Raw genomic sequence first — 56699 nt, forward strand, 5'->3', positions numbered from 1 at the left:
CGCCGGCTTCTTCGCCGCGCTCGGCGCGGCCGGGGTCAACATCGAGATGATCTCCACCTCCGAGATCAGGGTCTCCGTGGTCTGCCGGGACACCGACCTCGACGCCGCCGTCCGCGCCATCCACGACGCGTTCGAGCTGGGCGGCGACACCGAAGCCGTGGTCTACGCCGGGACGGGTAGGTAGCGCCGATGACGGCGCTGCCCACCCTCGCCGTGGTCGGAGCGACAGGTGCCGTCGGCACCGTCATGTGTGAGCTGCTCAGCGGGCGTCGCAACGTCTGGGGTGAGATCCGGCTGCTCGCCTCCGAGCGCTCGGTCGGAAAGCGGGTGCGCTGCCGAGGTGAGGACGTCGTCGTCCAGGCACTGACGCCGGAGGCGTTCGACGGGGTCGACGTGGCGATGTTCGACGTGCCCGACGAGGTCTCCGCCGAGTGGGCGCCCATCGCCGTCGCCCGTGGCGCGATCGCCGTCGACAACTCCGGCGCGTTCCGGATGGAGCGCGACGTCCCGCTCGTCGTTCCGGAGATCAACCCCGAGCAGGTCCGCGACCGGCCCCGGGGCATCATCGCGAACGCCAACTGCACCACCCTCGCGATGATCGTCGCCGTGGCGCCCCTGCACCGCGAGTACGGCCTGCGGGAGCTGGTGCTCGCCTCCTACCAGGCGGTCTCCGGTGCCGGCCAGGCCGGCGTGGACATCCTGCACGACCAGCTCACCAAGGTCGCCGGGGATCGCGCGCTCGGCTCGCGCACCGGCGACGTCCGCCAGGCGGTCGGCGACGACCTCGGTCCGTTCCCGGCCCCGCTGGCGCTCAACGTGGTGCCCTGGGCGGGCTCGCTGGCCGACGGCGGCTGGTCGTCGGAGGAGATGAAGCTCCGCAACGAGTCGCGGAAAATCCTCGGCCTGCCCGACCTCAAGGTGTCCGCCACCTGCGTCCGGGTGCCCGTGGTCACCGCCCACTCGGTGGCCGTGCACGCGGTCTTCGGCACCGAGGTGGACGCCGAGGGCGCCCGCGAGGCACTGCGCAACGCGCCCGGGGTGATCCTGGTCGACGATCCCGCCGCCGGAGAGTTCCCGATGCCGATCGACGCGGTCGGCACCGACCCGTCCTGGGTCGGCCGGATCCGCCGCGCCCTCGACGATCCGCGCGCCCTCGACTTCTTCGTCACCGGCGACAACCTCCGCAAGGGCGCGGCCCTCAACACCGCCCAGATCGCCGAACTCCTCGCCAAGGAGCTCCGCAACGCAACGCCTGACCGCTAGCCCTAGCTAGGCGGCGGACAGGTGCACTCCGTCGCGGCCCTGGCGTTTCACCGCGTAGAGGGCCTGGTCGGCTCGTCGCAGCGTGCGGTCGGGGGTTTCGCCGGGGCGGGGCAGCGCGACGCCCACGCTGATCGTGCGGCCGATGCGCCGGGCCGCCTCGGTCAGCCGTTCGGCGATCCGGACCGCCTCCTCGGGGCGGCTCACCTCGATCACCGCGACGAACTCGTCGCCGCCGATCCGGTACAGCTCGTCGCCGTGGCGGAGCGCCTCCTCCAGAGCGCGGGCCAACCCGACGAGGACCCGGTCGCCGGCCTGGTGGCCGTACGTGTCGTTGACGGTCTTGAAGCCGTCCACGTCGATCGCCAGCAGGGCCGTACGCCCCGGGGTGGCCGCTGCGATCCGCTGCCCGAACGGGCCGGTGTGCCGCAACCCGGTCAGCGGGTCTGAGCTGGCCTGCTCCCGCAGCCGGGCCAGCGTGCGGAGCCGGTCCAGGTTGGTCCAGGCCTGCCCGGCGAGCAGTTCCATCAGGCTGACAGTGGTCGGGTCCGGGCGCAGAGCGCGTTCGTCGGCGACCAGCAGCACCCCGCCGGCCTCCGGCGGCCCGACCGGAACGGCGACCAACGTCTGCACCCCCGCCCGGGTCAGCGGCCGGTAGTCCTCGGTCGGGGGATGCCCGGCCTCGCCCAGCGTGTAGCCGGCACCGTAGCGGTGTGCCCGGTCGACCATCCGGGCCAGGGCCGCCGGACCAGCCTCGGTCAGCTCGGCGCGGATCCGGGTCTCCAGGTCGCTCGGCGTCGCCGGGGGCGGACCGAGCTGGCCGGCGACCAGGAGCACCGCTGTGGAGAGGGTGGAGACCTCCCGGGCGGCGCCTGCCGCAGCGCCCATCAGCTCTGCTTCGGTGAGCGCGGCGGAGAGTGCTGCGGCGTGCCGGAGCAGCTTCTCGCTGCGGCTCTCCTCCGGTGGGCCGCCGAGTGCGGCGATCCGCGCACCGAGCCGGTCGGCCAGCCGCTGCGTCGTCTCCCGCCACAGCTCCAGGTCGACTGGCTCACTCCACTGCAGGTCGAGCACGCCGATCACCCGGCCCGTCGGGTCCAGCACCGGTACGCACAGCTCGGCGGTCACGTCCGGGCGTACCGGAAGGTAGTCCGGGTCGGCACTGACGTCCGGGACGACGGCGGGGGTGCCGGTGGCGTACACCCGCCCGACGATGCCGGTGCGGGCCGGCACTGTCGCGAAGACCTGCCAGGCCCCGGTCGCCGCGACGCAGCGCAGACGGTCGTGGGCCGCGAGCAGCACGGAGATCGTCGCGGGGGTGTGGCGGGACAGTGCGGTGACCGTCCATCGACAGGCCTCCGACACGCTCGACGCCATCGGGAGGCGGACGATGACGTCACGGCTGACTCGCTGATGATCCACTCGCACGTCGTTCCAGGTAGGGGAGGGGCCGGCCGGCGCCGAGCCGCGCGATCAAGCGTACTCACGGTGGCGCGATCCGCCGGGCTTCGTACACACGTGCTATCCACAGGCTGTGGACACAGCCTGTGGGCGAGCGCCGTGTTCAGGCACACCCGAACACCGCGCCCAGCGATAGCGTGAAACTCCCGACGCCGAGGAGGCGAGCCCATGCTCATCGCTCAGCTCAGCGACCCGCACCTGACCACCGGCCTGCTCGCCGCCGCACCGGCCGCCGGGCTGCACCGTGCGCTCGGCCGGGTGCTGGCGGTGCGGCCCCGACCGGACTGCGTGGTGATCACCGGTGACCTGGTCGACCACGGCCGGCCCGACGAGTACGCGGCGCTGCGCGAGCTGACCGGCCGGTTCCCGGTGCCGGTGCACCTGGCCCCCGGCAACCACGACGATCGCGAGTCGTTGCTCGACGCTTTCGGCGGCACACCATGGCTCGGGGGCGGCTTCTCGTCCTACTACCACGTCGATCACGAGGCGGCGTCGGTCGTGGTGCTCGACTCGCTCGTCCCCGGCAGCAGCAGCGGCCAGCTCGGCGAGGAGCAACTCGGTTGGCTCGACGGGGTGCTGGCCGGGCGGCCCGAGGTGCCCGCAGTGGTCTTTCTGCACCATCCGCCGGTCGCGGTCGGCATCCCCGCTGCCGACTCCCTCCGGCTTGCCGACTCCGACGCGTTCGCCGAGGTGATCAATCGGCACCGACACGTCGTCCGGGTCGCCTCCGGCCACCTGCACCGCCCGGTCACCACGGCCTTCGCAGGCACGGTGCTCACCGTGGCACCCAGCACGTGGAAGCAGAGCACGCTCACCATGAGCGTCGACGAGCAGATCGGCTGGGTCGACGAGCCGACCGCCTTCCTGCTGCACCTGGTCGAGGCGGGCGGGTGCGTGACACACACCGTGCAGGTCAGCCACTCGGCCGGTCAGACCTGTAGCTCCTGAGGAAGCCCGTCGTGGTGGTCTGGTACGTCGCGTACGGCTCGAACATGCACGCCGCCCGCCTGGGGTGGTACATCGGGGGCGGCTGCCCGCCCGGTGGGAAACGCACGTACCCGGGCTGCCGGGACCAGCGCCCGCCGAGCCGGTCGATCCCGGTGTCGCTGCCCGGCGGGATCTTCTTCGCCGGCGAGTCCCGGGCCTGGACCGGGGGCATGGCCTTCTACGACCCGCACCTGCCGGGCGAGGCCGCGGCCCGCGCCTACCTGGTCACCGAGGAGCAGTTCGCCGACATCGCCGCCCAGGAGATGTACCGCCCGGCGGGTGCCACCGACCTGATCCCCGCGACCGGTACGGCGATCGAGGCGGCCATCGCCACCGGGCGGGCGACGCTCGGCCCCGGCCGGTACGAGACGTTGGTCTGCCCCGGCAGCCACAGCGGCGTCCCCCTGCTGACCTTCACCGCGCCGGAGGGGGCGTCGGCCAGCCGGTGCCGGCCGCCCGCGCCGATCTACCTCGGCATGATCGCCCGCGGTCTGCGGGAGGCGCACGGCTGGCCGGCCGAGCGGATCACCAGCTATCTGGCCGCCCGGCCCGGCGTGGCCGACGGATGGCCCCCCGATGCCGTCGCCGCCCTGGTCAGCGAGGTGCTTGTCGACGTGTGACTGCCGGTGGGTCGGGCCGGCCGTCAACCGAGCAGGAACTCCCGCAGCGCGGGAGCGAGCGTCGCCGGCGGCACCTCGTGGTAACCACCGTCGAGGCTGATGGACCGGCCGCCCGGGACCGCCTCGGCCGCGGCTGCACTCGCGTCCCGCAGCCACTGTGGACTGCCGGTGCTGTGCACAGCGAGAGTCGGCACGGTGATGGCCGCCAACCGGTCGGAGGGCAGTCGCCCGCCGGCGGTGACGATCGAGTCGTACACCAGGGTGTGCGCGACTGCGGTAAGTGCGCCCCACATCGGTTGCGACCGCATCCTGGTGATCTCGTCCGCCGGCAGCCCCACCGAGTCGCTGAGGAAGAGCTCCACCGCGGCGTCCCTGTCGTCGGCGGCGATCAGCTCGATGAGGCGCGCGGTGAGATCCCTCCAAACGCCCACGTGCGGACCGACCTGGAACGGCGGCTCGAACACTGCCAACCTGGTCACCGGAAGGCCCTGCGCGGTGGCGAGGGCCGCCAGGACCGCGCCGGAGGAGATCCCGTAGACAGCGGCCGAACCGCCTGCCGCCGCGATCAGCGCGGCCAGGTCGTCGATCTCGCGACCGATCTCGTAGGGCAGGGTGTCGCCGCTGAAGCCCCGACCTCGGCGGTCATAGCCGAAAACGGTGAAATCCGGTGCCAACGCCGTGGCCAGTGCACGGGTCGCAACGCGGTCGCTGAACGCCCCGCCGACCAGGACGATCGCGGGCCCGGCACCGGACCGCTCGAACGCGATGGGTGTGCCGTCCGCCGAGCGCACCTGCTCCACCTGCGGTGTCATGTCACTCACGATGCTCTCTCCGTCCGCGCCGACCGTCTCGTCCTTTCTAGACCCTCCGTACGACGATGTCCGGCAGACCGCGGCAGACGCTGATCCGGGATGCGGGCGTACCCGCAGCTCTGCTGTGCTGCCCGGGTCGACCCGGCGGCGTCCGGATGAGAGGCTGTCGGTGCAGGCGGCCATCCCCAACTGCCGCCAACCGCGACCCTGACGACGGTGTCGCTCGGCGGCCCGGTCGACCCAGAGGCCGGAGCCCCGCAGACGCCGATTCTCACGAGGAGATCCATGTCCACAACCGGGATGCGACGGGCCGCTGTCGGCCTGACCGCGCTCGCGGTGGCCGCGTTCGGCGCGGTCGCCACAGGCCCTGAACAAGCCGACGCGCGACCGAAGCCGGTCGACGTCACCCTGCTGGCCCTCAACGACTTCCACGGCAACCTCGAACCGCCGACCGGGTCCAGCGGCACCATCGCCGGGCAGACCGCGGGCGGCGTCGAATACCTGGCGACCCACCTGGCCGAGCTGCGCGCCGCCGCCAAGAAGCAGAACACCATCACCGTCGCCGCCGGTGACCTGATCGGCGCGTCCCCGCTGCTCTCCGCCGCGTTCCACGACGAGCCGACGATCGAGGCGCTGAGCATGGCCGGGCTGGACTACGCCAGCGTCGGCAACCACGAGTTCGACGAGGGCGCCGCCGAGCTGCTGCGGATCCAGAACGGCGGCTGCCACCCGGTCGACGGCTGCGCCGACGGCACCCCGTACCGGGGCGCCGGCTTCACGTACCTGTCCGCGAACGCCTTCAAGACCGCCACCGGCAAGCCGCTGATGGCGCCGTACGCGATCCACAAGGTGCAGGGCGTCAAGGTCGGCTTCATCGGGATGACCCTGGAGGGCACCCCGCAGATCGTCAGCCAGCAGGGCGTCGCCGGCCTCACCTTCGCCGACGAGGCGGACACCGCCAACCGGTACGCGCGCGAGCTGCGCCGCAAGGGCGTGCAGACCATCGTCGTGCTGCTGCACGAGGGTGGCGCCCAGGCGGCGACCGGTGGCATCAACGACTGCGTCGGCATGACCGGGCCGATCGTGGACATCGCCAACCGGATGGACCCGTCGATCGACGTGGTGGTCAGCGGACACACCCACCAGGCGTACAACTGCGACATCAACGGCAAGCTGGTCACCAGTGCCAGCTCGTTCGGTCGCCTGGTCACCGACATCGACCTGAAGATCGACCGCCGGAGCGGGGACGTCATCTCCGCCGCCGCGAACAACGTCGTGGTCACCCGCGACGTGGCCAAGGACCCGAAGCAGACCGCCCTGATCGACAAATACAAGACGGTCCTCGGCCCGGTCGCCGACCGCCAGGTCGGGGTGACCGCCACCGCCCTCGCCACGACGCAGGAGAACCTGCTCGGCACCTGCTCGGCGCAGGTGCCGAACTCGTGCGGAGAGTCCCCCATCGGCAACGTCATCGCCGACGCGCAACTCGCCGCCACCGATGACGAGCAGGGCGCGGTCGCCGCCCTCATGAACCCGGGCGGTGTCCGGGCCCCCCTGGACGCCGGCCCGGTCACCTACGGGGAGGCGTTCACGGTGCAGCCGTTCGCCAACAACCTGGTGACGCTGGACCTGACCGGAGCGCAGCTCTACTGCGTACTGGAGCAGCAGTTCGTCACCGGCAGGACGCTGTACCCGTCGTCCACCCTGCGCTACGTGGTCGACCTGAACGGCACCAGCGCGACCGCCGCCGACCCGTGCGCCGGCACCCGGGTGGTCCGGGGCAGCCTCACCATCGGTGGGACCGCCGTCGACACCGCCGCCACCTACCGGGTGACGGTGAACAACTTCCTGGCCGGCGGCGGCGACGGCTTCAGCGCCCTCACCGGCGGCACCAACCAGGTCACCGGCCAGATCGACCTGGACGCGTTCGTGGCGTACCTGACCGCGCAGTCGCCGGTCTCCGCCCCGACGCTGGACCGCATCCGCACCACCGCCGAGGTCCCCGCCGCCTGACGGTCGACCCCGCGACACCGGGCCCCGGAGCACCCGCTCCGGGGCCCGGCCTGTGGTGGCTGTCGCGGTTGTCCCGTGGGACGCTCCGCAGCAGAGGGTGACGGCGGTCAGAGCAGTCCCAGTTCACGAGCACGCAGCGCAGCTTGGGTCCGGTCCCGTGCGCCGAGTTTGGACAGGGCGCTGGTCACGTGGTTCTTCACGGTCCCCTCGGCCAGGAACAGCGCCGAGGCGATCTCCCGGTTGCTGCGCCCACCCGCCAGCAACCGCACGACGTCAAGTTCGCGCCCCGAGAGCGGTGCGACGAGCGGATCGGGGACCGGCGCCGGCAGCTGCGCCACCCGGAGCACCAGTTTGGCGGCCACGCCTGGTTCAAGGACTGATTCGCCCCGCACGGCGGCGCGGACGGCCTCCATCAGCCGTTCCGAGGACGCGTCCTTGAGCAGGTACCCGATCGCCCCCGCCCGGATCGCGGAGAACACGTCGGCGTCGTTGTCGAACGTGGTCAGGGCGATCACCTGGACCTGCGGGTGGTTCGCGCGAATATGCCGGATCGCGGTCGGCCCGTCCATCACCGGCATCCGTAGGTCCATCAGCACCACGTCCGGTGACGCCCGTCCGGCCAGTTCGACGGCCTGCGCGCCGTCGGCCGCCTCGCCGACCACCTGGACGTCGTCCTGGACCGACAGCAGCAGCGCGAGGGCCTCGCGGAACAGCCGCTGATCGTCGGCGAGCAGCACCCGGATCATGCCGGAGCCGTCACGGTGAGCGTTGACCCCTGACCGGGCACCGAGTCGAGCACCACAGTGCCACCCAGCCCGGTCACCCGTTCGCGAAGGCCGGTCAGCCCGAACCCGCCGGACGGACCGGGCGCGTATCCGCAACCGTCGTCGCCGACGACGACCCGGACCACGGCGGGGTCGTACTCCAGCAGCACATGCGCCTGCGCAGCGTGAGCGTGCCGGCGGACGTTCGTCAGTCCCTCCTGCGCAGCCCGGTACAGGGTCTCCTCCACCTCCGGCGGCAACGCACGGGATGCGCCCCGCGCCTCGCTGGTGGTCGGCAACCCGGACTGCGACGTCTCCCGGGCCAGGCGCTCCACCCGGTCCTGCAGCGGCAGCCGCGGAGCCCGCAACGCCGACACCGACCGCCGCACCTCCGACAGGGCCTCCTTCGCCTGGTCCTCTGCCTGGGCGAGGACCTCGTCGGCGCGTTGCGGGTCGCGGCCGAGCAGTGCCCGGCCGGCCCGAATCTGCATCTGCACCGTCGTCAGGTAGTGCCCGAGCCCGTCGTGGATGTCGCGGGCGACACGGTTGCGTTCCTGGGTGGTGGCCAGCTCCGCCAGTTGTTCGTTCGCCAGGACCAGTTCGAGACGGGTCTGCCGTTCGCGGCGCAGGAGCCGGGTCACGACCAGCGCCATGAGCGCGGCCACCAGCATTCCGGCACCTTCCCGCAGACCCTTGCCGAGGTCCATGCCGACGTGCCCGAACGGGACCACGAGCGCCACGACGACGGCAACGCCCAGCGGCAGGAGCTGCGCTGCCTGGACGACCAGCACGATGAGCAGCAGGGTGCCGCCCCAGGAGGCGTGGGCCGCGCCGAACATGACGAGTCCGAGCCCGATCTGCCCCAGCACGTACCCGGCCCACCAGCCCCATGCCCGTCCCGGCAGCAGCCACGAGCCGGCGACGACGAGCGCGGTGAACGCGGCGCCGGTCGCGATCGCCGGCCACGGGTTCGCACCGGCGACGGCTTCCAGGACCAGCACGGCGTACGCGCCGACCGCCAGCATCCGCAGGAAGCGTTCCACGTCTGCAGCGTGCAGGTGCCTGTCCGCCGAAGTCAATCAGGTCATGACCTCGGCCATGACGTTCGGCACGGGCGCCGTGACCCGGCAGGCGGACACCATCGCGGCATGCGCATCCAAGGTTGTCTCGCCGTCCTGTTCGCCGGGTTGGCCGCTGCCACCGCCGTGGGCGTGATCCACGCGGTCGACGCGGTCGACGCCGTCTACCCGGCGCCTCGCCCGTTTCCGCTGTCCCCGCCGGGGGCCGCGGTCACCGATCCGCGACCGACCGTCGCGGTGCTGCTCGGACCGGCCGGCGCCAACGCGGCCGACGTGCTCGCCCCGTTCGAGACCCTCGCGGTGTCCGGCCGCTACCGGGTCGTGACCGTCGCCGAGAGCCGCGCCCCGGTCCCGTTGACCGGCGGCCTCGACCTGGTGCCCGACCATACGTTCGCCAATGTCGGCGACGTCGACTGGATCGTGGTGCCGGAGGTGCAGGAGGCCGGTTCCCCGCAGCTGCAGCCGGCCGTGGACTGGCTGCGGCAACGCCACGCCGACGGTGCCCGGATCCTGGGCGTCTGCGCCGGTACCGGGCTGCTGGCCCGCGCCGGCCTGCTCGCCGACCGGCCCGCGACGAGCAACTGGCTCGCCCTCTACGGTCTCGAGCGGCAGTACCCGGACGTGCGGTGGACGCGCGGCGTCCGGTACGTGGACGACGGCAGCATCATCACGACCGCCGCCGTGTTGTCCGGAGTGGACGGCGCGCTGCGCATCCTCGAGCGCGACCACGGCGTCGACGTCGCCCGGCAGGCCGCGACCGCAGTGCAGTGGCCCGCCTACCATCCGGGAGGCCCCGCCTCGATCGACGCCGCTCATCCTGTACCGGCAGACGCGGTCGCCCTGCTCAATGTGGGCTTCCGTAACCCGGTACGGGCCGGGGTGCTGCTGACGTCGGGCGTCGGCGAGATCGAACTGGCGTCGGTGTTCCGCACCTACACCCAGCTGTCGTACGTCGCGCGACTCACCTCCGTGACCGTCGACGGGCAACCGATCCGGTCCCGACACGGACTGACGTTCGTCCCGCGGACCGCGATCACCGCCGGCTACGACCGGCTGCTGGTTCCCGGCCACGACGCCGCCCGTACCCACGCGGTGGATGCGGCGTGGAAGCCGGTGTACGTCCACAGCCGCGCCGGGTTCCCGTTCGACGGCACCCTGCGCGATCTGGCCGCCACGACCGATGCCCCGACCGCCCGGTGGGTGGCCAAGACCCTCGAGTACCGGCCCGACGACGTGACCGGTCCTGCGGTTCCGTGGTCGCCCGTCCTGCTGATGGCGCTGGCGATGGTGGCCGGCGGCATCCTGTACGCCTTGGCCCGTGCCGCTCTGGCCCGGATGCCGCGGCTGCGGAACTGGCTGCGCCACCTGGCCGAGATGCTCGTCGCCATGCTCGCCGGGATGATGCTGCTGGGCCCGGTGTGGGATCCGCTCACCCACCAACGGCCGACGGTGGCGACCCTGGTGATGGCACTCGACATGGCCGTCGGCATGGCGGTGTGGATGGCGGTCCGCAGGCACGGCCTGAGGATGATCGGCGAGATGACGGCGGCGATGGTGGCACCGTTCGTGCTGCTGTCGCCGTGGATCGGCGGCGCTGCCCTGTCGGCGGCCGGTCACGTGCTGATGCTGGTCGCGATGGTTGCGCTCATGCTCGTACGGTGGGAGCACTACGCGGCGAACCCGACCTGGGCCTTCCGGTCACGGCGTGGCGGTGCGGCCGAGTCCTCGGGCGACGACGCGCCGCCGTCCACGGAGCTGGACCGGGTGCGGAAGACGTCCGGGGTGTCGTAGTCCAGCCCGCTCGGCCGACGGACTGGCGCGTGACCACTGCCGAACGGTTGCGCCGTCCGCATCGTGACGACCCTTGCGCGGTACGCGGTCAGGCGGGGGTGGGTGCGGGGGCGGTGGACGTCGTGGCGGTCGTGGCGGTCGTGGCGCGGCCGTCCTGCTCCGTGGTGAGCAGCCGGCGCAGGGACAGCGCGATCAACGAGGCGACCAGGCAACCGCCGACCACCGTCGCCACCCAGACTCTGCCGTCGGCGGCGCCGATGAGCGGTCCCGCGGTCACCGGCCCGATCACACCGCTGATTCCGAAGATCATCGAACTCATCGCGTTGTACCGACCGCGTAGCTCATCCGTGGCCAGGGCGTTGGTGAGCGCGGGCATCACCGGTGACAGCAGCGTCTCGCCGAAGCCGAAGATCGCCGAACAGGCCACCACGCACAGGGCGGCCAACAGGGCGCTCTCCCCGGTGACCAGGCCGGCCGCGCCGAGCACCAGCCAGGCGGTGGCGAACACCGCCCCCACCACAGCCAGTGCCCGGGTGCGGCTGCGCCCCTCGATCCGGCGGATCACCAACAGTTGCGCGAGCACGATCATCACGGTGTTGGCCGCGAGCGCCCAGGCCACCACCCGGGGGTTCACCTCGGCCACCCGCACGGCGTACGCGGCGAAGCCCACCTCGATCTGCGCGTACCCGCAGGTGGTGAGGACCAGCCCGAAGATCACCAGCCGCCGGAACGGGCGGTCCCGCAGCACGGTCAGGTAACCGCCGGGCGACGGCTCGTCGACACCTCGACGCCTGCCGAGTCGGTGGCCCACGCCGGGCAGGGTGAGCAGGATCAACGCCGGCAGCAGATACGTCACCGCGTCCAGCAGGTAGATCGTCTGGAAGGTGCCGGGCCGGGCGGTGTCGACGATCGCGCCGGAGGTCATGCCGCCGACGCCGATACCGAGGTTGAGCAGGGCGAAGTTCAGCCCGAACACGCGTTGCCGCTCATCGTCGTCGGTCAACGACGCGAGGATCGTGTTCTGCCCGGACCAGATCGCCGAGCTGCCGATGGCGATCACCGTCATCACCAGCAGGGCCGAACCGGTCGAGTGGACCAGCGCGAGCGAGCCCGTGCCGATCGCTTCGATCACCAGGCAGGGCACCACCACCCACCGGGCGCCCATCCGGTCGATGAGCGTCCCACCCAGCGGCGACAGCGCCAGGGTGACCACGCCGTACCAGCCGATCACGAGCCCGGCGCGGGCGTCGGTGAGCCCGCGTACGTCGGTCAGGTAGATGAACAGGAACGGCAGGGTCAGACCGCGCCCGATCGCCGACAGCAGGGTGCCGAGCATGATCCGACGGGCATCCGTTCGGCGGGGCAGGGCACGACGCAGCATGTCCGGCATTCTGTTCGTCAGGTGTGACACCGCGCGAACCGTTTTGGCCGCGCCCCGCCCTCGCCGAGGCCCTCGGGTGACCAATCCCACGATGATCCACTCGGCTCGGCGGCGCTCGGTCGATGTCCGCCCGGTCTGGGATGCTGGCCCGATGACCGGCACCTGGCGACATCTGCCCGCTACCGCCCGAGCCATCGCGGTGACCGCCACCGCGGCCGTCGCCGCCGCCCAGGCACGCGACGGTCAGGCGTACGACGAGGCGGTCGGTGGCCTCGCCGCCGACGAGCGATCCGGCCTGGTGCTCGGCGCGGTGGTCCGGCTGCTGCTGGAGGAGAGCCATCCGGACGGGCTGACCGGCGACGACATCCGCCAGGTGTTGACCCGCTGCGTGCAGAGCGCGACCCGGTGGCGTTCGGACGTGGACCCGCACGTGGTGCTCGTACTGCTGGCCGGCGCGCTCGGCGTGTACGACCCCGAGGGCGACGAGTCGCCTCCGGACGCGTCGGCGCTGGCCCGGCATGCCCCGCTCCTGGTGGCAGACCTGTTGGCGACGACAAGCGTGTCGTTCGACGCCTACCTGGCCGCCGCGTTCGCCGAGATCGAGCGCACCGAACGACAGGACTGACCGGCGGGGCGGGCAGGGCAGGGCGCGATCAGTCCTGGTTCCAGGTGTCCGTCTCCAGTGTCGACGGTGCACCCTCGGTGGCCACCTGACCGGTGGCGAGCGTCCGGCCCGACGCGTCGAGCGCCTCGACGACGAGGCCCGTCACGGCAGGGGGCACGCGCACCACCGCCCCGGAGCCGCTCACCGCAGCCGTCGCCACCTCGTGCCCGTCCTGCGCCACCCGCACCTGGGTGGCTGCCGCAGGCGTCACCACGAGCAGGGACCGTAGGGCTCCTTCGCCGACGAGGTCGTTGTCGATCGACACCGCCAGGACGCCTTGGGGGTCGGTGGGGTCCGCTGCGACGGCGAAGGAGGCGCCGGTGCCGACCACGCCGTTGGGCCTTGGTTGATCGAGGTCGATCGTCACCTCGCCGACCCAGCCGCCGCCGGCCGCGGGAGCAGCCACGATCATCACCTTGCCGCTTTCCACCGAGGGCCCGCCGCCGGGCGGCGACCCGTCGATGGAGCGGGCGGGGAGGCCTGCGACGTACCCGCCCCACACAACGCTCGGCAGGGCGGTCAGTCGGTATCCCTCCGACTGGGCGTACTGCGACACCAACAGTCGGGCACGCTGCTCCGGCACACTGCCGCGTACGCGGGACATCGCGGTCGCGAGCTGCGCGTCGGTGATCGGCTTCGGCGCCAGCGAACCCGGGCCCGGGATCGTCTTGCGCGTCACCGTGCCGCAGTCGACCCGCCACCACTCGGGCCGCTGGGTCTGCGGGGTACGGGTCAGGTAGGACCCGGTCGGCTCCGGCGTCCACTGGAACGCCCCACCGTTGGGCAACGGTGAGGTGAGGAAGACACACCCGGCGGGCGCGATAGCCACGTGTATCGCCTTTCCCGGACCGGACTGTTCGTCCAGGGCGAGGCTCTCGTAGGGTTCCAGGGCGTCGCTGACGCCGTGAACGGCGGCAGGGCTGGTCAGCTGCTCGGCGCTGGCACCCTCGTTGGCGACAAGCCACATCGCGGCACCCGGCCAGTCCGTGGTCGGATCGGGCTGTTCGCGGACCAGGGCGGCGAGCGCGATCCGCCGGCCGCCGACGTCGTCGACGAAGAGCACCTTCACCGTGGTCGGCTTGTCCAGCATGTTCAAGGGCACCGTCACCCGGGGCAGGTCGCCCCGGCCCCGCGCGGCCGACAGGAGTTCGGAGAGCTGGCGGACATAGCCGCTGTCCTGGCCGACGACGCCGCGCGGTGGCGACTGGAGAAGTTTGTCCGACCAGGCCAGCACGGGTGGCGTGGACTCGGTCGCGTCTGCCGGTGGTCGGGTGGTCCGGCCCGGGTCGGTGATCGCGAAGGCCGCTCCGCCCAGGGAGACCACCAGAGCGAGGGTCAGCCCGCCGAGGCGGCGCTGCCGGTCCCGTCGGTAACGCGCCCTGGCCCGGCCGTACGGATCGGGCTGCGGAGTCAGGGTCCTGGTCAGCTCGGCCAGCGCCTGGCCCACTTCCTCATCGACAGTCATGGTGTTGCCCCCGTCATCGTCGTCGTCCCGGTCGGTACTGGATCGGCTGCCGCTGCGGTCGTCGGCAACTGGTCCGGCGTCGGCGCGTCGGACGCCAGTGCCAGACGCAGGCGAGCCAGGCCTCTCGACGCACGGCTCTTGACCGACCCCACGGAGCAGCCCAGGGCGGCCGCGACCGCCACCTCCGGCAGATCGACCACGTACCGGAGCACGATCACGGCCCGGGTGCGGGGCGTCAGCTCCCGCATCGCCTCGTACAGGGCGTGCCGTTCCGACACCGCCTCCGTCATGTCCCGGCCGGGCCGGTCCGGCAGGATCGACGTCACCACCTCGTGCACCCGGTGGCGACGCCAGCTGCTGATGTGCTGATTGACCATGACCCGTCGCAGGTACGCCATCGGATCGTCGACCCGACGCCATCGACGCATCACCTTCACCAGCGCCGTCTGCACCAGATCCTCGGCATCCTGCGTCGAGCCGGTGAGGTGGTACGCCACGCGCAGGAGATCCATGTAGCGCGTCTCGACGAACTCTCGGAAACGCTCGTCGTCAACTGCCATAAGCCCCCGCCTCGGTTGGTTACCCATCACGACTCCGTCGAGGGCCGATAGGTTGAAGCCGGCCGCGGGCACATCCTGCTGTTCCTGGCCGACCTCCGGGCGGGCCCGCCGTGGGCGGCGCGCTGTCGACCGCTGCACTACTGTGCCCGGGATGAGCGCCGACGCCTGGCTGGCCGACACCCGGACGTCCTACGACACGGTGGCCGGAAGTTACGCCGAGATGCTGCGCGACGCGCTCGACGCCGCGCCGTACGAACGGGCGGTTCTGGCGTTGTTCGCCGAACTGACCCGCAATGGCGGCGAGGGATCCGTGGTCGACATCGGTTGCGGGCCGGGGCGGATCACCGCCCACCTGCACAGCCTCGGTGTCGACGCCTTCGGCATCGACCTCTCGCCCGCGATGATCGACATCGCCCGCCGCGACCATCCTGACCTGCGGTTCGCTGTGGGTTCCATGACGGACCTCGACCTCACCGACTCCAGCGTCACCGGCATCCTGGCCTGGTTCTCACTCATCCACATCCCGGACGACGAGGTGCCCGCGGTCCTGGCCCACTTCCACCGGGTGCTGCGTCCCGAGGGCACCCTGCTGCTCGCCTTCCACGTCGGTGACGGGCAGCGGCTGAAGACCGAGGGTTACGGCGGTCGCCCGATGAACGTGTACGTGCACCGCCGACCACCGGATCGGGTCGCCGCCTGGCTCGGCGACGCCGGGTTCACCGTCGAGGCCCAGTTGCTGCACCGCCCCGACGAGAGCAGGCACGGAGCGTTTCTCTTCGCACGCCGGCGGCCCTGACGAGGAATGGTGCGACGGCCCCAACCTGGTGTTTCGGCAAGCTCGATCGTCCTGACCGGTCCCGGATCGTGCCCGGTGAGGGTCAACCGAGTGGAACAGGCGGAGGGCCTTCTCCCCGGAGCGCCTTCTCGGCCAACTCCCCACGAGCCGGATGGAGAGCCCTGTCCGGCAGAGGGTTTCTGGGCACGCTGATACACCGCTGGCCCGGCAAGGCTTTACAAACGGGGCATTCCAGAAAGAGGCCACTCGATGGCACCAGCTCAACGCCCTGGGCCAGCGCGGCCCTGCCGATCTTGACGAGCGACCTGTACAACTCCGGATCCCGATGCCGCGCAGCGGCAGCAGCCACCTCCCGCATCCCTTCCCAGAACCGTTCGGCAGCCCTTGGCTCGTTCACGTCGATGCGCACGACCGTGCCTCCTCGCCATCCGCCAAGGAACCTTGTCGCGGCTCCGGCTCGTTCAGACGCAACAGATCTCAACCTGAACCCCGCACATGTCCGGGCTACCCGTGTTGCCCTTCCGTATGCGACCGACCCGCTCGTCGTGAGGCCAGCCACCGGCCTGGTTCGCCGTCACATGAACCTTGACCTGCGCGGGTGACCGGCGACGAGTCGGGGAAATGCGTCCGGCGTTATCGAGCTGGTCCACCGTCACCAGCTCAGTGGGTCACCCAGGAAGCACAAGAGGGCACATCCATGAATCGGATGTGCCCTCTTACCTCTGGTCGGGGTGGCCGGATTCGAACCGACGACCTCTTCGTCCCGAACGAAGCGCGCTACCAAGCTGCGCCACACCCCGAGGCGTGCCGACAAATAGTAGCCCACCCGCCCGGATGGTCAAACTCGGTACCCCCGCCGCCCGCACCCACCTACAGGCGGGCGGAGGAGCCCGTCAGCGGGGGATGAGGGTGAGGATGCTGGCCTCCGGGGGGCAGGCGAAGCGGACCGGGGCGGTCGGGTGGGTGCCGAGGCCGGCGGAGACGTGCAGCCAGGAGTCCGAACCGGGCCAGCGGTGCAGGCCGCGCGCCATCGACCGGGGCAGGCCGCAGTTGGTCACCAGGGCTCCGTAGCCCGGTACGCAGACCTGGCCGCCGTGGGTGTGCCCGGCGAGCAGCAGCCCGAAGCCGTCCGCGGCCATCTGGTCGAGCACCCGCGGCTCGGGGGAGTGCGTCAGCGCGATGGACAGGTCCGCCGAGGACGAGACCGCGCCGGCCACTGTGGGGTAGTCGTCCCGGTCGATGTGTGGGTCGTCCACGCCGACCAGGTCGAGCTGCCGACCGCCGGCCTTCAGCGTGGTCCGGGCGTTGTTGAGGTCCGCCCAGCCGGCGCCGGTGAACACCTGGCGCAGCTCGTCGTAGGGCAGCTCGACGCCCTCGGTGTACTCCCGGTCGGGCAGGAAGTAGGTGAAGGGGTTCTTCAGCACCGGCCCGGTGTAGTCGTTGGAGCCGAACACGAACGCGCCCGGGTAGTCGAGCAGCGGTTGCAGGGCCCGCAGCACTCCGGGCACCGCGTCGGGGTGGGCCATGTTGTCGCCGGTCACCACCACCAGGTCCGGGTCGAGGGCGGCGAGCGACGCCACCCAGCGCTGCTTGCGCGCCTGGTTGGGCATCATGTGCAGGTCCGACAGGTGCAGCACGCGCAGCGGCTCCGCGTCGGCCGGCAGCACCGGCACGTCGTACCGCCGCAGGGTGAACATGTTGCGCTCGATGAGCGACGCGTACGCGAGGGTGGCCGCGCCGACCGTGGCGGTTCCGGCGGCAAGCCGGAATAGTGTGCGCTTTCGCATGGCGTTCAGGGTAGTTTGACCGTCCATGAGCACGCTGAAGGACCGCCTCACTGCCGACATGCGTTCCGCGCTCAAGGCGCGCGACGAGCTGACCACCTCCACGCTGCGGATGGCCCTGGCCGCCGTCGGCACCGCCGAGGTCGCCGGCAAGGCCAAGCGCGAGCTCACCGACGACGAGGTGCTCGCGGTGTTGACCAAGGAGGCCAAGAAGCGCCGGGAGGCCGCCACCGCCTTCGCCGACGCGGGCCGCGCCGAGCAGGCCGCGAAGGAGACCGCCGAGGGCGAGGTGCTGGACCGCTACCTGCCCAAGCAGCTCTCCGACGCCGAGCTGGCCGAGCTGGTGTCGGGGGCGCTCGCCGCGGGCGGCTTCACCGGGAAGGCCCAGATGGGCCCGGCCATGAAGGCGGCCCAGGCCGCGGTGGCGGGCCAGGCCGAGGGTGGTCGGGTGGCCGCCGAGGTACGCAGGCAGCTCGGCCTCTGATCGAGCGGCATCCCGGCCGGCGGCTCCGGAGCCTCGGAGGGACAGCCGTGGTCAGCGACGGTCCGGACAGATGAAACGGGCGGGCACCCGTGCTGGGTGCCCGCCCGTCGTGTCCTGTTCGTCGACTCAGCCGCCGGGGCGGCCACCGGGTCGACCGGTGGTGCCGGGTTGCCCGCCACCGGGGTTGCCCGGCGTGGTGCCGCCGCCACCGTTGCTGACCTGGATGGTGACCACGCCATTCTTGATGGTGCGTCCGTCCGGGCTGGTGCCGTGGGCGGTGCCCGGAGGACAGGACGACTTCACCTTGGTGTCGGAGACCACCGGCTCGAAGCCCGCATCCTTGAGTCGGGACTTCGCCTGGTCCACCGAAATGCAGCTCACGGTGGGGATGCTGCGCTGGTCACCCTCGGAGATCTTCTGGCCCGGCGGCTCGAACTGGATGCGCTCCTTGCCCTTCATGGCATCCCGCAGCGTTTCCTGAACCGGTGGGTTGATGCCGTGGGGGACGTCGTGCCCCATCTCGACGTTCGTCTGGGGCCAGTCCGGGTCGGCCATGATGCCGGCGACCGCGTACTGCCTGGTCATGGCGACCAGGGCGGCGGTCTTCTCCGAGTCGGTGGTGCCGGACTTGCCGGCCACCGGCGCGTCGACGATGCCCTTCACCCGGGCGGCGGTGCGGCTGCCACCGCACTTGCTGGTGCTGGAGTTGTCGCCGACCGGGCAGCGCGCGGCGTCCACTGCGGCTCGGGCCACGTCGGTGCTGAACCGCTTCTCACAGCGCGGGTTGGCGATGTCCAGCTTGTTGCCGTCCGGGTCGCGGATCTCCTGCACCGGGATCGGCTCGCAGTACTTGCCGTCGGCAGCCAGGGTCGCGTACGCGTTGGCCAGGTCAAGCGGGGTGGTCTGCGAGACACCGAGGGTGAAGGCGCCCCAGTCGTGCGCCGCCTCCTTCGTGCCACCGAGTCGCAGATCCTCGTCGGTGCGGAACTGGATGCCGGCCCGCTTGGCGACGTCGACCACGTTCTCCGCGCCGACCTGCTGCTGGAGCGGGACGAAGTACGTGTTGATCGACTGGGCGAAGGCGCTCCACATGTTCTGTACGCCACCGGCCTTCAGGCCGGAGTTGGTCGGGCAGTACAGGTTGGTGCCGGGGCACGCGGCAGGGCCGGGCTCGATCTTGTATTCCGACCGGAACTGCTGCGGCGCGTTGAAGCTGTAGCTGAGCGGGATGCCCTTCTCCAGCGCCGCCACGATGGTGAAGATCTTGAAGGTCGAGCCGGCCTGGTAGCCGGTGATGCCGTCACCACCGGTGAGCAGCGGGTTGACCGTCGCCGGGTAGTTGCCCCGGATCTTCTTCCTGCTCTTCGCCGGATCGCTGGAGATCTTGTTCTTGGGGTTCTTCGGGTCGTCCAGCTTGAACTGCCGGTTGACCGCGAGCGCCCGGACCCGGCCGGAGCCGGGCTCGACCACCGCGACCATGGCGGCTTCCTTGCTGTTCTCGCTCTTGGACCTGCGGACCGCCGCGTCGGCGCCCCGCTGCGCCTGCACGTCGATCGAGGTCACCACGGTGTAGCCGCCGCTCTTCAGCCGCCGCTCACGGTCGTAGGTGGTCGAACCGAACGTCTCCTGCTGCATCCACCAGCGGTAGAAGTAGTCGCAGAAGAATCCCCAGCTGTTGACGTTCGCGGCGATGCAGCCGTTCGGGGTGCGCTTGTCCTTCACCTTCAGGTCGACGGCCTTTGCGGCGTCGGCCTCCTGCTGGGTGATGGCCTTGATGTCGACCATGTTCTGGATGACGTAGTCGCGACGGTCCTTGGCGAGCGGGTAACCCGCCTCGGTGGTCGGGTCGTTCGTGGTGGGCGCCTTGACCATGCCGGCCAGCAGCGCCGCCTCCTCGATCTTGAGCTTGCTCGGCGGCTTACCGAAGTAGACCTGGCTGGCGGCGTAGACGCCGTACGCGCCGTTGCCGAACGAGGCGAGGTTGAGGTAGCGGGTGAGGATCTCGTCCTTGGAGAATTCCTTGTCGACCTGGAGGGCCAGCCGCATCTCCCGGAGCTTGCGGGCGCTGGTGTCCTCGGTCGCCGCGACCACGTCGGCCGGGTGGGTGGCCGAGTAGGCGATGGCCAGCCGGACGTACTGCATGGTCAGCGTCGACGCGCCCTGCCGGCCCGAGCCGTCGCTCTGGTTGTTGACGAACGCGCGGGCGACACCGTTGATGTCGACGCCGTTGTGCTTGTAGAAGTCATGGTCCTCGGCCGCGATGATGGCCTTCTGCATGTACGGAGAGATGTCAGCGAGCTTCACGTCCCGGCGGTTCTCGTCGTACATGGTCGCGAGCGGTGTCTTGCCGTCCGAGGCCAACAGGTAACTGATCTGTGGCGCGCGGGCCACCGTCAGCTCTGTGGGCAGGGCGCCGAATGTCTCGGCGCCGGCCTTTGCGGCCAAGCCGGACATCGCCACCGCGGGGAAGGCCGCCGCAGCGACCACCACGCCGGCCAACAGGCCGCACACCAGCAGCGATGCGGCGTTGGTCAGCACATTGTGGTCACGTTTCCGCATCCAGGTCACCTCGACAGGGTACGCGAGTAGGGAATGAGGGGCGCTGGGGCGTTCTTTCCCCATTTCCTGCGCGCGCTGCCCTCGTTGTGCTAAACGCACGACCCCCGGTGCTTGGTTGCGTGTGACCTGGCGTGAGTCTCCTCCGATTGAAGAAGACCGCGCAGCGTTATCGCCGACCTCGACGGGGTAACCGGCGGGCGAAGGCCCGGGAAGCCGGGAGTGTCCGGAATGATGGATTTCGCCGACAACGTTGCGTAATCAGTCGACTACAGAGCATGATGGGGGCGGCGACAGCGCCACATGTCGTCCGTGCCGCCTTGGGGAAGGTGAGCCGGGCGATCGGGGGGAATTGCCGGCTGGCGTGCATCGACGAGGTCGGTAGGTACTGCAAGGGGGGACGTGTACTCATGGGCATGATCACTGACTGGCCGTCGCTGGCGGCGTGTCAGAACGGGGACCCGGACGCGTTGTTCGTACAGGGCGCCGAACAGAACGTGGCGAAGCGGATCTGCCGGAGCTGCCCAGTTCGGTACGAGTGCCTGGCCGACGCGCTGGACAACCGGATCGAGTTCGGTGTGTGGGGCGGCATGACCGAACGCGAACGGCGGGCGCTGCTGCGTCGACACCCGCAGGTGACGAGCTGGCGCAAGATGTTCGAGGCCGCGATGAAGAAGAACAGCAAGGAAAAGGCCGGAAAGGACAAGATCCTCGTCAGTGCGGCAAACTGACGACGGTCACGGCCGGCTGATCGCCGCGCCGATCGTCCGTAGCCCGTCGACGTCGTGCACGTCGGCGGGCTGCGCCGTCACCGACACCGCCGGCACCGCCGGGAACTCCTCGGTGAACCGCGCGGCGACCTGCTGCTCGCGTACCGCCTGACGGGCCAGCGCCGCGTGCGCCCGCAGCACATCGGCGGTGGCCTCGTGCCCACCGAGCTCGGCCAGCCGCTCGGCGGCGACCCGGCTCTGCTCGGCGTCCAGCTCCGGCACCGCGAGTCGGTGCACCCGGTTGAGCACCAGGCCGGCCAGCGGCATCCGCTCCTCCCGCAGGCGACCCGCGAAGTAGGCGGCCTCCCGGACCGCGTCCGGCTCCGGCGTCGCGACCAGCAGGAAGGCCGTCTCCCGTGCCTGCAGGATCCGGTACGTCTGCTCGGCCCGCTGGCGGAAACCGCCGAACATCGAGTCAAGTGCGGCCACGAAGCCGGACAGATCAGTGAGCAACTGCGCGCCGAGGACCTTCTGCACCACCTTCGAGAACATCCCGAACGAGGCGGTGACCAGGCTGAACATGCTCCGTCCGCCGCTGCGCGCCGGGGCCAGCAACAGTCGTAGCATCCGGCCGTCGAGGAAACGGGAGAGCCGGGCCGGGGCGTCCAGGAAATCCAGCGCCGAGCGGGACGGTGGGGTGTCCACCACGATCAGGTCCCACTCGCCCCGGGCGTGCAGTTGGCCGAGCTTCTCCATCGCCATGTATTCCTGCGTGCCGGCGAAGGTCGAACTCATCGCCTGGTAGAACGGGTTCGCGAAGATCTCCGCGGCCTTCGTCGGGTCGGTGTGCTGCAGCACCACGTCGTCGAAGGTGCGCTTCATGTCCAGCATCATGGCGTGCAGCTCGCCGCCGCTGCTCTCGACGTCGATCCCCTTGACCTGGCGGGGTGTGTTGTCCAGCTCGGTCAGGCCCAACGACTGGGCCAGCCGGCGGGCCGGGTCGATGGTGAGCACCACCGTGCGCCGGCCGTGGTGCTCGGCGGCCCGCAGCGCCAGCGCCGCGGCCGTGGTCGTCTTTCCCACCCCGCCGGCACCGCAGCACACGACGATCCGTACGCCGGGGTCGGCGAGAATCTGGTCGACGTCCAGCTGCGGCGCCGCGTCTTCGGAAGGCACCAATCGAGCGTATCGGGCCGCGTCGGTCCACGCGGCGGTGCTGCGCCCAGGTGTGAGTCAATCGGCGCGGACGAGGGCCTGGGCCAGCGTCGCGAGCCCCGCCCGGTCCACCCCGTCGGGCAGCAACGGCAGCTCGACCATCGGCAGCCCCAACTCCACCAGGTCGGCGCGGAGCGAATCCTCCAGTTCGCGCCGGATGAGCTGGTCACGCGCCTCGTCGTGCAAACCGGCCACGGTGTCCCGATCGGCCGGCAACCCCGCGGCGACCAGCCCACGCCTCAGCTCCGCGGCGGTGACCGCCGGACCGGCGGGCAGCGGCGGCCGGGTGCCGTTGACGATCACCTTTCCGGTGCCGAAGCCGAGGGCGGTCAGGTCGGCGATGGCGTCCACCGTCTCCTGTACCGGCATCTCCTCCAACAGCGTCACCACGTGGACCGCCGTCATCGGGGAGCGCAACAGCGCGGCGACCCCCTCGCTCTGGGTCTTGATCGGGCCCACCTTGGCCAGCCGGGCCGTTTCCGCCGTGACGTTGAGGAACCGACCGATCCGCCCGGTCGGCGGGGCGTCCAGCACCACCGCGTCGTACGCGCGCCGCTGCCCCGAGGCGCGGGTGGTGGCCTCCTTCACTTTGCCGGTGAGCAGCACGTCCCGCAGGCCGGGCGCGATGGTGGTGGCGAAGTCGATGGCACCGAGCTTGCGCAGCGCCCGACCCGCCGCGCCCAGCTTGTAGAACATGTCCAGGTATTCGAGCAGCGCCTCCTCGGCGTCCACCGCGAGGGCACGCACCTCACCGCCGTCCGGCGCTTCGGCGAGGTGCCGCTCCTCGTACGGCAGTGGGTCGATGCCGAAGAGTTGGGCGATGCCCTGGCGCCCCTCGACCTCGACAAGCAGGGTGCGCCGACCGCCGGCGGCGAGCGCGAGGGCCAGGGCCGCCGCCACGCTGGTCTTGCCGGTGCCACCCTTGCCGGTCACCACGTGGAGGCGGGCCGACCATCCGGTACCGGCCGGATCTGACGGCCGCTCAGCTGCACACACCCGTCGAGCCTATCCACGCCCGCCGGTCAGGCGACCTCGCAGACCCACCAACCCGTCTTCTGCACCACAGTGAAGCGCAGGTCCTGGTCGGCCACCTTCTCGTCGGCGGTGGTCATGGTGACCCGGGTGGAGACGGTGGCCCGGTCGCCGGTCTGGTTGTCCACCTTCGGGGTGGTCCACCTGAACCGGGGGTTCTGGTACTCGGACGCGTACTTCTGCACCTCGGCCACCTTGGCGGCGATCTTCCCGTCGTCGCGGGAGGCGGCGCACACGCGTTTGGCCGCCTTGGTCGCGTCGCGATCCTTGTAGACCGCGCTGAGGAACTCGTCGACGGCAACCGACGGCTCCTTGGCGCCCTCGCCGGTCTCGGCGTTGCGCAGGGTCAGGAACGCCAGCACGCCACCGCCCACGCAGAGCACCATGATCACGACGAGTGCGATCGCCGCGATCAGCAGGCCGCGCTTCTTCTTCGGCTCGGCCGTGCCGGGATAGGGCGGGTACGACGGTGGGGGTGCCGGGATGGCCGAGGGGCCGGGCGTGCCGGGTGGTGTCGGTGTCGCGGCCGGCGTGCCGGCAGCGTCAGCCCCACCTGTCGGCGCGGGGAAGGCCTGCTGGATGGGGATGGTCGGTTGGGCCGGGAGCGCCGCCGGTGCGGGCGGCGCGGGGAGCGCGAGCTGCCCGGACGGCGCGGCGGGGGCCGGTGCGGCGGGAGCGGCGGCGACGCCGGGCTGATCGGTGGGTTCCGGCTGGGCCGGCGGGAGGGCGGGTGGACCGGCCTGGTCGCCGCTTGGCGGTTGGGTCATCGTCTTCCCCCGGGGGTGCGGCGCCCGCCGCCACCCCTGGCGTCGAGCGTGATCGAGCGGGCTGCCGGGCGCTGCGCGACCGCCCGACCGGAAGGGTAGCGGTCGATGACGGCAGCGGTGTCGCCCGTGCCGCGTGGCTGTCCACCGATCCAGCCGGTGGGACCCTGCGCGCGGTGCGCCATCGGTTCTCTTACCTGCCGTGTGTCGCATATGTGACTGAAGATGACCATTCGGGCGCGTCCTGTTGGCGGGACTGCCGCCCCGGACCTACCTTTCGTCCCGGCGCGGGGGCCGGAACGGACGAATGGGTCCGGACCGGAAGAGCGATCCGAGCGGTACGACCGGAGGCAGTACATGCGCGACGTGGACAACATCCCTCGCACCCAGTTCCCGACAAACGAACGGCCGCGCCGGCCCGGGTCCATGTTCACGGCCGGCGGGCAGATCGGCGGCCAGCCGATCAACGAACGGTCGTACCGCCGGATGCCGGAGCAGGCGGAGACGGGCCACGCCGCCGAGCGGGCCCGCGACGACGACGAACCGGGCTTCGTCATCCATCTGCCGATCCGCGTGCCGAGTCTGGCGGCGGCGACCGTGCTGGCCGGCCGGGTCGCGGTGTCGCTGGGCTTCCTACCCGAGCTGGACGCGGGCGAGACCACCGTGTCCAACGCCGACGATCAGAACAACAGGCACCGGGTCTTCTGCGACCTGCTGCTGCCCGACCGGTCCCGCTGCCCCCAGGGGTACGAGCACGAAGGGCTCTGCGGGGAGGTGCCGGCCGCACCGGAGCAGCGTCCCGCGCCCCGTCCGGCCAGCGGACCGTAGGCTGTCCCTCGAACAATTCCGCACCGAGAGGGAGCCCTTCAGCGATGCAGAAGTGGGAATACTCCACGGTCCCGCTGCTGGTCCACGCGACCAAGCAGATCCTCGACAACTGGGGCGAGGACGGGTGGGAACTCGTCGCCGTGGTCCCGGGGCCGAACCCCGACCAGTTGGTCGCCTACCTGAAGCGGCCGAAGGCGTGAGCAACGGTCCGCACGCGAAGCTAGCCGAGCTGGGATTCGACCTGCCCGAGGTCGTGCCGCCGGTGGCCAGTTACGTGCCGGCGGTGCAGTCCGGGCAGCACGTGTACGTCTCCGGTCAGTTGCCGATCGCCGAGGGCAAGCTGCTCGCGACCGGCAAGGTCGGCGCCGGGATCTCCGCCGAGCAGGCGAAGGACCTGGCCCAGCGGTGCGCGCTCAACGCGCTGGCCGCCGTCGACTCGCTCGTCGGCCTGGAAAACGTGGTCAAGGTGGTCAAGGTGACCGGTTTCGTGGCCTCCGCGCCCGGCTTCACCGGTCAACCCGCTGTGGTCAACGGTGCCTCCGACCTCTTCGGCACCGTCTTCGGCGAGGCCGGCCGCCATGCCCGCAGCGCCGTAGGGGTGGCCGAGCTGCCCCTCGACGCCCCGGTGGAGATCGAACTGATCGTCGAGGTCGCCTGACGCCCTGCCACACCCCGCGATCCTGCGCGTCCGGCACGGAGAAAAGCCCTGAACGGTGACGAATCAGGGGCCGCGCGGGCAAGATCGCGGGGTGTGGCGGGCGGGGTCGTACGATCGCAGCCATGAGCGGGCACGTGACGGCGCCGGCGGCGGCGGTCGCCGACGAACTGCCGACCTGGGTGACACTGCTGCGTGCGCCGAACCCGGGGCCGATGACCCTCGACGGCACCAACACCTGGGTGCTGCGCGCCCCGGCAGCCGAATCCGCCATCGTGGTCGACCCGGGGCCGGCCGACGAGGGGCACCTGACCCGGATCGCCGAGCACTGCCCCGTCGGGCTGATCCTGATCACCCACGGCCACCCCGACCACACCGAGGGCGCGGCCCGGCTGAGTGAGCTGCTCGGCGGTGTCCACGTCCTCGCCGTCGACCCCGCGCACACCATCGGCGCCGAGCCGCTGACCGAGCCGGGCGAGCACTTCGGCGGCTTCGGCCTGGCGGTCCGTCTGCTGACCACACCGGGGCACACCGCCGACTCGGTCTGCTTCCTGGTTGAGCACGGCGACGAGCGGGTGGTGCTCACCGGTGACACCATCCTCGGCCGGGGCACCACCGTGGTCGCCCACCCGGACGGGCATCTCGGCGACTACCTGACCAGCCTGGAGCTGCTCTCCGCGTACCGGGGGATTCCGGCGCTGCCGGGGCACGGCCCGGCGCTTGCCGACTGCGCCGCCGCCGCCGACTTCTACCTCGCGCACCGCCGGGCCCGGCTGGACCAGGTCCGGGCCGCGGTCGCGGCCGGCGCCGCCACTCCCGCCGAGGTGGTCGCGGCGGTCTACGCGGACGTGGACCGTTCGCTCTGGTGGGCGGCTGAGTGGTCGGTCCGCGCGCAGTTGGAGTATCTGGGTGTCGGCACCGGGGAATCCGCGCCCGGGGTCAGTGGGTTGGAGCACATGTGACCTGCCCCGTGTGCGGAACCGTCGCCGTTCCCGGCGCGCGGTTCTGCCACAACTGCGGTGCCGCGCTGCCGGCCGCCGCCACGTTGCCGGCGGCCGAGCGCCGGGTGGTCACCGTGCTCTTCGGCGACCTCTCCGAGTTCACCTCCTGGTCGGAGGACCTCGACCCGGAACGCGTCGGCGCGGTCACCGACCGGGTGCTGGCCGCCCTCGCCGGTGCCGTGAAGACGTTCGGCGGGCACGTCGACAAGTTGACCGGCGACGGGATCATGGCGGTCTTCGGTGCGCCGGTGGCGCACGAGGACGACGCCGAACGTGCGGTCCGGGCCGCCCTGTCCATGCAGCGGGCCGTCCGCCGGGTGCTCGACGACGAGCGGGGCGGCGGCGCGCCGCTCGGGCTGCGGGTCGGGCTGAACACCGGCGACGTCATCGCGGGCATCCAGGCCGCCATCGAGTACACGGTCATCGGCGATACGGTGAACACCGCCGCCCGGCTGGCCGACGCCGCAGCGGTCGGCGCGGTCTACGCCGGCGGGCGCACCGCCGCCGCCACCCGGCACGTCTCCTCCTGGCGGGCACTGCGCCCGCTGCGGCTCAAGGGCAAGCGTGAACCGGTCGAGGCGTACGAGCTGCTGGGTCTGCTGGACGCGCCCGGCACCCGCTCGGGGCTCGGCGACGAGGCGCCGTACGTCGGCCGGGAAACGGAGATCGGCCGGATCGCCGGCCGGCTCGCCGAGGTGATCGACCAGGGTGACCCGCGGGTGCTGCTGATGACCGCCGAGGCGGGCATCGGCAAGTCCCGGTTCGCCGCGGAGGTGGAGCGCCTCGCCGCCGGGTACGACGTGGGTGCCGGCCGGTATGCGGCGCACACGGGCGCCCGGGTGCTCTCGGTGCGCTGCGCCGCGTTCGGTGAGCGCCGCCGGCTCGCGCCCCTCGCCGACCTGGTGCGGGCCGCCGTCGGCCTGCCCAGTGACGCCTCCACCGCGCTGACCCGACCGGCGGTCGAGGAGAGGCTGCGGCGGCTCGGTCAGCGGCTCGCCCGCGCAGGTGGTGAGACCCCGCCGATCGCCACCGAGCAGTTGCTCGCCCTGCTCGGGTACGCGGAACTGTCGGCAAAGGGCGGCACCGACACCGGCGAGTGGAGCGGGTCGGGCACCCCGGCAGCGGATGCCGAGGTGGTGCCGAACGCGGTCGCCGACCTGCTCAGTGGGCTCGCCTCGGAGGCGCCGCTGGTGATCGTGGTGGACGACCTGCACGACGCCACCACCGAGACGATCGGTGCCCTCGGGCTGACCCTGTCCCGGCTCACCGGCCCGGTACTGGTGCTGCTGCTCGGTCGCCCCGAGCTGGTGCGTACCGCCGGCGCGCTGACCCGGGTCGCGGACGCCGAGGTGCACTCCCTGCCGCCGCTGCGTGGCGCCGACGCGGCGCGGCTGCTCACCAGCTACCTCGGTGGCGGCAAGTTGCCACCGGCCGACGCGGACCGGCTGCTCGCCACCGCGCAGGGCAACCCCTTCTACCTGGCCGAGTTGGTCACCCTGCTCATCGAGCGCGGGGCGCTCACCACGGAAACCGCGCGCGGTGCCCGCGCCGGGAAGGAACGGCCCGGTTCCGGCGAGCGGGACCAGAGCCCCTCGGTCGGCTGGCGGTTGGTGCCCGGTTCGCTGGGCAGCCGGCTGCTCTCCCGCGACCTCGCCGCCGTGCTCGCCGCCCGGATCGACGCGCTGCCGCCGGACGCCCGCTCGGTGCTGCGCGACGCCGCGGTGATCGGTGACACGGTGCCGATCGGTGCGCTGGAGGCGATGCGCGAGCAGCGCGCCGGCCGCGACGGCCGGCCGTCGGCAGTGGTCGCCGTGGAACTCGACCGAGCCGTCGAGGAGCTGCTGCAACGCCGGATGCTGCACCGCTCCCGGGTCGGCTACTCGTTCGCGACCCCGCTGATGCGGGAGGCCGCGTACGCCGGGGTGAGCAAGGCGGAGCTGGCCGAGCGGCACGCCGCGTTGGCCCGCTGGGCGGCACCGGCGGACGACAGCGCGGTCAGCACGGTGGGCGGGTTCACCGACGAGGCCCGCGACGACTTTGTGGCGACGCACGTCGAGCGGGCCGCGACGCTCGCCGACGCGGTGAAGCTGCGCCCGGACGCGCCGGCCCGCGCGGTGGTGCCGCTCGGCGTCGCCGCGCTCGGCCGGGCCGCCCGCCGGTCGCTGTCCGCCGGTGAGCCGATGCTGGCCGTCGAGTACGCCGAACGCGCCACCGAACTGGCCCGCGACGGGGTGCCGGCGACCGATCGGGTGGTGCACGCGCGGGCGCTGCTCCAGGTCGGTCGGGTCGCCGACGCGCTGGCGTACGCGGAGAAGATCGCCGCGAACGCGGGGGACGAGGCCACCCGGGTCGGTGCCCTGCTGCTCGCCGGGCAGGCCCAGGAGACCCTCGGTGATCAGGGTAGGGCGATGACCGCCTGGCACGAGGCGTTGCAGGTCGCCACGGCCGGTGGGCTGCCCGTGCAGCGGGCGACGGCGATGCGCCGGCTCGGCATGGCCGACTTCGTGGCTGGTCGGCTGAGCCAGGCGAGCAGCCGGTTGGCTGCCGCGTACCAGGTCAGCCTCGGTGCGCAGGACCGGCGGGGGCAGGCCTGGTCGCTACAGAACCTGGCCTGGGTGACCACCACCCGGGGTGACTTCGCCGGCACCGACGCGGTCCTCGGCCGGGCCGCCCGGCTCTTCGCCGAGCTGAAGGACCCGTACGGGCGGGCCTGGCTGCGCGGCACCACGGCGTTCGCCCGGCTGCTCGCCGGCCGGCTGCGCGAGGCGTGTCGGATGGCGCGGGTGTTCCTGCCCTTCGGCGAGCGGGTCGGTGAGGCGTGGGCGGTGGGCACGCTCCGTGCGGTGGCGGCGTTCGCCACGGCCGAGCTGGGCGACCTGGCCGAGGCGGACCGGGAGGCCCGGCGGGCGTACCGGGAGTTCGCCGCCGCCTCCGACGACTGGGGGCGCGGGTTCGCGCTTGTGGTCCGGGCGGTGGTGGCGCGTGGGCTGGGCGAGCCGGAGCACGCGGCGGACCTGCTCACCGACGCTTTGGCGTACGCCGAGCGCACCTCGCACCCGCTGCTCACCGGGATGGCCGGCACGCTGCGCGGCTTCGTGGCGTTGGACATGGGCGACTGCGAGACCGCCGAGCGGGTGGCCCGCGCGGTGCTGACCGCAGTGGAGCCGCACAACCCGCAGGCCCCGGCCCAGGTGGCGCCGCGGGTGCTGCTGGCGACGGCCCGGCTGGCCGCCGGTGACTCGGCGACCGCGGTCGGGCTGCTCGCCCCGGTGGCGACGGCCGCGGCGAACGCACCCTCACTGCTCTTCTCCCGCCGCCAGACGATGGCCCAGTACGCGGCGGCGCTGCTCGCGCACGGTCAGCGGGAGCAGGCGTTGGACTGGGCCCGGCGGGCGGTCACCGCTCCGGCCGAGGACGTGCGCAGCCAGGTGATCGCGGCCGGTGTGCTGGCCGAGGCGCTGGCCGCCTGCGGTCACCCGGCGGAGGCCCGGTCCTGTGCGGACGAGGCGGTCCGCCTGGCGTACGCGACCGAGCAACGCAGCGAACGCGCCGCCGCCAACGCCCTCCGCGCCCGCCTGACCACCCCCGCCTGACGCGTGGTGACGCCTCCCTGACGGAAGTCGTTTGAGCGACGGGATAGGGGAGTTTTTGCCGGTTCTGGGGATGTGGCGGTCGGGGTGAGGGGCTAGCGTGTCACCACCGTGTGCCGGTCCACAGTGGTGACCGTCGCCGTGCCTGGGGAGGCCCTTCATGAAGCTGCCGCGTTCCATCGCGGGCTGGACCATCGCGGTCTTCGGCGTGTTGGCGCTGGTGATGGGCGCGGTCGGGCTGCTCTGGCCGGAGGGGCAGTTGCGCATGCTCGGCTTCGAGGTGCCGGAGACGCGTGCCGTCGGTGACCACACCGGCACGTTCCTGTTGGCGTCCTCGATGGCGGCGTTCAACATGGGCGTCTACTACCTGCTCGCCACGATCACCGAGTGGCGGGTGTTCTACCGGTTCACAGTGGTCTTCCGGCTCGTCACGTTCACCGTGTTCACCATCGCGGTGCTCTCCGACATCGCCCCGGGTCGGTTCTTCGGGGTGGCGGCCTGGGAGGGTCTGGGGGCCGTGGCGACCGCCGTCGGCCTGCGCCTGGACGCCCGCAGGGGAGCGTCGGCCGGTGGAGTTGCCTCGTCGGACGGTGCCGGGGCGGTCGCGCCCGCCGAGGAGCGTACCGGTCCGGCCGGTGCCGCTCCGGCGGACACGGTGCGCTGAGCCGCCGGCCGGGTTGGGTATTTTCGAGCGGTGACCGACACCCCGACCGGCGGCCCGCCGGTGCCGATCGTGCCTGGTCTGACTGATTTGCGGGTCTTTGCCCGGGGTGGGTACGCGACCGTCTACCAGGCCACCCAGATCTCGGTGGGTCGCGAGGTCGCCGTCAAGGTGGAGAACCGGACCCTGGACAGCGAGCGGGACCAGGCCCGTTTCCTGCGCGAGGCGCGGGCGGCCGGCCGGATGTCGTCCCACCCGCACGTGGTGGACCTCTTCGACGTCGGGGTCACCGTCGACCAACACCCCTACCTGATCATGGAGCTCTGCGACGGCTCGTACGCCGAACGGATGCGGACCTCGCCCCTCGACCCGGTGGAGGCCCGCGACCTCGGCATCAAGATTGCCGACGCGCTCGCCCACTCGCACGCGGCCGGGGTGCTGCACCGGGACGTGAAACCGGCCAACATCCTCCACTCGGCCTTCAACTCGGCGGTGCTCGCCGACTTCGGGCTGGCCGTGCTCGCCGAGCACCGGGACGCCTCGGTCACCCTGGAGGTGCTCACCCCGGCGTACGCGCCGCCGGAGATGTTCAGCCACAGCCCGCCGTCACCGGCCGTCGACGTGTACGCGCTCTGCGCCACCCTCTACGCGGTGATGCACGGTCGTCCGCCCCGCTGGCAGTCCGAGCGCAACCCCAGCCTCGTCACCGTCCTGGAGATGTTCAACCAGCCGCTCCCCGCCCTGCCCGGCGTCCCGGACGAGCTGATCGACGTGCTGCGCGCCGGCATGGCAAACGACCCGGCCGAGCGTCCCACCGCCCTCGAACTGCACGACCTGCTCGCCAGCCTGCCACTCGGTTCACCGTCGGCCCCGGTCAGCGGCGCCCCGGTCAGCGGCGGCGCGACCCGCCCCGGCCCGTACGTGTCCGGTCAGCCGGCGCCCCGGCCGCCCGTCGAGGACACCCAGCACGTCGTCCCCGCCGTCCGGCGCTGGCGGCGCTGGTTCCTGGGCGGTGCCGGGGTGCTCGCGCTCGCCGGCTCCGCGACCGCCGGGGCGTGGTTCGCCGACCGGGCGGCACCGCCGACCCCGAACTCGACTGTCACCCAGGTCGCCGCACCGGCGACCGGGCCGCTGCCCGGGTGCACGACAGGCGCCGGCACGCCCACCGCCCTGCCCGAGGGAGCCCGGTGCCTGCCCGAGCTGGAATGCTTCGGCCCGATGCGGATCCGCGGCGACCGCGCCGAGGCGGTCCGGCTGTCCTGCACCGGCCGGCACACCTGGGAGACGTACGCCGAGGGCATCCTGCCGGTGTCGCTGGTCGGGGCCGACTACGACGACGTGGTCGCCGCCGCCCAGGTGCAACAGGTGTGCAGCGCCACGACGTTCCGGTTGACCACCGGGATCGCCGAGCCGAGCGGCTGGCACCTGGAGGTGCTCCCGCCGGTCGACGGGAGCATCGACCGGACCTACCGGTGCCTGGCCGGGCGGGGCGTGGACGCGCTCACCGCGCCCACCCTCACCGGCCGCTGATCCCGTCCGACCCGCGTCGCCGGTCCCGCACCGCCCGCAGGGCGTCCCGACTGTCCAGGGCGTCGAGGGTGTCCGCGTCGATCCCGTACGGCATCAGCTCGGCCGGCCCGGTGTTCGCCGGCCGGTCCTCCGGCTCCGGGTCGTCGGCCTGGCGGGCGGCGGAGAAGGCGACCCCGGCCACCATGGACAGCAGGACGCAGAGCAGGGCGAGAACCACGCCGACAAGGTCCTGTCGGCGCCAGACGACCAGCAGGGCCAGTGGCACGAGCGCTCCGAGTGCCGCGAGCACCGCCACCGTCCGCGCATCGGGCCTGGACAATCGACTCATTCGTCCAGCATGTCGTGACATCGGCGGCTGTCAACCGCTGATCGGGTCGCCCCGCCGATCGGCACCGGCCGAGCGGTCGGTCCGACGTGTCCGGTTGGCGTCGCTACGGACGGGCCTGCGCTCGCTACCCTGAGTGTTCCGCAGGCCGGTCCGTCAGCGAGGTCATCACATGAACGTGCGCAGCACCCGGTCCCGGCTCCGTTCGGTCGCGACGACACTGGCCGTCGCCCTCACCCTCACCCTGGCCGCCGCCGCCGGCTGCGACAGCCGGCAGGAGCCCGAGCTGCCGTCCGTGCAGCAGAAGATCCGTGAGTCGCACATCTACCGGCAGGCACAGTTGCGCATCGGCGTCGCCACCAAGGAACCGCTGATGGGCGACCTGCGCAACGGCCAGCACGTCGGCTTCGACGTCGAGATCGGCAGGTACATCGCTGCCTCCCTGGGCTACGAGGGGGACCAGCGGTTGGAGTTCGTGTCGGTGGCGACCGAAAACCGGATCCCGGCGTTGCAGGGCGGCACCGTCGACCTCGTGGTGTCCAGCTTCTCGATGACCGAGGAGCGCGAAAAGCTCGTCAGCTTCGCCGGGCCGTACTTCGTCACCACGCAGGAGGTGTTGGTGCCGGTCCGCCTCAAGGACCGGATCCGCACCATCGAGGACCTGCGCGACCCCGCCTTCAAGGTCTGCACCAGCGGCGGGTCCACCACCGAGGCCGAGCTGGAGAAACACGGGGTCAGGACATTCGTGGTGAAGGACGTCGGGGACTGCGTCGACGGCATCCGGGGCGGCCGGTACGACGCGGTCAGCTCGGACGAGACGATCCTCGCCGGGTTCCTGGCGACCTATCCCAAGGAGTTCGAGGTCGTGGACATGCCCTTCGGCACCAGCGAACTGCTGGGCATCGGCGTGCCGATCGGCGACCCCGCGCTGCGCGACCTGGTCGCGTTCTTCCTGCAAAAGAGCTACGAGCAGGGCCGCAACGGGCAAACGAGCCCCTGGCAGAGCGCCTACAACCGCACCCTGGGCCCCTGGTTGAAGGTCGAGAAACGCCAGCCTCAACCGCTGCAGGTGCCGAAGCTCGTCGACTTCGACGACAAGGCGCCGTCGACGTGAGCACGGCGCCGACCGCAACCGGCGCCGACGGTCCGGTTCCGCCACCCCGGACGTCCGCGCCGGACCGCGTCGCCTCACCGGCCCCCGACGGTACGACCGCAGCCGAACCTTCTGCCGGCACGGCGGACCGGGTCGACTGGCCGGTCGGCGTGCCGGTCGCCGAACCAGCCGACCCGGTCGTCGCCGACGTCGAGCCGGGGCGGATCCGTTGGGACCCGGCGGAGCGGCGCGCCCGTGCCAGCCAGTCCTTCTGGACGGCGCTGGTGGGCGTACCGGCGATCTTCTCGGTGCTCCGCCTCGGGGTGGAGGCGGGCGGCGAACTTCAGACCACACTGCTGCTGGTGGCGAACGTCGGCCCGGTCAACCTGCTCGCCGGCTTCCTGACCACGGCGGCCCGGCTGCTCTCCACCGGAATGGTCGCCGTCTTCGCGCTCGGGGCGGTGCTGGCCGTCGGCGCGGACCGGCTGCCACCGGGGACCCGCCGTCGTCCGCTCTTCGCCCGCTGGGCCGACCTCACCCCGGCCTGGGTGGTGCTTGCGAGTTTCCTGCTCGCCCTGATCACCTGGCCGCTGCTCTACCTGCCGCTGCTGCTGCCGGCGTTCGCGGCGGCGTTCCAGTTGCGCCCCGGGCGACTGCACGAACGGGTGGTGCCACGACTGCTCATGATCGTCGCGCTGCTCGCCGGGTACGGCTGGCTGCTGTTGCCGACGCTGCGGGACGCCGGAAAGCAGGGCGAGCTGTTGGTGTTGGCGCTGCTCGCGGTGCCGCCGCTGCTGGCTCTCTTCATCGCGGGGCCGTTGCCCGGCCTGGTGATCCGGCCGCTGGCGTCGGTGACCGAGGTGGCGATGCTCGCCATGCTGCTCTGGGCCGCGGTGCCGGTGATCAGCACACCGGTGTTGCCGCTGACCGTCACGACCGTGGGCGCGGAGAACGGACCCACCGAGGACGTACGCGGGCACGTGATCACCACCGACGACGTCAACGTGGTGATCCTGCAGGAGCGCGGTGGTGTGCGGTACGTGCCTGTCGATCTGGTCCGCGCGCAGGTGCTCTGCCCGAGCGAGGAGGAGTTGCCCCGGTACCAGTTGCGCGTCCGCGACTTCCACGTCGAGGACTCCCTGCTGGAGGGCATGGGTCGCCGGGTTCGCCCGGTCCACCGCATCGACGCCGCCTGCCGGATCCCCGGCTGAACCCGCGGCGGTGGCGCGCGGTGTGGTCCGTCGGCGCGGCGGCGGTTCGTCGGCGCCGGGCTCACCGCTCCGATCAGCGCGGTGAGCGTGCCGTCGCGTCTGCTGCGTCGGCCAGTTCGTCGGCGACCTGCGGGTTCGTCGAGTTGATGGCGGCGGTCCACAGCACGTCGGTGGGCGTCGCGCCGGCCAGCCAGCGCCGCATCGACTCCTGCGCCCCGTCGGGCAGGGGACCCTGGTGCGACCAGCCTTGAACGACCGTGGCCAGGTGCCGGGCGCTGTGCTCGCCCGGCACGGCCGCGAACTCCGCCAGGTACGGCCCGAGGTCGATCTCCAGCCCGGCGACCGCCTCCAGCAGGTCCCAGGCCGAGGTGGTGGACGGGAACTCCAGGAGGGTCCGGTGCCACCAGCCGAGGAGGAACCGCTCGACGGCCGCCCGCTCGTCTGCCGACCAGCCGTGCCACTGGTCCCGCATCCGAGCGGTGACGGCCTCCGGCGGCAGGTACGAGATCTCGCCACGGGCGAACGCCTCGAGCAGCCGGGGCAGCAGGTGCGGCACCTCGGTCCCGTCCCCCCAGGTGCCCTCGTTCGCCAGGTAGGCCTCGAGTTGGTCGATGGTCAGCTCCCGCAGCGGGGTGCGGGCGAAGAGGGCCAGGTCCGCCGGCTCCACGCAGTGCGGGCAGGCCTCCATGTCGGCGGGCATCGGGTGGTCGGCGAAAGCGGCGTAGAGCGCATCCACCAGCAGGTCGAACTCGACGTCGTTGCGCACCCGCTCAGTATTTCCGACCAAGCGCCCACACGGTGCCCGCATATACAGTCTGACTGTATATGCTGCGTCGATGGCGAACGCTTCCCTGCACGAATCGACCTATCTGATCCTCACTGCGCTCGTCGAGGCCCCACGGCACGGATACGCCGTCCTCGACGAGGTCCGCCGGATCTCCGACGGGCGCGTCGACCTGCGCGCCGGCACCCTCTACGCGGCGCTGGACCGGCTGCGTACCGAGGGCCTCATCGACGTTGAACGCGAGGAGCAGGTGCAGTCCAGGTTGCGCCGGTACTACCGACTCACCGCCGCTGGGGTGCAACGCCTGGCCGAGGAGTCGGCACGCCTGCGGAGCAACGCCGACGCGGCGAGCGTGCGGCTGCGCCGTGCCGGCCTCATCGTCGAAGGCGGTGCCGCGTGACGTTGCACCAGGTCTACCGGTGGCTGCTGGCCTGCTATCCCCGCGCGTACCGGCGGCAGTACGAGGACGAGTTGATCGGGGTGTTGCTGGACGACGCCGCGCCGGGCCAGCGCAGGCCCTCGGCACGAGATGTGTCCGCCCTGCTCGGTGGGGCGGTTCGGGCGCACGTACGGCAGGTCGGCGCCCGATTCTCGGTCGACACGTGGCGGGACGCGGCGCAGGTGCTGGGCCTGATCGCCGCGCTGCTGTTGTTCGTGCGCTCCGCGCGCGTTCCGGTGCTGCACCTCAGCATGTTCGCGCAGAGCTATCCGGACGGGATCGGTGAGGAGTTCGCCCTCTGGCCGGGTGGTCTCGGGGCGGCGCTGTGGCTCGTCGTGGCGGTGTTCACCGTATCCGCGTGGGGCCGGGCGGCGGCCGCCATCGCCGTCGGCGGCGTGGCGTTCGAGGTGGTACGGGTCGCCGAGGCCTACGGGCAGTATTCGACGGTCTTCGACATCTGGCCCGTCGTGCTCGCCGCGATGATCCCGCTTGCCCTCGCCCTCCGCGCTCCCCGTTCCGTAACGGCTGTCCTCGCGCGCTGGCGGCTCGGCACACTCGCGGCGGCGACGGTGGTCAGCGTCGGCGCTCCGAGCGTCACCCTGCTGACCCCCGTGGACAGCTCGGCGTCGCCCATCTACGGCACCTGGATGTTCACCTCCGGCGTCGACCGGGCCGAGGCGATCCTGCTGACCGCGGGATACCTGATCTTCGCCCTTGTCGTCCTGTCGACGTCGACGGCGCTCCGGCTGCGCCTGCTCGCGCTCGTCGTCCCGGTGGGCGTCACGCTGCTGCTCACCCGGGTGGGGCTCGGGACCCCCGGGACGTTCCTGGAGCGCTCCAGCCACGACGGCGTCCTCGACGCGCTCACCTGGGCGCAGTGGTCGACGTTGGTGCTGGCACCCGTGTTGCTCTTCGCGCTGGCCGTGGCCATCCTGCACCGCCACGAGCGCCCGGGGACGTCCGAAGCGTAGGCGGACCGCGGACCGCAGGTGATCGACTCGGTTCTCGTGAAGTCGGGGCGTCGATGGGCCTTCGACACCCCGGGTTCAAGGAAACCGAGTCGATCACCGGCCCGGCCCGGCCCGGACGGCCGGGCGGGCCGGGCGGGCCGGCTCAGTAGGACTTGTCCTGGCCGAGGACGTGTTGGGCCACGAAGTTGAGGATCATCTCTCGGCTGACCGGGGCGATCCGGCCGGCCCGCACCGCACCGAGCAGGGTCGCCACCCCGTACTCGGTGGTCATGCCGGCCCCACCGAGCACCTGGACGGCGGTGTCGACGGCGAGCGCGGCGGCCTCCCCGGCCGCGTACTTGGCCATGTTGCCGGACACCCCGGCCTCCAGGTCGCGGCCCGCGTCGTACAGGGTGGCGGCCTTCTGGATCATGAGGCGGGCCAACTCCACCTGCACCGCCGCGTGTGCCAGCGGATGGGACACGCCCTGGTGTGAGCCGATGCTCCGGCCGCCCCAGACCTTGCGCGTGGCGGTGTACTCGCTGGCCCGCTCGATGGCGTACCGGCCGGTGCCGGCACCCATCGCGGCCACCGTGATCCGCTCCGGGTTGAGCCCGGCGAAGAGCGCCGGCAGGCCGGCGTCCAGCGACTCACCGAGCAGCGCGTCGGCGGGGAGCCGCACGTCGTCCAGGTAGAGCAGGAACTGGTTCTCCGGGGACACGATCTCCATGTCCAGTTTGGAGCGGGTCAGCCCGGCCGCGTCGGTCGGCACGAGGAACAGCGCCGGCTTGAGTTTGCCGGTGGAGGAATCCTCGGTGCGGGCCACGACCAGGACGTGGTCGGCCTCGTCGACCCCGGAGATGTAGCACTTGCGGCCGTTGAGCAGCCACCCGTCGCCGTCGCGGCGGGCCACAGTGCCGAGCCGGTGGAAGTTGGAACCGGCCTCCGGTTCGGTGATCGCGAAGACGATCTTCTGGGAGCCGTCGGCGAGGCCGGGCAGGTGCCGCTTGCGTTGCTCCTCGGTGCCGTGCCGGTTGAGTACGGTGGCCGCGATCGCGGGAGAGACCACAAGCAGCAGCAGCGGGCAGCCGGAGGCGGCCAACTCCTCGCAGACGATGGCCAGCTCGGTGATGCCGCCGCCGCCACCGCCGTACTCGGTGGGGATGTTGACCCCCAGGTAGCCGAGCCGTCCCGCCTCGGCCCACAGCTCGGTGGTGTGCTCGCCGGCCTTCGCCTTCTCGACGAAGTAGCCGTGGCCGTAGCGGCGGCCCAACGCCCGCACGGCGTCGCGCAACTGGTCCTGCTCGGGGGTGAGGTCGAAGGTCATGAAGGGGTCCTCCTCTTCAGTTGTCGATGACGGCAAGCACGGCGCCGGTGCGCACCTGACCGCCGGCCGGCACCGGCAACTCGGCGACCACGCCGTCGGTCGGGGCGAGCACGGGATGTTCCAGCTTCATCGCTTCCAGCGTGAGCAGTGGTTCGCCGGCCACGACCCGTTGGCCGACCTCGACGTGCACCCGGATCACCGCACCGGGCAACGGCGCGAGCAGCGACCCGGCGGCCACCTCCGCCGTGGGCAGGGGGAGACGCGGCAGCTCGACCAGGCTCGCCGCCCCGTCCGGGCCGTCCACGAAGACCGCCGACCCCACCCGGTGTACGCGGTACGCGCACCGCACCCCGTCGACGTCGAGCACCACCCGCTCCGGGGTGGCCTCGACAAGCGCCACGGCCGGCCGGCCGGTGGCGGGGTCGCCGCCGTCGGGGTCGGTGGCGCTGTCGGCGGACCACTCGGCGAGCCCGCCCACGCGGTCCAGCCGGTAGCGGACCTCGACCTCGCCGTCCGGGCCGCCGAACCGGGTGACCTGCGGGACGGCCGGCACGTTGCGCCAGCCCGACGGCAACCCGGCCAGCACCTTCGCGTCGGCGCGGCGGCCGGCGGCCGAGGCAAGTGCCGCGGCGAGCGCCGACAGCGGGAGCCGGTCGGCGGGAAGCAGCGGGGCGAAGACCTCCGCATGCCGGTCCAGGAACCCGGTGTCGATCTCCACGGCGGCGAAGGCGGGGCTGCGCAGCACCCGGACCAGCAGGTCCCGGTTGGTGGTCACCCCGTGCAACTCGGCCCGAGCCAGCGCGGTGGACAGCAGCCGGGTCGCCTCCGCACGAGTACGGCCCCAGGCGATCAGCTTCGCCAGCATCGAGTCGTAGTGCACGCCGACCACCGAACCGGCCACCACCCCCGAGTCGAGCCGCAGACCCGGCCCGGCCAGCCCACCGAACTCGGCTGCCACCGCGGGGACCGCGAACCGGTGCAGGGTCCCGGTGGCCGGCCGCCAACCCGCCGCCGCGTCCTCGGCACACAGGCGCACCTCGACCGCGTGCCCGGTGCCGACCGGCAGGGTCGCCGGCAGCGGCGCACCCTCGGCCACGAGCAGTTGCAACCCCACCAGGTCCAGGCCGGTGCACAGCTCGGTGACCGGGTGTTCCACCTGAAGGCGGGTGTTCATCTCCAGGAAGAAGAACTCGCCGCCCGGGGCGAGCAGGAACTCCACAGTGCCCGCGCCCAGGTAGTCGACAGCGCGACCGGCGGCCACCGCCGCCTCGTGCAACGCCGTCCGCACCCGCTCCGGAACGACAGCCGGCGCCTCCTCGACGATCTTTTGATGCCGGCGTTGGATCGAGCACTCCCGGTCGCCGAGAGCCACCACCCGGCCGTGGGCGTCCCCGAAGATCTGCACCTCGACGTGCCGGCCGCGCTCGACGTACCGCTCGATGAAGACCGAGCCGTCGCCGAACGCGGCAGCCGCCTCGCGGCGCGCGGACGCGACAGCCCCGGCCAGCTCGTCGGCGTCCCGGACGATCCGCATCCCCCGCCCGCCACCACCGGCGGACGCCTTCACCAGGACCGGAAAGTCGCTCACCGCGGCGGTGTCGGTCCAACTGGGCAGCATCGGCACACCAGCCTCGGCGAGCAGACCCTTCGCGGCGAGCTTGTCGCCCATCACGGCGATCACCTTGGCCGGCGGGCCGACCCAGGTCAGCCCGGCGTCGGTCACCGCCGCCGCGAACTCGGCGTTCTCGGCCAGGAAGCCGTACCCCGGGTGGACGGCGTCCGCGCCGCACCGCCGGGCCGCGTCCAGGATCAGTTCGACCCGCAGGTACGTCTCGGCGGGCGTGTCCCCGGGTAGCCGGACCGCCCGGTCGGCCTCGGCGACGAACGGCGCGTCGGCGTCCGCGTCCGAGTGGACGGCCACCGTCTCCACGCCGAGCGCCCGGCAGGACGCGAAGACCCGGCGGGCGATCTCGCCCCGATTGGCGACGAGCAATCTGGTGATCATCGTTGGCTTCGCCCCCTACATCCGGAAGACGCCGAAACCGTCGGCGCCCTTCACCGGTCCGTTGTGGATCGCCGAGAGGCAGAGCCCGAGGACGGTACGCGTGTCCCGCGGGTCGATCACCCCGTCGTCGTAGAGCCGGCCGGAGAGGAAGAGCGCGCCCGACTGCGACTCGATCTGCTGCTCGACCATCATCCGCATGGCGGTGTCGGACTCCTCGTCGAAGGAGCGTCCCCGAGCGGCGGCGGCCTGCCGGGCCACGATGGACAGCACACCGGCGAGCTGAGCTGGGCCCATCACCGCCGACTTCGCGTTCGGCCAGGTGAACAGGAACCTCGGCTCGTACGCCCGGCCGCACATGCCGTAGTTGCCGGCCCCGTACGAGGCGCCCAGGTTCACCGTCAGGTGCGGCACCGTCGAGTTGGACACCGCATTGATCATCAGCGCGCCGTGCTTGATGATGCCGCGCTGCTCGTACTCGGTGCCCACCATGTAGCCGGTGGTGTTCTGGAGGAAGATCAACGGGGTGTCCGAGGCGTTCGCGAGCTGGATGAACTGGGCCGCCTTCTGCGCCTCAGCGCTGAACAGCACCCCCCGGGCGTTCGCCAGCACGCCCACCGGGTACCCGTGCAGCTCGCCCCAGCCGGTGACCAGCGCGTCCCCGTACGCCGGCTTGAACTCGTCGAAGTCGCTGCCGTCCAGGATCCGCGCCAGCACCTCGCGCGGATCGAACGGCACCTTCAGGTCGGCACTGGTGATGCCGAGCAGCTCCTCCGGGTCGTACTTCGGCGGCTGCGGCACCGCCGTCCGCGGCGACGGGCCGTGCTTGCGCCAGTTCAGCCGGCGGACGCACTGCCGGGCCAGCCGGATGCCGTCCCGCTCGTCGGCGGCCAGGTAGTCGGCCAGCCCGGACGTGCCCGCGTGCATCGCCGCCCCGCCCAGCGACTCGTCGTCGGTCACCTCGCCGGTCGCCATCTTCACGAGCGGCGGCCCGGCCAGGTAGACCTGCGACCGGTCCCGAATCATGATCACGTGGTCGGACATGCCCGGCACGTACGCGCCACCGGCCGTGGCGTTGCCGAAGACCACGCTGACCGTGGGGATGCCCGCCGCCGAGAGCCGGGTCAGGTCGCGGAACACCCGACCGCCCGGGATGAAGATCTCCGCCTGGGTGGGCAGGTCCGCTCCGGCCGACTCGACCAGGTTGACCATGGGCAGCCGGTTGGACATTGCGATCTCACCGGCCCGCCGGGTCTTGGCGAGCGACCACGGGTTGACCGCGCCGCCACGTACCGTCGGGTCGTTGGCGACGATCAGGCACTCCACGCCCTCGACCACACCGATGCCGGTGACCACGCTGGCCCCGACCGGGAAGTCGGTGCCGTACGCGGCGACCGGTGACAGCTCCAGGAACGGGCTGTCCGCGTCCACCAGCAGCTCGATCCGCTCCCGGGGGAGCAGTTTGCCGCGGGCGTGGTGCCGGGACACGTACTTCTCGCCGCCGCCCGCCCGCGCCTGGTCAAGCGCGGCGTCCAGCTCGGCCAGCCGCTCCAGCAGCGCCGCCCGGTTCGCCAGGTACGAGGGCGCGGCCGGGTCGACCACGCTGTGCAGGATGCTCACAGGCCCATGCCCTTCGCGATGATCTCGTTCATGATCTCGGTGGTGCCGCCGCCGATGCCGAGGATCCGGGCATCGCGGTAGTGCCGCTCCACCTCGGCGTCGCGCAGGTAGCCGAAGCCGCCGTGCAGTTGCAACGCCTGGTCGACGACGTGGTCGCAGGCGGCCACCGCCACGTTCTTCGCCATCGCCACCTCGGTCACCACCGGCTCGCCCGCAGCCACCCGGGCGGCCACCTCGTGCACGTACGACCGGGCCGCCTCGGCCCGCGTGTGCATCTCGGCTAACCGGTGCCGGATGAGCTGCCGGCTGGCCAGCGGACGCCCGAAGGTCTCCCGGTTGCGGCACCAGCGCGTCGCCAGCTCGACGCAGCGCTGCGCTGTCGCGTACGCCTGGGTCGCCAGTGACAGCCGCTCCGCCGCGAAGTGCTGCATGATCGCGAGGAAGCCGGTGTTCTCCGCGCCGATCCGGTTGGCGACCGGCACCCGCACGTCCGCGAAGGACAACTCGGCGGTGTCCGAGCAGTGCCAGCCCAGCTTCTCCAACCGGCGTCCCACTGTGAACCCGGGTGTCCCCTTGTCGATGACCAGCAGGGTGAGTTCACCGCTGCCGGGAAAGTCCGTACACACCGCAGTGGTCACGAAGTCGGCCCGGTGCCCGCTGGTGATGTACGTCTTCGACCCGTTCACCACGTAGTGGTCGCCGTCCCGGCGGGCGGTCGTGCGGATGCCGGCCACGTCCGAACCACTGTCCGGCTCGGTGACGGCCAGCGCGCCGATCATCGTGCCGGCCAGGGTGGGCCGGACGTACCGCTCGATCAGGCTGTCGTCGCCCGGGGACGCGGTGCCGCCGAGCCGGCCGCCAAGCGAGCCACCGGTGCGGGCGCCGGCCGCCGCGACCATGTGCGGCAAGGCGATGCCGTGCGTGAACAGGGCTGCCACCAGGCCGGACGAGCCGCCGGAGCGGATGAGCTCCTCGGTCACGATGATCGAGTCGAGCAGGTCGCCGCCGCTGCCACCGACCGACTCGGGGAAGCCGATGCCGAGCAGGCCGAGCTTCGCGGCGCTCGCGTGCAGCGCCCGGGGCACCTCACCGGCCCGCTCCCAGTCGTCCAGGTGCGGCAGCACCTCCCGGGTCACGAAGGCCCGGGTCAGTTCGCGCAGTTGCCGCCGCTCCGGCGTGTCCACGATGCTCACGCCAGCACTCCCCACCGCCGCTGCGCACTCGGCGCGGTCATGGCGTCACCTCGGCCGGTAGGTCGACGATCCGGGCGCGCAGCAGCTCACCGAGCGCCTTGGCCTGCGGGTCGAACCGGGTGGACGCGGCCACCCCGGCCCCGAGCAGGCCCTCGATCACGAAGTTGACCGCGTGCAGGTTCGGCAGTTCGTAGCGCCGCACCGACAGCGGCGCGGTCTCCGGCACCAGCTCGGCCAGCCGCTCGACCGTCAACCAGGCGCGCAGCCACGCGTACCCGGCTTCGGTCCGTGCCCACACACCGAGGTTGGCGTCCCCACCCTTGTCGCCTGAGCGGGCGCCGACCAACTCGCCGAGCGCCCCCCGCCGCGTCGGGCCGCCGACCGCCGCGCCGCCGCCGGGAACCGTCTCGTCCGCGGGCACCGGGGCGGTGCGGATCGGCGGGGCGATCGGCACCCGCTCACCACCGGGCAGCACCGCGACGTGCGCCACGGCGTCCTGCGGCACCGCGTCGGCGGTGAAGACGCCGTACGGTGTCGCGTCGCCCGGCAGGGTGGTAAGCGTGCAGCCCGGGTACGAGGCCAGCGCCAGCTCCACAGCGGCGGCCGAGAAGGCCCGCCCGGCCCGAGCCTTGTCACCGTCGCGCAGGTGTACGTGCAGCAGGGCGCTGGCGGCCTCGGTGTCGGCGGCGTCCGCGTGGTCGGTCCGGGCCAGCGTGAACTCCAGCCCGTCCTTGCCCACCGCCTCCTCGACCTGCCCCCGGACCAGCGTGGCCTTCGCCTCGATGTCGAGGCCGCAGAGGACGAAGGTCATCGAGTTGCGGAAGCCACCGAGGTTGTTGACGCCCACCTTGAGGGTGGGCGGCGGCGGCGTGCCCCGGACCCCGGAGACCCGGACCCGGTCCGGTCCGTCCTGGCGCAACGTCACAGTGTCCAGTCGGGTCACCACGTCCGGCCCCAGGTACGCCGGCCCACCGATCTCGTAGAGTAGCTGCGCGGTGACCGTCTCCACGGTGACCGCGCCACCGGTGCCCGCGTGCTTGGTGAGCACCGTCGAGCCGTCGGCGTGCACCTCGGCGATCGGGAAACCGGGGCGGTGCCCGCCGTCGGGCAGCTCGGTGAAGAAGCTGAAGTTGCCGCCGGTGACCTGTGCGCCGCACTCGACGAGGTGCCCCGCGACTGTTGCCCCGGCCAGTTCGTCGAGGTCGTCCCGGCCCCAGCCGTACCGCGCGATGGCCGGGCCGACGACAAGCGACGCGTCGGTGACCCGGCCGGTGACCACCACGTCCGCGCCGCCGTCGAGGCAGGCCGCGATGCCGAACGCGCCGAGGTAGGCGTTCGCGCTCAACGCGTCCGGCCGCCGGATGGTGTCGCCCTCGACGTACCCCACCTGGGCCGGCAGGCCCAGCCGGGCGGCGAGTGCGCTGATGGCGGCGGCCAGGCCGGCCGGGTTCAACCCGCCGGCGTTCGTCACGATCCGCACCCCCCGCTCCAGGGCGGTGCCGAGGCACGTCTCCAGTTGACGCAGGAACGTCTTCGCGTAGCCCAGGTCGGCGTCGCGCAGCCGATCCCGGGCGAGGATCAGCATGGTCAGCTCGGCCAGGTAGTCACCGGTCAGCACGTCCAGTTCGCCGCCGTCGAGCATCTCCTGCCAGGCGGTGAACCGGTCACCGTAGAAGCCGGAGGCGTTGCCGATCCGGATCATGCCGGCGTGCCGAACTCGGCGGCCGGCTTCCGGCCGTCGCCGGGCGGCCCGGCGAACGCCTGCGCCACGTCGAGCCACTCGTCGGCGACCGGCCCGGTGGCGACCAGGGCGAGGTCCGCGCGGTGTCGGCGCTGGGTGACCAGCAGGCAGAAGTCCAGGGCGGGCCCGCTCAGCCGGTCGGCGGCGTCCGCCGGGCCCCAGGTCCAGATGTCGCCGCCGGGCCCGACCAGCTCGACCCGGATCGGCGTCGTCGGTATGTCCCGGCCGTGGGCCGCGAACCCGTGCCCGAAGGTACGCACACCGAGGTGCGCGACGTGCCGGAGCCGGTCGCTGGCGGGTCGGACGACGCCGAGCGCGTCGGCCACGTCCTCGCCGTGCGCCCAGGTCTCCATGATGCGGGCGGTCGCCATCGAGGTGGCCGACATCCGGGTGCCGAACCACTGCAGTTTCTCGCCGGCGGGGACGGCGGCAAGCGCGTCGGCGAGCGCCGCCCGGCCGGCCCGCCAGCGGGCGAGCAGCTCCGGCGGCGGGGCGAGGAACTCCTCGGCGCCGGCGTCGGCCATCCGGGTCGGGTCCGGCGCGGCGGTCACCGTCGCGAAGAACGCCTCGGTATCGGTGGCCGCCAGCAGTGACACGTGGTCGGTCCAGGCGAGGTGGGCGATCTGGTGCCCGATGCTCCAGCCGGGCGCGAGGGTCGGTCGGGCCCAGTCGGCCGCCGGTAACGGCGCCACCAGGCTGTCCAGTTGGGCGGACTCGGCGGCCAGATCCGCGAGCAGGTCGGTGTGGTCGACCATGGGTGCCTCCGGTCGGTCGTGGCCGGCGCGGCCAGCGGTCAGGGTGTGAGCAGGGTGGCGAGTTGGCGCTTCCAGGTGCTCAGCAGGGCAGCACGGCGGGTCGAGTCGTCGGTGAGCAGGTTGGCCACCCCGAGCCCGCGGAGCAGGTCGAGAGTGGCCTGGACCGCCTCGCGGACTCCGGGTCTGCGCTCGTCGACGCCGAGGAGTGCCACGGTGAGGCGGTGCATCTCCCGGCCCACCGTCGCCTCCAACGGCACCAGGGCGTCGCGGAGTTCCTGGTCGGTGCGGGCGGCGACCCAGAGTTCGAGAGCGGCCACGAACAGCGGCCCGGTGAACGCCACGCCGAGCAGGTCGATCACCCGGTCCAGCCGCTGCGGGCCGGCCGGCAACGCCTCGGCCTCGGTGCGTAACTCGACGGCCCGCCGCTCGGCGAGATGGGCCACGGCGGCCGTCACGAGCGCCGCCTTCGTCGGGTAGTGGTGCAGTTGGGCGCCACGCGAGACACCGGCCCGCGCGGCGACGACTGTGGTCGTGGTGCCGGACCAGCCGTGCTCGATCAGGCAGTCGACTGTCGCCTCCAGCAGCCGGGCCTGGGTGGCGCGGCTGCGCTCCTGCTGAGGGACGCGCGTCGATGCGGTGGACACGGGAACAGCCTGCGGCCTCCGAAACAAACAGTCAAGACTGACTTTTTCTGGGCCGCGCTGCTGGATTGCGCGGACGCGGGGGCGCGGCGGCCGCCTCAGCGGCCGTCGCGGGGGCCGAAGACGGCAAGCGCCGCAGCGTCGCTGTGCTCGGAGCGCAGGTACTCGTCGGCCCAGGCGGTGGCGTCGGGGAAGGTCGACTCCGCCGACACCCGGGCGCAGGCCGCGTCCACGTCGAAGACGGTACGGCGCAGTTGGACGCCCGGCCCGAGCAGCGCCCACCACGCGCCCGCACCGCCGTACGGCATGCCGATGCTGCCCGGATTGATCACCAGGCGTCGGTCGACCAGCCGGGTGAAGGGCATGTGGGTGTGCCCACAGACCACCGCCGAGATCTCGGCCGGCAGGCCGTCGAACACCTCCGCCCAGCGCTCCATCCGGGAGTCGACGAGCACGACCTCCTCGTCGTCGCGCGGAGTGGCGTGACAGAACAGCGTCGGCCCGAGGCCGTCGATGTCGAACGTCGCCGTCGCCGGCAGCGCCGCGAGACGGGCCACCTGGTCGTCGCGGAGCTGTCCGGCGGCCCAGTTCGACACCTCGAGCGACGCGGGCTTTCCGGCCCGCGCCTCGACGAGCTCGCGCTCGCAGTTGCCGCCGACCCAGCACACCCGATCCCCCAGGCCGGCGAGCACGTCCAACACCTCGACCGGTTGCGGACCGGTCGCGATGTCCCCGGTGAGCACGATCAAGTCGGCGGTGGCGACGTCCGGTTCGGCAAGCACCGCCTCCAGCGCGGGCAGCACGCCATGGATGTCGGACAGCACGGCAACCCTGTTCACCATGGCCCCACCCTCACCGCTGGTGCCGCGCCGGATCCAGGGAATCTGCGCTCGGCAGACAAGAACGTCCCCGCCCACCGTCGGTGACGGAAGGCGGGGACGCGGTGCTGCGCAGTCAGACGCGGGCGCGACGAGCCAGGCGCTCCGGGTCCAGAATGATGATGCTCTTGCCGTCCAGCCGCAGCCAGCCGCGCGAGGCGAAGTCAGCGAGCGCCTTGTTGACCGTCTCCCGGGAGGCGCCGACGAGCTGGGCGATCTCCTCCTGGGTGAGGTCGTGGGTCACCCGCAGGACGCCACCGTCACGGGTGCCGAACCGGCCAGCCATCTGGAGCAGGTTCTTCGCGACCCGACCCGGCACGTCCGTGAAGATCAGGTCGGCGAGCGAGTCGTTGGTCCGTCGCAGCCGTCGGGCGAGCACCCGAAGCAGTTGCTCGGCGATCTCCGGGCGGTTGGCCAGCCATGGCCGTAGCGCCTGCTTGCGCAGTCGTACGAGCCGGGTGTCCGTCACCGCGGTGGCGGTCGCCGTACGCGGACCCGGGTCGAAGAGCGACAGCTCACCGACCATGTCCGACGGCCCCATCACCGCGATCAGGTTCTGCCGGCCGTCCGCCGCGCGGCGACCAACCTTGATCTTCCCGGACAGCAGGATATAGAGGCTGTCACCGGGCTCGCCCTCATTGAAAACGATCTCGCCCTTGCGGACCTCGATCGTCTCCATCTCCTTGGCAAGCGCCTCGGCAGCTTCCGGGTCGACACCCTGGAAGATCCCGCTGCGGGCCAGTACCTCGTCCATCGCGCACCTCCGGTTGCGCGTGCCGTCCGTCGGCCGGGGCCGCCGTCCGCTGATCCCCTCGCGCGCCGCCAAGTCTAGGCGCACGTGAGCTTGAATCAGAGGTCGGCCCTGGAATCTTGATCGTTGGGCGTAACCTGCCCGACGTGCTGAGCGAGCCAACTCTGACCAGTCGCCCCGAGAACGGGCGCGACATTCCGCTGCTCGTCTGGCACGCCGACGGACCTCTGCGAGCAGTCAGCAGCGGCCCGCTGGGCGGTGGAATCGGCCTCCGGCGCTGGGTGCTGAACGCGACAGTGCCGATGTCGTACGACCGCGACGACCCGGCCGCCCACCTGACCGCGCTCGCCGCCGACCTCGCCCTCGACGGCCCCGGCGTTGGTCTGCTGACCGGCGTCGACGTGGCCGAGGTGGTGGCGCGGACCGACACCGGGGTGCGGGCCTGGGCGACGGTCGGGCTCGGCACGCCGCTGCTCGCCGCCGCGCCGGCCGCGGCCGGGCTCGTCCAGCGGGTCGGCACGGTCAACATCGTGGTGTACGTGCCGGCCCGACTCGCCGACTCGGCACTCGTCAACGCGGTGGCCACGGCGACCGAGGCGAAGACCCAGGCGATCACCGACCTGGGGTTGCCGGGGACCGGCACCCCGACCGACTCGGTCACCGTGCTCTGCCCGGTGGACGGGCCGGAGGCCGCGTACGGGGGGCCGCGCTCCACCTGGGGTGCCCCGCTCGCCCGAGCGGTGCACGCCGCGGTCCTCGCCGGGGGTGCCCGGGCGGTCGTGCCCTGGTCAGAGCAGCTCCCCGGCTGAACTTCTACCCGATCGGCTGTCGTCGGCGCGTTGACGGCCCGGTAGGGTCGCGAGCGATGTATGCTGCCGCCCCTCTCGCGTCCCGCCCGCGCCGCCGCGTCGCCCTCGGCCTCGCCGCGCTGCTGGCCACCCTGCTCGTCGCCGGCTGCGGCGACTCCGGCGGCGAAGCCCCCGTCTGGCAGCCCGGCGCTGGCGGCGGCGGCACCGGCGCGCCGGTGAGCACGGCTGGCCCGGAGGCCACCGGGCCGGCGGCCTCCGCCGCGGGCGGCGCGATCTCGCTCTCCGCCACCGGCGACATCATCATGGGCAACGCGCCGAGCCGGCTGCCCGCCGCCGGCGGCAAGGGTTTCTTCACCTCGGTGACCGAGGCGCTCAAGGCCGACCTGGTGATGGGCAATCTGGAAGAGCCGCTGACCGTGGACACCGGCACCGGCAAGTGCGGGGCCAACTCCACCCGCTGCTTCCAGTTCCGGGCCCCGCCGGAGTACGCCGCCCACCTGCGCGACGCCGGCTTCGACGTGCTCAACCAGGCCAACAACCACGGCTACGACTACGGCCCGAAGGGCTACGAGAACACGCAGAAAGCGCTGGAGAAGTACGACCTGGAGCACACCGGTGCGCCGGACCAGATCACCGTGGTCGACGTCAAGGGCGTCAAGGTCGCGGTGGCCGGCTTCTCGTCGTACGTCTGGTCCAACAGCCTTGTCGACATCGACAAGGCGAAGACGGTGGTCGCCAAGGCCGCCACCATGGCCGACCTGGTCGTGGTGCAGGTGCACATGGGCGGCGAGGGCGCGGAGAAGACCCGGGTCAAGCCGGGCACCGAGATGTTCCTGGGCGAGAACCGGGGCGACCCGGTCAAATTCTCCCACGCGATGATCGACGCGGGTGCCGATCTGATCGTCGGGCACGGGCCGCACGTGCTGCGCGGCATGGAGTTCTACCAGGGCCGGCTGATCGCGTACAGCCTCGGCAACTTCGCCGGCGGGGGCAACTCGCTGGTCAACGACGGCCGCCTCGGCTGGGGCGGGGTGCTGAAGGTTTCGCTGAAGCCGGACGGAAGCTGGGCCGGTGGCTCGTTCACCTCGACGTTCATGAACGACGCCGGTAAGCCGACGATGGATCCCGGCGACCGGGGCCTGGGCCTGATCGGCGACCTGAGCCGGAGCGACTTCCCCAAGAGTGGCGCCCGGTTCGACGGGCAGGGCAAGATCTCCCCGCCAACGGGCGGCTGACCCGACGGGAACGTCCGGGGCGCGACGTAGGCTGACCGTCGTGACCAGTAGTCCCCCCGGTGCCAGCGAGACCGACCTCGGGCGCACCCGCCGCGCCCGCAAGATCGGCCGGGTGCTGGCCGAGACGCATCCCGACGCGCACTGCGAACTGGACCACTCCAGCGCCCTGGAGTTGTCAGTCGCCACGATCCTCTCGGCCCAGTGCACGGACAAGAAGGTCAACGAGGTCACCCCGAAGCTCTTCGCCCGCTACCCGAGCGCCGCCGCGTACGCCGGGGCCGACCGTGGCGAGATGGAGGAGCTGATCCGGCCGACCGGTTTCTACCGCAACAAGACCGACTCGTTGATCAAGCTCGGCCAGGCTCTTCTCGACCGGTACGACGGCAACGTCCCCGGCCGGCTCGTCGACCTGGTGACGCTGCCCGGGATCGGCCGCAAGACCGCGAACGTGATCCTCGGCAACGCCTTCGACGTCCCCGGCATCACCGTCGACACGCACTTCCAGCGGCTGGTCCACCGGTGGCGGCTGACCGGCGAGACCGACCCGGTCAAGATCGAGCACGCGATCGGCGCGCTGTACCCGAAGCGCGACTGGACCATGCTGTCGCACCGGATCATCTTCCACGGGCGACGGGTCTGCCACGCCCGCAAGCCCGCCTGCGGCGCGTGCACGCTCGCGAAGCTCTGCCCCTCGTACGGCACCGGGCCGACCGAGCCCGCCGCCGCCGCGAAGCTGCTCAAGGGCCCTCGGGCGCGCGACCTCGCGGTGGCCGCCGGGGTCGACCCGGAGCTGGTGCCCGCGCAGGCGGTCGCCGCGGAGGTGCCGTGAACCGCCGTCTCGTACTCATGATCGTGCCGCTGCTGCTGACCCTCGCCGGCTGCACCAGCGGCGCGGCCGACGACGACCCGGCCCCCCGTCGGGCCGCCGCTGAACGACCGTCGCCGTTCCGGGACTGCTCCACGCTGAGCACACCGCCCACGGCCGCGTCGCCCGCCGCCGCGACGGCCCCCGGGTCGCCCGGCGCGACGGCCTCCGCCACCGGCGCCGTCACGGCGGCCCCCGCCGCTGGCGGTCAGGCGCTGCCGGAGTTGACGCTTGCCTGCTTCACCGGCGGCGCGCCCGTCGCCCTACGGGACGTGGCCGGGCCGGTGGTGATCAACGTGTGGGCCTCCTGGTGCCCGCCGTGCCAGAAGGAGCTGCCCGCCTTCCAACGCCTCAGCGAACGGGCCGCCGGTCGGCTCCAGGTGCTCGGGGTCAACAGCCGGGACACCCGCAGTGCGGCCCAGTCCATCGGTGAGGACTTCGGCATCCGGTTCCCGATCCTGGTCGACCAGGGTGAGGCGCTGCAACGCGAGTTGAAGCGCAACTTCTTCCCCATGACGCTCTTCGTCGACGCCGACGGTCGGGTCCGGCACATCGACGCCAGCGGCGCGCTCGACGACGCCCAACTCGCCGAGCTGGTCCGTAAGCACCTCGGTCTGACGGTGCCCGCGTGACCCGTCGACCGCCCGACTGGATCGAGCCGCTGCTGACCCGGCTCGGCACCGCCCGCGCCGAGGACTTCACCCGGCTCACCACTCCGGCCGAGGGCGGTCGGGAGAGCGCCGTGCTGGTGCTGCTCGGCGAGCAGCCCGGGGCGGGTCCCGACGTGCTGGTCCTGCAACGCGCCGCCACGCTGCGTACCCACGCCGGCCAGCCGGCCTTTCCCGGGGGCGCGGCCGACCCGGAGGACGCCGACGTCCGGGCCACCGCGCTGCGCGAGGCGAACGAGGAGGTCGGCCTCGACCCGACGAGCGTGACCGTGCTTGCCGAGCTGCCGAAACTGTGGATCCCGGTAAGCGACTTCGTGGTCACCCCGGTGCTGGCCTGGTGGCACGACCCGCACCCGGTGCACCCCCGGGAGCCGGCCGAGGTGGCGCACGTGGCCCGCCTGCCGGTGAGCGAGCTGGTCGACCCGGCCAACCGGCTGCGGGTCCGCCACCCGAGCGGCTGGATCGGCCCGGCGTTCTCGGCGCGCGGGATGCTCGTCTGGGGCTTCACCGCCGGGGTGCTGGCCACCCTCCTGGAGATGGGCGGCTGGGCCCGCCCGTGGCCGCGCGGCCGGGTGGTGGAGCTGCCGCCGAGCGGAGCGACCCCAGCCCCGTCGGCGGGCACCGACGACGCCGACGAGTCTGCCCTGCGCTGACCGCGCGCTCACTTTCCGCAAGCGCTGGTCATCCGGCGGGCACACTGCCCGTACGCTTGACCCGTGTCCGTCGTGGATCTGCTGCTGATACTGCTCATGCTCCTGTTCGCGATCAGCGGATACCGCCAGGGCTTCGCCATCGGCATCCTGTCGCTCGCCGGGTTCTTCCTGGGCCTCCTGCTGGGCCTCCAGCTCGGGCCGCTGTTCGCCAGGCAGTTCGTGGACCCCGTCGCCCGGGTGCTGATCTCGCTGGTGGCGATCTTCGGGCTGGCAGTGATCGGGCAGGCGCTCGCCGGCTGGCTCGGCTCACGCCTGCGCAAGACGATCACCAGTGAGGTGGGCAGGCGGGCCGACGACATCGGCGGAGCCGTCGTCTCACTGCTCGCGGTGCTCCTGTTCGCCTGGCTGATCGCCGTGCCGTTCGGCTCCTCCGCGGTGCCCTGGATCGCCGCGGCGGTACGCAACAGCGCGCTGATCACGGTGGTGAACCGGGTCCTGCCCAACCAGGCCCACGATCTCACCACGGCACTGCAGGACACTCTCGACACCGACGGGTTCCCGGACGTCTTCGGCGACCTCGCACCCACGCGGGCCCGGCAGGTCGAGCCGCCCGATCCGGCACTGGCCGGCTCGCAGGTGGTGGTCAACGGGCAGCGGTCGGTCGTCAAGGTGCTCGGCTCCGCGCCCAGTTGCTCCCGCCGCATCGAGGGCTCCGGCTTCGTGTACGCCGACGACCGGGTGATGACCAACGCGCACGTCGTCGCCGGGACCCGCTCGGTCGCCGTGGAGCTGGGCGGCGAGCGGTACGACGGCAAGGTGGTGGTCTACGACCCGGATCGGGACCTGGCCGTGCTGCTCGTACCCGGATTGCCCGGTCCGTCCCTGCGGTTCGCCGCCGGCAACGCGGGCAGCGGCTCCGACGCCATCGTGCTCGGGTTCCCGCTCGACGGCCCCTACAACGCGCAGTCGGCGCGGGTCCGCGACGTCGACCGGATCAAGGGACCGGACATCTACTCCGACGGCGACGTCACCCGGGAGATCTACACGATCCGGGCGCTGGTCCGCAGCGGCAACTCCGGCGGTCCGCTGCTCTCCGCCAACGGTCTGGTGCTCGGCGTGATCTTCGCGGCGGCGGTCGACGACTCGAACACCGGCTTCGCGGTGACCGCGGCCGAGGCCCGCCCGGTGGCGCTGGCCGGTGCCGAACGTAACCGGCAGGTCGGCACCGGCGAGTGCACCTGAACTCCGCGCGGGGTCAGCTGGGGGCCGGCGCGGGTCGTCGCGCGCTCGGCAGCTTCGCCCGCCCCCACCGCAGCCCGCGGTCCAGCACCGCCCGAGCCATGATCGCGACGCAGGTGCCGCCGTTGAGGAAGGACGCCACCACGTCGCTCGGGTGGTGCATGCCCCGATACATCCGGGTCAACGCCACCCCCAGCGGCACCATCAGCAGCAGCGTCCACCAGGCGACCTTCGCCCCGGTGCTGCGTGCCCGCAGGGCCATCAGCACGGCGATGCCGACGTAGAGCGCCACCGCCGCCGAGGTGTGCCCGGACGGGAAGCTCGACGTGGGCGGCGAGACGTCCATGTGCTCCACCGCCGGTCGCTGCCGGTCGATCGCCAGCGTGGTCAGCAGGAATACGAGCGCCTGGGCGGTCACCGCCGCGCACAGGAACAGCGGTTCCCGCCAGCGGTGCAGCCAGAGCCGCAGCGCCAGCGCCACCAGCACGGTGACCACGACGATCATCTGGGTGCTGGCCAGCGTGCTGAACACGAGCGAGACGTCGTTCCAGCCGCCGGTACGGTCGCCGGCGAGTTCCCGGTTGACCGCGTCCTCGACGGTGAACGGCCAGGTCCGCACGAAGACGCGGGTGACCAGCACCCCGAGCAGCACCATGACGCCGAGCAGTAGGGAAACCGGCAGCAGCACCCGCCGGACGATCTGGACCACGGTGTCGGACATGGGTGGGCCAGTACCCGATGGGGCTCGTCGGCACGCCTCAGGCCGCTCCGGGCTGCCGCTCGACCTCGGGAGCGACGCCGTCGCGGGCCGGCTGGACCGGCCGAAGCCCGGTGTGTGCACGCCAACTGGTGAACGCGGCGGTGGTCGCCGCGACCACCGCCACCGCGAGCAGCCAGCCGCCCAGCACGTCGCTTGTGAAGTGCACGCCGAGCGCCACCCGGCTCAACCCGGTGACCACGGTGAGCAGCAGCGCGGCTACCCAGAGCGCGACCCGTGCCACTCCCCGGCCAACGTAGGGCAGAAACACCAGCAGCAGCACCCCGGCGGTCAGGGTGGCGTTCAGCGCGTGACCGGAGGGGAACGAATAGCCGGCGGCCCGCGCCACCGGGTCCAGCAGCTCCGGCCGGTCGCGGCCGACGAGCAGCTTCAGCAGCGGGCCGAACAGTCCACCCACCACCATGGTGGTGGTCGCCCAGAGGGCCAGCCGGCGGGCTCCCCGGCGCAGCAGCCAGATCACCACGAGCAGTGTGACGACCCGCAGCGGCATCGGCGCGAACACCTCGCTCCAGATCCGCATCAGCACCACCCAGGCCGGGTGGTGGACGGCGTACCCGTGCAGCGCCTCGGTGACCGCCGTGTCCAGCCGGTGCAGCGGTGCCCAGGCCCCGAGCACCAGCAGCGCGAGCAGCGCGAAGGGCACAAGCACCAGGAACGCCGCCGTCGCGGCCAGGGTCAGCCGCAGCCCCAGCGAGTGGTCCGGGTCGAGTCGGCGGTGCCGCCAGGACGGGTGCCGGGCGGTGCCGAGGGTACGTGGGCCGGGCGTGCTCATGCGAACGGTTCTACCCCACCGCCCGGCAGGTCAGGCCTGCCGGTGGACCTCGATCATCGGGACCGCTGGCGGAGTCGGCGCACCAGCAGGATGGCGCCGCCGGTCAGGGCGACGAGAAGCATGAACCCGGTCCACAGTTGCTCCGGTGCTGAGGTGTCCTGGCCGCCTGCCGCCCGGGCCGTCCACCGGCTCTGCTGGTGGGGGGCGGCGAAACCGAGCGGATCGCTGCCGGCGCCGGCCACCGAGTCGTCCGCCGAGCCGGGCGCCGGGCCGAACCCGGTCACCCCCGGCGACGTCTGGTCGTCAAGCGGGTTGGCGGTCACCGGTGGCACCTGGGCGGTCAACGCGGCCACCGGGTCCACCATCCCGTACCCGAAGCGGTCGTCCCGCCCGGTCGGGCCGAGGTCCCGGGCGGTGGTCAGCAAGCGGTTGACCACCTCACCCGCGGACATCTGTGGATAACGGGACCGGACCAGCGCGGCGGTGGCGGCCACAAGTGGCGCGGCGAAGCTGGTGCCCTGCACCCGCCAGTACCCGCTCGGGGACTTGGCGCCGACCAGCCCGGTGGCGGGAGCGCTGAGCACCGTCGCCCGGCCGGTGATCGACCCGGACCACAGGTTCTCGCTGCTGCGCTCCAGGCCGGTGACCGCGATCACCCCCGGCTCCCGGGCCGGGTACCACACCTTGGTGCTGCTGGAGGTGGCCAGGTTGCCGGTGCAGGCGACCACGACCACGTCCCGGACGAACGCGTAGTCCAGAGCCGCCGCCAGGGCGGGGCTGTCGCCGCTGCCACCCAACGACAGGTTGATCACACGAGCGCCGTGGTCGACCGCCCAGCGGACCCCCTGGGCCACGATCAGCGCGTCGTCGTAGCGGTTGTCCTCGTCGAGCACCCGGACCGGCAGGATCCGCGCGTCCGGCGCGAGGCCCACCACGCCCCGCTTGTCGTCCTTGCGGCCGGCTATCAGGCCGGCGACAGTCGTGCCGTGCCCCACCGGATCCGGGCCCGCACCCCCGCCGGAGCCGACCAGGTCCTGACCGGGGAGCACCTGGCCGACCAGGTCAGGATGACTGCCGTCCACTCCGGAGTCCACCACCGCGACTGTCACGCCCCGGCCGGTCGAGCTACGCCAAGCCGTCTCGGCCTGCAGCTCGTCGAGCTGCCACTGCTCGTCGCGGACCTGGTCGGTACGAGCGACGGCGTCGCCGGGGGCGAACACCGACGGCCCGCCAGCCAGCTGCCCGCCGTGGCTGGGCGCCGCGACGGGCACGGCCGCGGCGGTCGGCGCGACGACGGCGAGGGCCGCGGCCACACCGAGCAGCGCCCGGACGGTCGCCCGTCGGGCCGCCGACGGACCGCTGTGCCGCACCCCTGTCACATCCCCAGCCATTCATCCCGACGGAACCATGACGATCGGAGATTACCGGTTTCCCCACCCGTCACGGGAAGAACTGGCGAGTCACGTCATTGCGGCGGCAGTTGTGCGAGCTGAACAAGGCGTACGCCCTC

At 72.2% G+C, this 56699-nt stretch carries 54 protein-coding genes and 1 tRNA gene (2 of these 55 only partly in view); 27 read left to right on the forward strand and 28 right to left on the reverse strand.

Annotated features, from left to right (window positions below; genetic code table 11):
• Positions 1–184, forward strand: the 3' end of a protein-coding gene (locus AB0F61_RS04795) for an aspartate kinase (RefSeq protein ID WP_357803330.1). 1082 nt of this gene lie to the left of the window's left edge; only the last 184 of its 1266 coding nucleotides appear in the window; its start codon lies beyond the left edge, outside the window; it ends in the stop codon at positions 182–184.
• Between the two features lie 5 nt (positions 185–189).
• Complete coding sequence (locus AB0F61_RS04800; protein WP_357803332.1) at positions 190–1263, forward strand: aspartate-semialdehyde dehydrogenase; 1074 nt, start codon at positions 190–192, stop codon at positions 1261–1263.
• Between the two features lie 6 nt (positions 1264–1269).
• Here the strand turns inward: AB0F61_RS04800 and AB0F61_RS04805 are convergent, their stop codons facing one another.
• Positions 1270–2634, reverse strand: coding sequence for a sensor domain-containing diguanylate cyclase (locus tag AB0F61_RS04805; RefSeq protein ID WP_357803679.1), 1365 nt, complete (start codon positions 2632–2634; stop codon positions 1270–1272).
• 252 nt (positions 2635–2886) lie between these two features.
• Here AB0F61_RS04805 and AB0F61_RS04810 point away from each other — a divergent pair, with 252 nt between their 5' ends.
• Positions 2887–3666, forward strand: a complete 780-nt coding sequence (locus tag AB0F61_RS04810; RefSeq protein ID WP_357803334.1) for a phosphodiesterase — start codon at positions 2887–2889, stop codon at positions 3664–3666.
• 11 nt (positions 3667–3677) lie between these two features.
• Positions 3678–4325: a histone deacetylase gene (locus AB0F61_RS04815; RefSeq protein WP_357803336.1), complete on the forward strand. Its 648-nt coding sequence runs from the start codon at positions 3678–3680 to the stop codon at positions 4323–4325.
• A 23-nt stretch (positions 4326–4348) separates the two neighbouring features.
• Here AB0F61_RS04815 and AB0F61_RS04820 read toward each other — a convergent pair whose 3' ends face one another.
• Positions 4349–5146 carry an alpha/beta fold hydrolase gene (locus AB0F61_RS04820; RefSeq protein WP_357803338.1) on the reverse strand — a complete coding sequence of 266 codons (798 nt, stop codon included), beginning with the start codon at positions 5144–5146 and terminating at the stop codon, positions 4349–4351.
• 276 nt (positions 5147–5422) lie between these two features.
• Between AB0F61_RS04820 and AB0F61_RS04825 the strand changes: the two genes are divergently transcribed.
• Entirely contained in the window at positions 5423–7150 is a 1728-nt protein-coding gene (locus AB0F61_RS04825; protein ID WP_357803340.1) for a bifunctional metallophosphatase/5'-nucleotidase, read from the forward strand.
• A gap of 107 nt (positions 7151–7257) precedes the next feature.
• On the opposite strand, the gene AB0F61_RS04830 is transcribed toward AB0F61_RS04825, so the two are convergent.
• Together AB0F61_RS04830 and AB0F61_RS04835 are read right to left on the reverse strand one after the other, a co-directional pair.
• On the reverse strand, positions 7258–7896 hold the full coding sequence (locus AB0F61_RS04830) for a response regulator transcription factor (protein WP_357803342.1): 639 nt from the start codon (positions 7894–7896) through the stop codon (positions 7258–7260).
• The gene (locus AB0F61_RS04835) at positions 7893–8957 is read right to left on the reverse strand and encodes a sensor histidine kinase (protein WP_357803344.1); all 1065 of its coding nucleotides are present in this window, start codon (positions 8955–8957) and stop codon (positions 7893–7895) included. Before AB0F61_RS04835 ends, AB0F61_RS04830 begins: the two co-directional genes overlap by 4 nt.
• Positions 8958–9062: 105 nt before the next feature.
• On the opposite strand from AB0F61_RS04835, the gene AB0F61_RS04840 reads away from it, so the two are divergent.
• Entirely contained in the window at positions 9063–10784 is a 1722-nt protein-coding gene (locus AB0F61_RS04840) for a DJ-1/PfpI family protein (protein ID WP_357803346.1), read from the forward strand.
• An 88-nt stretch (positions 10785–10872) separates the two neighbouring features.
• Here the strand turns inward: AB0F61_RS04840 and AB0F61_RS04845 are convergent, their stop codons facing one another.
• Complete coding sequence (locus AB0F61_RS04845) at positions 10873–12165, reverse strand: MFS transporter (protein ID WP_357803348.1); 1293 nt, start codon at positions 12163–12165, stop codon at positions 10873–10875.
• A 151-nt stretch (positions 12166–12316) separates the two neighbouring features.
• On the opposite strand from AB0F61_RS04845, the gene AB0F61_RS04850 reads away from it, so the two are divergent.
• Positions 12317–12790 (forward strand): hypothetical protein, encoded by a 474-nt coding sequence (locus AB0F61_RS04850; RefSeq protein WP_357803349.1) that lies wholly within the window; start codon positions 12317–12319, stop codon positions 12788–12790.
• A 28-nt stretch (positions 12791–12818) separates the two neighbouring features.
• On the opposite strand, the gene AB0F61_RS04855 is transcribed toward AB0F61_RS04850, so the two are convergent.
• The gene (locus AB0F61_RS04855; protein ID WP_357803351.1) at positions 12819–14294 is read right to left on the reverse strand and encodes a hypothetical protein; all 1476 of its coding nucleotides are present in this window, start codon (positions 14292–14294) and stop codon (positions 12819–12821) included.
• Entirely contained in the window at positions 14291–14854 is a 564-nt protein-coding gene (locus tag AB0F61_RS04860) for a SigE family RNA polymerase sigma factor (protein ID WP_357803353.1), read from the reverse strand. Before AB0F61_RS04860 ends, AB0F61_RS04855 begins: the two co-directional genes overlap by 4 nt.
• 151 nt (positions 14855–15005) lie before the next feature.
• On the opposite strand from AB0F61_RS04860, the gene AB0F61_RS04865 reads away from it, so the two are divergent.
• Positions 15006–15650 (forward strand): class I SAM-dependent methyltransferase, encoded by a 645-nt coding sequence (locus tag AB0F61_RS04865; RefSeq protein ID WP_357803355.1) that lies wholly within the window; start codon positions 15006–15008, stop codon positions 15648–15650.
• Positions 15651–16373: 723 nt separating this feature from the next.
• Here AB0F61_RS04865 and AB0F61_RS04870 read toward each other — a convergent pair.
• Both AB0F61_RS04870 and AB0F61_RS04875 read right to left on the reverse strand, forming a co-directional pair.
• A tRNA-Pro gene (locus AB0F61_RS04870) sits at positions 16374–16450 on the reverse strand.
• A 93-nt stretch (positions 16451–16543) separates the two neighbouring features.
• On the reverse strand, positions 16544–17437 hold the full coding sequence (locus AB0F61_RS04875) for a metallophosphoesterase (RefSeq protein ID WP_357803356.1): 894 nt from the start codon (positions 17435–17437) through the stop codon (positions 16544–16546).
• A 25-nt stretch (positions 17438–17462) separates the two neighbouring features.
• On the opposite strand from AB0F61_RS04875, the gene AB0F61_RS04880 reads away from it, so the two are divergent.
• The gene (locus AB0F61_RS04880) at positions 17463–17918 is read left to right on the forward strand and encodes a GatB/YqeY domain-containing protein (protein ID WP_357803358.1); all 456 of its coding nucleotides are present in this window, start codon (positions 17463–17465) and stop codon (positions 17916–17918) included.
• Positions 17919–18044: 126 nt separating this feature from the next.
• Here AB0F61_RS04880 and AB0F61_RS04885 read toward each other — a convergent pair whose 3' ends face one another.
• On the reverse strand, positions 18045–20477 hold the full coding sequence (locus tag AB0F61_RS04885; protein ID WP_357803360.1) for a transglycosylase domain-containing protein: 2433 nt from the start codon (positions 20475–20477) through the stop codon (positions 18045–18047).
• A 407-nt stretch (positions 20478–20884) separates the two neighbouring features.
• Here AB0F61_RS04885 and AB0F61_RS04890 point away from each other — a divergent pair, with 407 nt between their 5' ends.
• A complete protein-coding gene (locus tag AB0F61_RS04890; protein ID WP_184179440.1) occupies positions 20885–21205 on the forward strand; it encodes a WhiB family transcriptional regulator in 321 nt (106 codons plus the stop codon).
• Positions 21206–21211: 6 nt separating this feature from the next.
• Here the strand turns inward: AB0F61_RS04890 and AB0F61_RS04895 are convergent, their stop codons facing one another.
• The 3 genes from AB0F61_RS04895 to AB0F61_RS04905 are packed head-to-tail and all read right to left on the reverse strand — an operon-like array spanning position 21212 to position 24012.
• On the reverse strand, positions 21212–22363 hold the full coding sequence (locus tag AB0F61_RS04895; protein WP_357803362.1) for an ArsA-related P-loop ATPase: 1152 nt from the start codon (positions 22361–22363) through the stop codon (positions 21212–21214).
• 54 nt (positions 22364–22417) lie between these two features.
• Complete coding sequence (locus AB0F61_RS04900; RefSeq protein WP_357803363.1) at positions 22418–23395, reverse strand: ArsA-related P-loop ATPase; 978 nt, start codon at positions 23393–23395, stop codon at positions 22418–22420.
• Positions 23396–23421: 26 nt separating this feature from the next.
• Positions 23422–24012 carry a hypothetical protein gene (locus AB0F61_RS04905; protein ID WP_357803681.1) on the reverse strand — a complete coding sequence of 197 codons (591 nt, stop codon included), beginning with the start codon at positions 24010–24012 and terminating at the stop codon, positions 23422–23424.
• A gap of 540 nt (positions 24013–24552) precedes the next feature.
• On the opposite strand from AB0F61_RS04905, the gene AB0F61_RS04910 reads away from it, so the two are divergent.
• From AB0F61_RS04910 to AB0F61_RS04940, 7 genes are all read left to right on the forward strand, one after another.
• On the forward strand, positions 24553–25023 hold the full coding sequence (locus AB0F61_RS04910; protein WP_357803365.1) for a hypothetical protein: 471 nt from the start codon (positions 24553–24555) through the stop codon (positions 25021–25023).
• Positions 25024–25067: 44 nt separating this feature from the next.
• Positions 25068–25223 carry a DUF4177 domain-containing protein gene (locus AB0F61_RS04915; RefSeq protein WP_007466198.1) on the forward strand — a complete coding sequence of 52 codons (156 nt, stop codon included), beginning with the start codon at positions 25068–25070 and terminating at the stop codon, positions 25221–25223.
• Positions 25220–25681, forward strand: a complete 462-nt coding sequence (locus AB0F61_RS04920) for a RidA family protein (protein WP_357803366.1) — start codon at positions 25220–25222, stop codon at positions 25679–25681. Before AB0F61_RS04915 ends, AB0F61_RS04920 begins: the two co-directional genes overlap by 4 nt.
• 122 nt (positions 25682–25803) lie before the next feature.
• The gene (locus AB0F61_RS04925) at positions 25804–26640 is read left to right on the forward strand and encodes an MBL fold metallo-hydrolase (protein WP_357803368.1); all 837 of its coding nucleotides are present in this window, start codon (positions 25804–25806) and stop codon (positions 26638–26640) included.
• Entirely contained in the window at positions 26637–30272 is a 3636-nt protein-coding gene (locus AB0F61_RS04930; RefSeq protein ID WP_357803370.1) for an adenylate/guanylate cyclase domain-containing protein, read from the forward strand. Before AB0F61_RS04925 ends, AB0F61_RS04930 begins: the two co-directional genes overlap by 4 nt.
• Positions 30273–30429: 157 nt before the next feature.
• Positions 30430–30933 (forward strand): hypothetical protein, encoded by a 504-nt coding sequence (locus tag AB0F61_RS04935; protein ID WP_357803372.1) that lies wholly within the window; start codon positions 30430–30432, stop codon positions 30931–30933.
• Positions 30934–30963: 30 nt separating this feature from the next.
• Complete coding sequence (locus AB0F61_RS04940) at positions 30964–32460, forward strand: protein kinase (RefSeq protein ID WP_357803374.1); 1497 nt, start codon at positions 30964–30966, stop codon at positions 32458–32460.
• On the opposite strand, the gene AB0F61_RS04945 is transcribed toward AB0F61_RS04940, so the two are convergent.
• Positions 32447–32788 carry a hypothetical protein gene (locus tag AB0F61_RS04945; protein ID WP_357803376.1) on the reverse strand — a complete coding sequence of 114 codons (342 nt, stop codon included), beginning with the start codon at positions 32786–32788 and terminating at the stop codon, positions 32447–32449. The two genes, AB0F61_RS04940 and AB0F61_RS04945, sit on opposite strands and share 14 nt — an antisense overlap.
• A gap of 169 nt (positions 32789–32957) precedes the next feature.
• Here AB0F61_RS04945 and AB0F61_RS04950 point away from each other — a divergent pair, with 169 nt between their 5' ends.
• Both AB0F61_RS04950 and AB0F61_RS04955 read left to right on the forward strand, forming a co-directional pair.
• Entirely contained in the window at positions 32958–33899 is a 942-nt protein-coding gene (locus tag AB0F61_RS04950; RefSeq protein ID WP_357803378.1) for a transporter substrate-binding domain-containing protein, read from the forward strand.
• On the forward strand, positions 33896–35089 hold the full coding sequence (locus AB0F61_RS04955) for a hypothetical protein (RefSeq protein WP_357803379.1): 1194 nt from the start codon (positions 33896–33898) through the stop codon (positions 35087–35089). The genes AB0F61_RS04950 and AB0F61_RS04955 overlap by 4 nt, the downstream gene beginning before the upstream one ends.
• A 73-nt stretch (positions 35090–35162) precedes the next feature.
• On the opposite strand, the gene AB0F61_RS04960 is transcribed toward AB0F61_RS04955, so the two are convergent.
• Complete coding sequence (locus AB0F61_RS04960) at positions 35163–35855, reverse strand: hypothetical protein (protein WP_357803381.1); 693 nt, start codon at positions 35853–35855, stop codon at positions 35163–35165.
• A gap of 70 nt (positions 35856–35925) precedes the next feature.
• Here AB0F61_RS04960 and AB0F61_RS04965 point away from each other — a divergent pair, with 70 nt between their 5' ends.
• Together AB0F61_RS04965 and AB0F61_RS04970 are read left to right on the forward strand one after the other, a co-directional pair.
• Positions 35926–36273, forward strand: coding sequence for a PadR family transcriptional regulator (locus AB0F61_RS04965; RefSeq protein ID WP_357803383.1), 348 nt, complete (start codon positions 35926–35928; stop codon positions 36271–36273).
• Positions 36270–37283 (forward strand): hypothetical protein, encoded by a 1014-nt coding sequence (locus tag AB0F61_RS04970; protein ID WP_357803385.1) that lies wholly within the window; start codon positions 36270–36272, stop codon positions 37281–37283. The genes AB0F61_RS04965 and AB0F61_RS04970 overlap by 4 nt, the downstream gene beginning before the upstream one ends.
• Before the next feature lie 142 nt (positions 37284–37425).
• Here the strand turns inward: AB0F61_RS04970 and AB0F61_RS04975 are convergent, their stop codons facing one another.
• From AB0F61_RS04975 to AB0F61_RS05015, 9 genes are all read right to left on the reverse strand, one after another.
• Entirely contained in the window at positions 37426–38589 is a 1164-nt protein-coding gene (locus AB0F61_RS04975; RefSeq protein WP_357803386.1) for an acyl-CoA dehydrogenase, read from the reverse strand.
• Positions 38590–38605: 16 nt separating this feature from the next.
• Complete coding sequence (locus AB0F61_RS04980) at positions 38606–40594, reverse strand: biotin carboxylase N-terminal domain-containing protein (protein WP_357803389.1); 1989 nt, start codon at positions 40592–40594, stop codon at positions 38606–38608.
• A 15-nt stretch (positions 40595–40609) separates the two neighbouring features.
• Positions 40610–42211, reverse strand: coding sequence for a carboxyl transferase domain-containing protein (locus AB0F61_RS04985; protein ID WP_357803391.1), 1602 nt, complete (start codon positions 42209–42211; stop codon positions 40610–40612).
• Positions 42208–43404: an acyl-CoA dehydrogenase family protein gene (locus tag AB0F61_RS04990; protein ID WP_357803393.1), complete on the reverse strand. Its 1197-nt coding sequence runs from the start codon at positions 43402–43404 to the stop codon at positions 42208–42210. Before AB0F61_RS04990 ends, AB0F61_RS04985 begins: the two co-directional genes overlap by 4 nt.
• A gap of 37 nt (positions 43405–43441) precedes the next feature.
• Positions 43442–45106 (reverse strand): acyclic terpene utilization AtuA family protein, encoded by a 1665-nt coding sequence (locus AB0F61_RS04995; RefSeq protein WP_357803395.1) that lies wholly within the window; start codon positions 45104–45106, stop codon positions 43442–43444.
• The gene (locus tag AB0F61_RS05000) at positions 45103–45900 is read right to left on the reverse strand and encodes a TIGR03084 family metal-binding protein (RefSeq protein ID WP_357803397.1); all 798 of its coding nucleotides are present in this window, start codon (positions 45898–45900) and stop codon (positions 45103–45105) included. Before AB0F61_RS05000 ends, AB0F61_RS04995 begins: the two co-directional genes overlap by 4 nt.
• 38 nt (positions 45901–45938) lie before the next feature.
• Complete coding sequence (locus AB0F61_RS05005) at positions 45939–46544, reverse strand: TetR/AcrR family transcriptional regulator (protein WP_357803399.1); 606 nt, start codon at positions 46542–46544, stop codon at positions 45939–45941.
• A 95-nt stretch (positions 46545–46639) separates the two neighbouring features.
• Positions 46640–47383 carry a metallophosphoesterase family protein gene (locus AB0F61_RS05010; RefSeq protein WP_357803401.1) on the reverse strand — a complete coding sequence of 248 codons (744 nt, stop codon included), beginning with the start codon at positions 47381–47383 and terminating at the stop codon, positions 46640–46642.
• A 112-nt stretch (positions 47384–47495) separates the two neighbouring features.
• Positions 47496–48173 (reverse strand): Crp/Fnr family transcriptional regulator, encoded by a 678-nt coding sequence (locus AB0F61_RS05015; protein ID WP_110563686.1) that lies wholly within the window; start codon positions 48171–48173, stop codon positions 47496–47498.
• Between the two features lie 143 nt (positions 48174–48316).
• Here AB0F61_RS05015 and AB0F61_RS05020 point away from each other — a divergent pair, with 143 nt between their 5' ends.
• From AB0F61_RS05020 to AB0F61_RS05045, 6 genes are all read left to right on the forward strand, one after another.
• Positions 48317–48979 carry an adenosylcobinamide amidohydrolase gene (locus AB0F61_RS05020; protein WP_357803404.1) on the forward strand — a complete coding sequence of 221 codons (663 nt, stop codon included), beginning with the start codon at positions 48317–48319 and terminating at the stop codon, positions 48977–48979.
• A gap of 56 nt (positions 48980–49035) precedes the next feature.
• Entirely contained in the window at positions 49036–50214 is a 1179-nt protein-coding gene (locus AB0F61_RS05025) for a CapA family protein (RefSeq protein WP_357803406.1), read from the forward strand.
• A gap of 31 nt (positions 50215–50245) precedes the next feature.
• A complete protein-coding gene (gene nth / locus AB0F61_RS05030) occupies positions 50246–51043 on the forward strand; it encodes an endonuclease III (RefSeq protein ID WP_357803682.1) in 798 nt (265 codons plus the stop codon).
• Positions 51040–51711, forward strand: coding sequence for a TlpA disulfide reductase family protein (locus AB0F61_RS05035; RefSeq protein ID WP_357803407.1), 672 nt, complete (start codon positions 51040–51042; stop codon positions 51709–51711). Before nth ends, AB0F61_RS05035 begins: the two co-directional genes overlap by 4 nt.
• Entirely contained in the window at positions 51708–52400 is a 693-nt protein-coding gene (locus tag AB0F61_RS05040; protein WP_357803409.1) for a CoA pyrophosphatase, read from the forward strand. The genes AB0F61_RS05035 and AB0F61_RS05040 overlap by 4 nt, the downstream gene beginning before the upstream one ends.
• Positions 52401–52463: 63 nt before the next feature.
• On the forward strand, positions 52464–53642 hold the full coding sequence (locus tag AB0F61_RS05045; protein WP_357803411.1) for a MarP family serine protease: 1179 nt from the start codon (positions 52464–52466) through the stop codon (positions 53640–53642).
• A 13-nt stretch (positions 53643–53655) separates the two neighbouring features.
• Here AB0F61_RS05045 and AB0F61_RS05050 read toward each other — a convergent pair whose 3' ends face one another.
• From AB0F61_RS05050 to eccCa, 4 genes are all read right to left on the reverse strand, one after another.
• Entirely contained in the window at positions 53656–54360 is a 705-nt protein-coding gene (locus tag AB0F61_RS05050) for a phosphatase PAP2 family protein (RefSeq protein WP_357803413.1), read from the reverse strand.
• Positions 54361–54397: 37 nt separating this feature from the next.
• Positions 54398–55189: a phosphatase PAP2 family protein gene (locus AB0F61_RS05055; protein WP_357803415.1), complete on the reverse strand. Its 792-nt coding sequence runs from the start codon at positions 55187–55189 to the stop codon at positions 54398–54400.
• 53 nt (positions 55190–55242) lie between these two features.
• Positions 55243–56580: a type VII secretion-associated serine protease mycosin gene (gene mycP, locus AB0F61_RS05060; protein ID WP_357803417.1), complete on the reverse strand. Its 1338-nt coding sequence runs from the start codon at positions 56578–56580 to the stop codon at positions 55243–55245.
• 74 nt (positions 56581–56654) lie between these two features.
• Positions 56655–56699: the 3' portion of a type VII secretion protein EccCa gene (gene eccCa / locus AB0F61_RS05065; RefSeq protein WP_357803419.1), read on the reverse strand. 3936 nt of this gene lie beyond the right edge of the window; only the last 45 of its 3981 coding nucleotides appear in the window; its start codon lies beyond the right edge, outside the window; its stop codon occupies positions 56655–56657.

It is taken from the genome of Micromonospora sp. NPDC023888 (assembly GCF_040639415.1).
Classification (GTDB): domain Bacteria; phylum Actinomycetota; class Actinomycetes; order Mycobacteriales; family Micromonosporaceae; genus Micromonospora.

Coding starts and splice junctions, on each gene's coding strand:
- AB0F61_RS04845 (WP_357803348.1), bottom strand. CDS start 12,165: ATGCTGCGTCGTGCCCTGCCCCGCCGAACGGATGCCCGTCGGATCATG.
- AB0F61_RS04995 (WP_357803395.1), bottom strand. CDS start 45,106: ATGATCCGGATCGGCAACGCCTCCGGCTTCTACGGTGACCGGTTCACC.
- AB0F61_RS04935 (WP_357803372.1), top strand. CDS start 30,430: ATGAAGCTGCCGCGTTCCATCGCGGGCTGGACCATCGCGGTCTTCGGC.
- mycP (WP_357803417.1), bottom strand. CDS start 56,580: ATGGCTGGGGATGTGACAGGGGTGCGGCACAGCGGTCCGTCGGCGGCC.
- AB0F61_RS04805 (WP_357803679.1), bottom strand. CDS start 2,634: ATGGCGTCGAGCGTGTCGGAGGCCTGTCGATGGACGGTCACCGCACTG.
- AB0F61_RS04890 (WP_184179440.1), top strand. CDS start 20,885: ATGGGCATGATCACTGACTGGCCGTCGCTGGCGGCGTGTCAGAACGGG.
- AB0F61_RS04950 (WP_357803378.1), top strand. CDS start 32,958: ATGAACGTGCGCAGCACCCGGTCCCGGCTCCGTTCGGTCGCGACGACA.
- AB0F61_RS04875 (WP_357803356.1), bottom strand. CDS start 17,437: ATGCGAAAGCGCACACTATTCCGGCTTGCCGCCGGAACCGCCACGGTC.
- AB0F61_RS04880 (WP_357803358.1), top strand. CDS start 17,463: ATGAGCACGCTGAAGGACCGCCTCACTGCCGACATGCGTTCCGCGCTC.
- AB0F61_RS04865 (WP_357803355.1), top strand. CDS start 15,006: ATGAGCGCCGACGCCTGGCTGGCCGACACCCGGACGTCCTACGACACG.
- AB0F61_RS04910 (WP_357803365.1), top strand. CDS start 24,553: ATGCGCGACGTGGACAACATCCCTCGCACCCAGTTCCCGACAAACGAA.
- AB0F61_RS04965 (WP_357803383.1), top strand. CDS start 35,926: ATGGCGAACGCTTCCCTGCACGAATCGACCTATCTGATCCTCACTGCG.
- AB0F61_RS04830 (WP_357803342.1), bottom strand. CDS start 7,896: ATGATCCGGGTGCTGCTCGCCGACGATCAGCGGCTGTTCCGCGAGGCC.
- AB0F61_RS04850 (WP_357803349.1), top strand. CDS start 12,317: ATGACCGGCACCTGGCGACATCTGCCCGCTACCGCCCGAGCCATCGCG.
- AB0F61_RS05025 (WP_357803406.1), top strand. CDS start 49,036: ATGTATGCTGCCGCCCCTCTCGCGTCCCGCCCGCGCCGCCGCGTCGCC.
- AB0F61_RS04980 (WP_357803389.1), bottom strand. CDS start 40,594: ATGATCACCAGATTGCTCGTCGCCAATCGGGGCGAGATCGCCCGCCGG.
- AB0F61_RS04915 (WP_007466198.1), top strand. CDS start 25,068: ATGCAGAAGTGGGAATACTCCACGGTCCCGCTGCTGGTCCACGCGACC.
- AB0F61_RS04925 (WP_357803368.1), top strand. CDS start 25,804: ATGAGCGGGCACGTGACGGCGCCGGCGGCGGCGGTCGCCGACGAACTG.
- AB0F61_RS04975 (WP_357803386.1), bottom strand. CDS start 38,589: ATGACCTTCGACCTCACCCCCGAGCAGGACCAGTTGCGCGACGCCGTG.
- AB0F61_RS04825 (WP_357803340.1), top strand. CDS start 5,423: ATGTCCACAACCGGGATGCGACGGGCCGCTGTCGGCCTGACCGCGCTC.
- AB0F61_RS05055 (WP_357803415.1), bottom strand. CDS start 55,189: ATGAGCACGCCCGGCCCACGTACCCTCGGCACCGCCCGGCACCCGTCC.
- AB0F61_RS05050 (WP_357803413.1), bottom strand. CDS start 54,360: ATGTCCGACACCGTGGTCCAGATCGTCCGGCGGGTGCTGCTGCCGGTT.
- AB0F61_RS04840 (WP_357803346.1), top strand. CDS start 9,063: ATGCGCATCCAAGGTTGTCTCGCCGTCCTGTTCGCCGGGTTGGCCGCT.
- AB0F61_RS05000 (WP_357803397.1), bottom strand. CDS start 45,900: ATGGTCGACCACACCGACCTGCTCGCGGATCTGGCCGCCGAGTCCGCC.
- AB0F61_RS04855 (WP_357803351.1), bottom strand. CDS start 14,294: ATGACTGTCGATGAGGAAGTGGGCCAGGCGCTGGCCGAGCTGACCAGG.
- AB0F61_RS04810 (WP_357803334.1), top strand. CDS start 2,887: ATGCTCATCGCTCAGCTCAGCGACCCGCACCTGACCACCGGCCTGCTC.
- AB0F61_RS04860 (WP_357803353.1), bottom strand. CDS start 14,854: ATGGCAGTTGACGACGAGCGTTTCCGAGAGTTCGTCGAGACGCGCTAC.
- AB0F61_RS04800 (WP_357803332.1), top strand. CDS start 190: ATGACGGCGCTGCCCACCCTCGCCGTGGTCGGAGCGACAGGTGCCGTC.
- AB0F61_RS04945 (WP_357803376.1), bottom strand. CDS start 32,788: ATGAGTCGATTGTCCAGGCCCGATGCGCGGACGGTGGCGGTGCTCGCG.
- AB0F61_RS05015 (WP_110563686.1), bottom strand. CDS start 48,173: ATGGACGAGGTACTGGCCCGCAGCGGGATCTTCCAGGGTGTCGACCCG.
- AB0F61_RS04885 (WP_357803360.1), bottom strand. CDS start 20,477: ATGCGGAAACGTGACCACAATGTGCTGACCAACGCCGCATCGCTGCTG.
- AB0F61_RS05010 (WP_357803401.1), bottom strand. CDS start 47,383: ATGGTGAACAGGGTTGCCGTGCTGTCCGACATCCATGGCGTGCTGCCC.